General features: G+C 68.0%; 45 protein-coding genes and 1 pseudogene. 33 read left to right on the top strand and 13 right to left on the bottom strand.

Features of this window, described 5'->3' with window-relative positions:
* Together E5679_RS19510 and E5679_RS21660 are read right to left on the bottom strand one after the other, a co-directional pair.
* Nucleotides 1-189, bottom strand: a pseudogene (locus E5679_RS19510) (hypothetical protein); the annotation flags it as partial.
* 386 nt (nt 190-575) lie between these two features.
* On the bottom strand, nt 576-1,190 hold the full coding sequence (locus E5679_RS21660) for a DUF6318 family protein (protein WP_420821093.1): 615 nt from the start codon (nt 1,188-1,190) through the stop codon (nt 576-578).
* 101 nt (nt 1,191-1,291) lie between these two features.
* On the opposite strand from E5679_RS21660, the gene dxr reads away from it, so the two are divergent.
* Genes dxr through E5679_RS19480 form a run of 5 tightly spaced genes read left to right on the top strand, consistent with a single transcriptional unit; the run spans nt 1,292 to nt 6,167 of the window.
* Nucleotides 1,292-2,494, top strand: coding sequence for a 1-deoxy-D-xylulose-5-phosphate reductoisomerase (gene dxr / locus E5679_RS19500; protein ID WP_138419006.1), 1,203 nt, complete (start codon nt 1,292-1,294; stop codon nt 2,492-2,494).
* Nucleotides 2,494-3,801 (top strand): M50 family metallopeptidase, encoded by a 1,308-nt coding sequence (locus tag E5679_RS19495; protein ID WP_138419004.1) that lies wholly within the window; start codon nt 2,494-2,496, stop codon nt 3,799-3,801. The genes dxr and E5679_RS19495 overlap by 1 nt, the downstream gene beginning before the upstream one ends.
* A 44-nt stretch (nt 3,802-3,845) precedes the next feature.
* On the top strand, nt 3,846-4,136 hold the full coding sequence (locus tag E5679_RS19490) for a YciI family protein (protein WP_138419002.1): 291 nt from the start codon (nt 3,846-3,848) through the stop codon (nt 4,134-4,136).
* Between the two features lie 29 nt (nt 4,137-4,165).
* Nucleotides 4,166-5,332, top strand: a complete 1,167-nt coding sequence (gene ispG, locus E5679_RS19485; RefSeq protein ID WP_138419000.1) for a flavodoxin-dependent (E)-4-hydroxy-3-methylbut-2-enyl-diphosphate synthase — start codon at nt 4,166-4,168, stop codon at nt 5,330-5,332.
* The gene (locus E5679_RS19480; RefSeq protein WP_338055935.1) at nt 5,286-6,167 is read left to right on the top strand and encodes a GNAT family N-acetyltransferase; all 882 of its coding nucleotides are present in this window, start codon (nt 5,286-5,288) and stop codon (nt 6,165-6,167) included. The genes ispG and E5679_RS19480 overlap by 47 nt, the downstream gene beginning before the upstream one ends.
* Here the strand turns inward: E5679_RS19480 and E5679_RS19475 are convergent.
* From E5679_RS19475 to E5679_RS19465, 3 genes are read right to left on the bottom strand one after another with little or no spacing between them, the layout of a single operon-like run.
* Nucleotides 6,113-6,784, bottom strand: coding sequence for a TetR/AcrR family transcriptional regulator (locus E5679_RS19475; protein ID WP_249336246.1), 672 nt, complete (start codon nt 6,782-6,784; stop codon nt 6,113-6,115). The genes E5679_RS19480 and E5679_RS19475 overlap by 55 nt on opposite strands.
* Before the next feature lie 10 nt (nt 6,785-6,794).
* On the bottom strand, nt 6,795-7,538 hold the full coding sequence (locus E5679_RS19470; RefSeq protein WP_138419018.1) for an ABC transporter permease: 744 nt from the start codon (nt 7,536-7,538) through the stop codon (nt 6,795-6,797).
* Nucleotides 7,539-7,546: 8 nt separating this feature from the next.
* Nucleotides 7,547-8,269, bottom strand: a complete 723-nt coding sequence (locus E5679_RS19465; RefSeq protein WP_138418998.1) for an ABC transporter ATP-binding protein — start codon at nt 8,267-8,269, stop codon at nt 7,547-7,549.
* A gap of 145 nt (nt 8,270-8,414) precedes the next feature.
* Between E5679_RS19465 and E5679_RS19460 the strand changes: the two genes are divergently transcribed.
* From E5679_RS19460 to E5679_RS19450, 3 genes are read left to right on the top strand one after another with little or no spacing between them, the layout of a single operon-like run.
* On the top strand, nt 8,415-10,220 hold the full coding sequence (locus tag E5679_RS19460) for a proline--tRNA ligase (protein ID WP_138419016.1): 1,806 nt from the start codon (nt 8,415-8,417) through the stop codon (nt 10,218-10,220).
* A gap of 9 nt (nt 10,221-10,229) precedes the next feature.
* The gene (locus tag E5679_RS19455) at nt 10,230-11,030 is read left to right on the top strand and encodes a sulfite exporter TauE/SafE family protein (RefSeq protein ID WP_138418996.1); all 801 of its coding nucleotides are present in this window, start codon (nt 10,230-10,232) and stop codon (nt 11,028-11,030) included.
* 22 nt (nt 11,031-11,052) lie between these two features.
* Complete coding sequence (locus E5679_RS19450) at nt 11,053-12,450, top strand: pyridoxal phosphate-dependent decarboxylase family protein (RefSeq protein ID WP_138418994.1); 1,398 nt, start codon at nt 11,053-11,055, stop codon at nt 12,448-12,450.
* 44 nt (nt 12,451-12,494) lie between these two features.
* Here the strand turns inward: E5679_RS19450 and E5679_RS19445 are convergent, their stop codons facing one another.
* Genes E5679_RS19445 through E5679_RS19435 form a run of 3 tightly spaced genes read right to left on the bottom strand, consistent with a single transcriptional unit; the run spans nt 12,495 to nt 15,336 of the window.
* Nucleotides 12,495-13,517, bottom strand: a complete 1,023-nt coding sequence (locus E5679_RS19445; RefSeq protein WP_138418992.1) for an aminoglycoside phosphotransferase family protein — start codon at nt 13,515-13,517, stop codon at nt 12,495-12,497.
* Between the two features lie 15 nt (nt 13,518-13,532).
* A complete protein-coding gene (locus E5679_RS19440; RefSeq protein ID WP_138418990.1) occupies nt 13,533-14,258 on the bottom strand; it encodes a VIT1/CCC1 transporter family protein in 726 nt (241 codons plus the stop codon).
* 52 nt (nt 14,259-14,310) lie between these two features.
* Nucleotides 14,311-15,336 carry a DUF4439 domain-containing protein gene (locus E5679_RS19435; protein WP_171042477.1) on the bottom strand — a complete coding sequence of 342 codons (1,026 nt, stop codon included), beginning with the start codon at nt 15,334-15,336 and terminating at the stop codon, nt 14,311-14,313.
* Between the two features lie 98 nt (nt 15,337-15,434).
* Here E5679_RS19435 and E5679_RS19430 point away from each other — a divergent pair, with 98 nt between their 5' ends.
* The 16 genes from E5679_RS19430 to E5679_RS19355 all read left to right on the top strand — a co-directional run bounded on the left by E5679_RS19430 (nt 15,435) and on the right by E5679_RS19355 (nt 31,343).
* Nucleotides 15,435-16,052: a ribosome maturation factor RimP gene (locus E5679_RS19430; protein ID WP_138418986.1), complete on the top strand. Its 618-nt coding sequence runs from the start codon at nt 15,435-15,437 to the stop codon at nt 16,050-16,052.
* Nucleotides 16,052-17,041, top strand: a complete 990-nt coding sequence (gene nusA, locus E5679_RS19425) for a transcription termination factor NusA (protein WP_138418984.1) — start codon at nt 16,052-16,054, stop codon at nt 17,039-17,041. The genes E5679_RS19430 and nusA overlap by 1 nt, the downstream gene beginning before the upstream one ends.
* Before the next feature lie 107 nt (nt 17,042-17,148).
* Nucleotides 17,149-17,388 carry a YlxR family protein gene (locus E5679_RS19420; protein ID WP_420821092.1) on the top strand — a complete coding sequence of 80 codons (240 nt, stop codon included), beginning with the start codon at nt 17,149-17,151 and terminating at the stop codon, nt 17,386-17,388.
* 117 nt (nt 17,389-17,505) lie between these two features.
* A complete protein-coding gene (infB, locus tag E5679_RS19415; protein WP_138418980.1) occupies nt 17,506-20,400 on the top strand; it encodes a translation initiation factor IF-2 in 2,895 nt (964 codons plus the stop codon).
* Nucleotides 20,401-20,466: 66 nt separating this feature from the next.
* Nucleotides 20,467-20,943: a 30S ribosome-binding factor RbfA gene (rbfA, locus tag E5679_RS19410; protein WP_138418978.1), complete on the top strand. Its 477-nt coding sequence runs from the start codon at nt 20,467-20,469 to the stop codon at nt 20,941-20,943.
* A 58-nt stretch (nt 20,944-21,001) separates the two neighbouring features.
* The gene (locus E5679_RS19405; protein ID WP_420821091.1) at nt 21,002-21,484 is read left to right on the top strand and encodes a nucleoside deaminase; all 483 of its coding nucleotides are present in this window, start codon (nt 21,002-21,004) and stop codon (nt 21,482-21,484) included.
* Between the two features lie 26 nt (nt 21,485-21,510).
* Complete coding sequence (gene truB / locus E5679_RS19400) at nt 21,511-22,416, top strand: tRNA pseudouridine(55) synthase TruB (protein ID WP_138418974.1); 906 nt, start codon at nt 21,511-21,513, stop codon at nt 22,414-22,416.
* Nucleotides 22,413-22,778 (top strand): hypothetical protein, encoded by a 366-nt coding sequence (locus tag E5679_RS19395; protein WP_138418972.1) that lies wholly within the window; start codon nt 22,413-22,415, stop codon nt 22,776-22,778. The genes truB and E5679_RS19395 overlap by 4 nt, the downstream gene beginning before the upstream one ends.
* The gene (locus E5679_RS19390) at nt 22,765-23,199 is read left to right on the top strand and encodes a hypothetical protein (RefSeq protein ID WP_138418970.1); all 435 of its coding nucleotides are present in this window, start codon (nt 22,765-22,767) and stop codon (nt 23,197-23,199) included. The genes E5679_RS19395 and E5679_RS19390 overlap by 14 nt, the downstream gene beginning before the upstream one ends.
* Before the next feature lie 34 nt (nt 23,200-23,233).
* Nucleotides 23,234-24,226, top strand: coding sequence for a bifunctional riboflavin kinase/FAD synthetase (locus tag E5679_RS19385; protein WP_138418968.1), 993 nt, complete (start codon nt 23,234-23,236; stop codon nt 24,224-24,226).
* Nucleotides 24,227-24,236: 10 nt separating this feature from the next.
* Entirely contained in the window at nt 24,237-24,878 is a 642-nt protein-coding gene (locus E5679_RS19380; protein ID WP_138418966.1) for a hypothetical protein, read from the top strand.
* A gap of 9 nt (nt 24,879-24,887) precedes the next feature.
* Nucleotides 24,888-25,814 carry a tryptophan 2,3-dioxygenase gene (locus E5679_RS19375; RefSeq protein ID WP_420821090.1) on the top strand — a complete coding sequence of 309 codons (927 nt, stop codon included), beginning with the start codon at nt 24,888-24,890 and terminating at the stop codon, nt 25,812-25,814.
* Nucleotides 25,811-27,076, top strand: coding sequence for a kynureninase (kynU, locus tag E5679_RS19370; protein WP_138418964.1), 1,266 nt, complete (start codon nt 25,811-25,813; stop codon nt 27,074-27,076). Before E5679_RS19375 ends, kynU begins: the two co-directional genes overlap by 4 nt.
* Nucleotides 27,077-27,218: 142 nt before the next feature.
* The gene (gene rpsO, locus E5679_RS19365; RefSeq protein WP_138418962.1) at nt 27,219-27,488 is read left to right on the top strand and encodes a 30S ribosomal protein S15; all 270 of its coding nucleotides are present in this window, start codon (nt 27,219-27,221) and stop codon (nt 27,486-27,488) included.
* Between the two features lie 231 nt (nt 27,489-27,719).
* On the top strand, nt 27,720-29,975 hold the full coding sequence (locus tag E5679_RS19360) for a polyribonucleotide nucleotidyltransferase (RefSeq protein WP_138418960.1): 2,256 nt from the start codon (nt 27,720-27,722) through the stop codon (nt 29,973-29,975).
* A gap of 3 nt (nt 29,976-29,978) precedes the next feature.
* A complete protein-coding gene (locus tag E5679_RS19355; RefSeq protein ID WP_171042476.1) occupies nt 29,979-31,343 on the top strand; it encodes a M16 family metallopeptidase in 1,365 nt (454 codons plus the stop codon).
* A 14-nt stretch (nt 31,344-31,357) separates the two neighbouring features.
* Here E5679_RS19355 and E5679_RS19350 read toward each other — a convergent pair whose 3' ends face one another.
* From E5679_RS19350 to moaA, 5 genes are read right to left on the bottom strand one after another with little or no spacing between them, the layout of a single operon-like run.
* Complete coding sequence (locus E5679_RS19350) at nt 31,358-32,194, bottom strand: ABC transporter permease (protein WP_249336244.1); 837 nt, start codon at nt 32,192-32,194, stop codon at nt 31,358-31,360.
* On the bottom strand, nt 32,181-33,137 hold the full coding sequence (locus E5679_RS19345; protein WP_138418956.1) for an ABC transporter ATP-binding protein: 957 nt from the start codon (nt 33,135-33,137) through the stop codon (nt 32,181-32,183). The genes E5679_RS19350 and E5679_RS19345 overlap by 14 nt, the downstream gene beginning before the upstream one ends.
* Complete coding sequence (locus E5679_RS19340) at nt 33,134-34,189, bottom strand: LolA family protein (protein ID WP_138418954.1); 1,056 nt, start codon at nt 34,187-34,189, stop codon at nt 33,134-33,136. The genes E5679_RS19345 and E5679_RS19340 overlap by 4 nt, the downstream gene beginning before the upstream one ends.
* 41 nt (nt 34,190-34,230) lie before the next feature.
* On the bottom strand, nt 34,231-34,500 hold the full coding sequence (locus E5679_RS19335; RefSeq protein ID WP_338055932.1) for a MoaD/ThiS family protein: 270 nt from the start codon (nt 34,498-34,500) through the stop codon (nt 34,231-34,233).
* 8 nt (nt 34,501-34,508) lie between these two features.
* The gene (moaA, locus tag E5679_RS19330; RefSeq protein WP_138418952.1) at nt 34,509-35,600 is read right to left on the bottom strand and encodes a GTP 3',8-cyclase MoaA; all 1,092 of its coding nucleotides are present in this window, start codon (nt 35,598-35,600) and stop codon (nt 34,509-34,511) included.
* A gap of 39 nt (nt 35,601-35,639) precedes the next feature.
* On the opposite strand from moaA, the gene E5679_RS19325 reads away from it, so the two are divergent.
* The 9 genes from E5679_RS19325 (at nt 35,640) to E5679_RS19285 (ending at nt 42,375) form a co-directional block, all read left to right on the top strand.
* Entirely contained in the window at nt 35,640-37,166 is a 1,527-nt protein-coding gene (locus E5679_RS19325) for a molybdopterin-dependent oxidoreductase (protein WP_138418950.1), read from the top strand.
* 27 nt (nt 37,167-37,193) lie between these two features.
* Nucleotides 37,194-38,384, top strand: coding sequence for a molybdopterin molybdotransferase MoeA (locus E5679_RS19320; RefSeq protein WP_138418948.1), 1,191 nt, complete (start codon nt 37,194-37,196; stop codon nt 38,382-38,384).
* Complete coding sequence (gene moaC, locus E5679_RS19315) at nt 38,372-38,893, top strand: cyclic pyranopterin monophosphate synthase MoaC (RefSeq protein ID WP_138418946.1); 522 nt, start codon at nt 38,372-38,374, stop codon at nt 38,891-38,893. Before E5679_RS19320 ends, moaC begins: the two co-directional genes overlap by 13 nt.
* Nucleotides 38,890-39,366 (top strand): MogA/MoaB family molybdenum cofactor biosynthesis protein, encoded by a 477-nt coding sequence (locus E5679_RS19310; RefSeq protein ID WP_171042475.1) that lies wholly within the window; start codon nt 38,890-38,892, stop codon nt 39,364-39,366. The genes moaC and E5679_RS19310 overlap by 4 nt, the downstream gene beginning before the upstream one ends.
* Nucleotides 39,356-39,826 carry a molybdenum cofactor biosynthesis protein MoaE gene (locus E5679_RS19305; RefSeq protein ID WP_138418942.1) on the top strand — a complete coding sequence of 157 codons (471 nt, stop codon included), beginning with the start codon at nt 39,356-39,358 and terminating at the stop codon, nt 39,824-39,826. The genes E5679_RS19310 and E5679_RS19305 overlap by 11 nt, the downstream gene beginning before the upstream one ends.
* 23 nt (nt 39,827-39,849) lie before the next feature.
* The gene (dapB, locus tag E5679_RS19300) at nt 39,850-40,608 is read left to right on the top strand and encodes a 4-hydroxy-tetrahydrodipicolinate reductase (RefSeq protein ID WP_138418940.1); all 759 of its coding nucleotides are present in this window, start codon (nt 39,850-39,852) and stop codon (nt 40,606-40,608) included.
* A 4-nt stretch (nt 40,609-40,612) separates the two neighbouring features.
* Nucleotides 40,613-41,074 (top strand): hypothetical protein, encoded by a 462-nt coding sequence (locus tag E5679_RS19295; protein WP_138418938.1) that lies wholly within the window; start codon nt 40,613-40,615, stop codon nt 41,072-41,074.
* A 132-nt stretch (nt 41,075-41,206) separates the two neighbouring features.
* Nucleotides 41,207-41,794 carry a DUF6318 family protein gene (locus tag E5679_RS21360; protein WP_338055931.1) on the top strand — a complete coding sequence of 196 codons (588 nt, stop codon included), beginning with the start codon at nt 41,207-41,209 and terminating at the stop codon, nt 41,792-41,794.
* A gap of 14 nt (nt 41,795-41,808) precedes the next feature.
* A complete protein-coding gene (locus E5679_RS19285) occupies nt 41,809-42,375 on the top strand; it encodes a DUF6318 family protein (protein WP_138418934.1) in 567 nt (188 codons plus the stop codon).
* Nucleotides 42,376-42,692: the final 317 nt, after the last annotated feature.

Below are 42,692 nucleotides of genomic sequence, written 5' to 3'. Positions count from 1 at the left end.
GTAGTCGAAGCGGTGCTCCACGGGCGCGACCCGCACCTCCACCGCCCGGCCCAGGACCGTGGTGCGGAAGGACTGCGGCCCGGACTCGGCGTAGACGTTCGTCTCCGCCCCCCTCAGGGTGTGCCGGACCGGCTGCAGGCCCAGGCCCGCCGGGGCGATCGGCAGCTGCCGCAGCTGCGCCTCCGTCACCGCCACCACCGCCCCGCCCCCCGGCCGCCCCGGCACCACCCCCGGATACAGGCACGCGGTTTCATTGTGCTCGTCTGCATGTAGGACGCCATTCTCGGTCCGATACCAGCGGACGAGACGTCCTCCTGGCTCTTCCTTGCACCGAGCATCCAAGCTTTGGCATAGCCGAGCGGACAAGGTGTCAACGCCCGTTGCACAGGCTGGCTCATACGTATAGATGTCGCTTCCCGAGGACGTTTGGGGCGAGTCAGGGCGTCTGCCCTCGGTCTGTCCCTCTGAGTTTCCGCTGACTCGCACGACCGCGCCTTTGAAGTCGCCCATGGTGTCGGTATCCATCGCACCTAGCAGAAGCCCGATTGTGATGGCGGTGCCCGAAAGTGCGCCCATCATGCCATCTTCACTTCGGCGATTCGCCAACCAAGATCTTGATGAATCGCACGGACAGAAAAGGGATCTTCGCTTGACGATCTCGGCGTTGTCTTCCTGACGGAACCGTCCGTCGAGTACTCGACGGAATCAGCCTCGATGAGGAAGAAGTAGGCGGAGATCTGTCCTCTTGAATCTGCTCGCATATCCACCTGAATGTCTTCGGTTTTCCAAATTGGACCCACAGCCCAACTTCCAGAAGTCTTGAGAGATGCTGATCGCTCTATGTAGTCGTTGCATATCTTGCAGTCGGGCAACGAGCTCTCTTTTAGGGGAGCACTATCTCCGGTTTCGAGTGCATATGTGATCGTGTCGAACCAATACTGCGTGAAGGCTTCGAAGCCCTCCTTTGTGTTCTGCTTCGCGGACTCGGGCAGAACAGGGCGCGGGAGATTCCGTGCGGGGCCTTTGGAACTAGCTGGCGTGGGGCGTGGATCGGGAGTCGGTGGGGCGTCAGCAGTGGCCGAAGGGGCCGATGATGAGGCTGGGGACTCCACGGCGCAGGCGTTCAGCGGCAGCAGAAGGACCAGAATGAGAACGGTCAGGAACAACCGAAGGCAGCGGCGAAGCGCCATTGACATCCCCCAAGAGTCAGTGCGTGTCGTCGGAGCGTAGCAACGCCCCTCGACCACTGAGGTGGGCCGGCACTGAGCGTCCGTTGCGGTTTACTGGAGGCATGCAGAACCCCGCCGAGCAGCGCTCCGTCATCATTCTCGGCTCGACCGGCAGCATCGGCACCCAAGCGATCGACGTCGTCGACGGCGCTCCGGAGCGCTTCAGAGTAGTGGCTCTGAGCGCGGGCGGAGGGAATCTGGGACTGCTCGCGTTGCAGGCGGTGCATACCCGTGCCGAAGCTGTGGGGATCGCAGCTGGGAACGTTGACGAACTCCGCGGCCTGATTGCCAGCGCGGCGAGGTCGGAGGGCATTGAGCGCTACGAGCCGGAGCTGTTCGCTGGACCAGACGCTTCCACCCGGGTCGCCGCATGGAGCGGGCCAGCGGGACCCGCGGACGTCGTCTTGAACGGGATCACAGGAAGCATCGGCCTGGCGCCGACCCTCGCAGCTCTCGCCTCGGGCGCGACGCTGGCCCTCGCCAACAAGGAGAGTCTCATTGTCGGCGGCGCCCTGGTGGCGGGGGCCGCGCGGCCTGGTCAGATCGTCCCCGTGGACTCAGAGCACTCAGCCATTGCCCAGTGCCTCCGTGCGGGTCGGGCAGAGGAGGTCGAACGCCTGATCCTCACAGCGTCGGGCGGGCCGTTCCGGGGCCGCAGCCGCGAAGAGCTCCACCATGTCACTCCGGCGCAGGCGCTCAACCACCCGACGTGGGACATGGGGCGCGTGGTGACGACCAACTCGGCGACCCTTGTGAACAAGGGTCTCGAACTCATTGAAGCGCACCTGCTGTTCGGTGTCGCGCTCGAGGCGATTGACGTCGTCGTGCATCCACAGTCGGTGGTGCACTCGATGGTGCAATTCACCGATGGCTCGGTGATCGCGCAGGCTTCGCCGCCCGACATGCGGCTGCCAATTGCCCTTGGCCTCGGATGGCCCGACCGAGTGCCCCACGCGGCGAGGCCCTGCGACTGGACCCAATCAACCGCCTGGACCTTCGAGCCACTCGATGCTCAGGCCTTTCCCGCTGTGGACCTTGCGCGCGACGCAGCGAAGCAGGGAAGCACCTACCCGGCCGTGTTCAATGCGGCAAACGAGGAAGCCGTCGAGGCGTTCCACGCGGGGCAGATCGGCTTCCTTGACATCGTCGACACTGTGGCCGCAGTGGTGTCCGAGCATGCCGGTTCCTCGGAGCTGTCTGTGGAATCAGTGCTTGCCGCCGAAGAGTGGGCACGGAAGCGCGCCCACGAGCGTTTGGCTAGCTGATGAATCCCACTGTCCTCTTCATCCTCGGCGTCGTGTTCGTCGCCGTGGGAATCGCCCTGTCCATTGCGCTCCACGAGATCGGCCACCTTCTGCCGGCCAAGCTGTTCAATGTGCGCGTGACGCGCTACATGATCGGCTTCGGTCCCACGATCTGGTCGAAGCGCAAGGGCGAGACGGAGTACGGCATCAAGGCCCTCCCGCTTGGAGGGTACGTTCAAATGGTGGGGATGTACCCGCCGAATCGGCGGGACGGATCTCTGCGGCAGTCGAGCACAGGGATCTTCCAGGGACTCGCGGAGGCGGCCCGAGACCAAGCCCACGAGGAAGTGCGGCCCGAGGACCACGGGCGGCTGTTCTACCAGCTTCCGGTCTGGAAGAAGATCATCATCATGCTCGGCGGACCGGCGATGAACATCCTCCTGGGGATCATCTTCACCGCCGTCGTGCTCATGGGCTTCGGCATCCCACAGCCGACCAACCAGATAGCCTCCGTGTCTGCCTGCATGGTCTCCGCGAACCAGCAGCAGCAGCCGACCGACACCTCGACGTGCACGAAGACCCCAGCGGCGGCAGCCGGGCTGATGCCAGGCGATACGGTGGTGCGCTTCGACGGCAAGGCGGTTTCCGGGTGGGACCAGCTCAGCGCGTGGATCCGGGCGTCGGCCGGGAAGACCGTGGGGATCAGCGTCCTCAGGGATGGCAAGGACGTCGACCTCACCATCACGCCAGTATTGAATCGCGTCGCAGTGGCGGGCCCGACCGGGCAGACGACGACGGAAAGCGGCTTTGTCGGCATCGCCTCGCGGCAGGCAACCACTCCACAGCCGGCGACGGCGGTGCTCCCCGCCGTGGGCCAGAGCATCGCCCAGGTGACCGGCGTCGTCGTCAATCTCCCGGCGCGCGTTGTGGGGGTCGCCCAAGCCGCTTTCAGCACCGCCCCGCGTGACCCGAACGGGCCCATCAGCGTCGTGGGCGTAGGCCGTGTGGCGGGCGAGGTAGCGGCGCTCGAAGACGTGCCGCTCTCGGCGCGCATCTCCACGCTCGTGGGGATCCTGGCGGGCGTCAACCTCGCGCTGGCGGTGTTCAACCTCGTGCCGCTTCTCCCGCTCGACGGCGGCCACGTTGCCGGCGCGCTCTACGAGGGCGTACGACGGCGGATTGCGGCATGGCGGAAGCGGCCCGATCCGGGGCCGTTCGATATCGCCAAACTGCTGCCGCTCACGTACGCGGTGGCGAGCGTCCTCATGGTCATGAGCGTCCTGCTGATCTACGCCGACATCGTGAAGCCCGTGAAGCTGTTCGGCTGAGCCCGTTGTCTGAGCTCATCCCCGAGTGGGGATAGGCTGGTGACATGACCGTCTTCGCCGTTGAATACCGCTACGATGCCTCCACCGCCTCCCGTCGAGATGAAGTCCGCCCAGATCACCGTGGCTGGCTCGCCACCGTCGCTGAGAAGGGGCAGCTCCTGGTGAGCGGTCCGTACGAGGATGGCACCGGGGCGCTCCTGCTCTTCAAGGCCGACGACCCCGACTCTCTCCACACGCTCCTCGCCGAGGACCCCTTCGCGGTCGAAGGTCTCCTCGCCGAGACGAACACCGTCGCATGGACTCCCGTGAGCGGCTCGCTCGTCTCGCAGTTCTAGTCAGAAGCAACACCCCACAAGGAGCTCACGTGACTTCGGTCAGCCTCGGAATGCCAGCCGCCCCGCCGCCCGTTCTCGCCCCTCGTCGCAAGACCCGGCAGATCCACGTGGGCAGCGTGGGGGTCGGCTCCGAGTATCCGATCAGCGTCCAGTCGATGACTACGACGCCGACGACGGACATCAACGCGACGCTCCAGCAGATCGCCGAACTCACGGCAGCGGGCTGTGACATCGTCCGCGTGGCCTGCCCCTCCGCAGATGACGCGGAGGCGCTGCCCATCATCGCGAAGAAGTCTCAGATCCCCGTCATCGCGGACATCCACTTCCAGCCGAAGTACGTCTTCGCGGCGATCGAGGCGGGGTGTGCGGCAGTGCGCGTGAACCCGGGCAACATCCGGAAGTTCGATGACCAAGTCAAGGAGATCGCGCAGGCCGCGAAGGACCATGGGACGTCGATCCGCATCGGCGTGAATGCCGGATCGCTGGACGCCCGCCTCCTCAAGAAGTACGGGAAGGCGACGCCCGAGGCGCTCGTGGAGAGTGCGGTCTGGGAGGCGAGCCTCTTCGAGGAGCACGACTTCCACGATTTCAAGATCTCGGTCAAGCACAACGATCCAGTCGTGATGGTCCGTGCGTACGAACTCCTCGCGGAGCGGGGCGACTGGCCGCTCCACCTAGGGGTGACAGAGGCCGGGCCGGCGTTCCAGGGCACCATCAAGTCGGCCACCGCGTTCGGCGCGTTGCTCTCCCGGGGCATCGGCGACACGATCCGCGTCTCCCTCTCGGCGCCGCCCGTGGAGGAAGTCAAAGTCGGGATCCAGATCCTCCAGTCCCTCAACCTGCGACCGCGCAGGCTTGAGATCGTCTCGTGCCCTTCGTGCGGACGAGCTCAGGTGGACGTCTACAAGCTCGCCGACGAGGTGACGGCAGGCCTGGACGGTATGACATTCCCGCTCCGAGTCGCGGTGATGGGGTGTGTGGTGAACGGTCCGGGGGAGGCCCGCGAGGCCGATCTCGGGGTGGCGTCCGGCAACGGCAAGGGCCAGATCTTCGTCAAGGGCGAGGTCATCAAGACCGTGCCCGAGAGCGAGATCGTCGAGACTCTGATCGAAGAGGCGATGAAGATCGCCGAGGAGATGGGGGAGGCCGATGGCGAAGATGCTGCAGCGGGCGGCCCCGTGGTCACCGTCTCGTAAAGACGAACCGCTCATCCGCACGCTCGGGCACGAGGACACCCTCGAGCTCTGCGAACTCGCGGCCCTTGACCCGGTCGCGAACGTCTTCATCGCTGCCCATCTGCTGGCGGCCGGGTCGGCGGCCCCCACGCCGAGTGGGGCCGAGGTCCTCGGCGCTTTCGACGGCGACGGGCGGCTCACTGGGGCGTGCTGGCTTGGGGCGAACATCGTGCCCATCGGCATGGCGCCCGAGCACGCCGCCGCGTTCGCCCGAGTCATACGGGCGGCCGACCGGCGCTTCGCGTCGATCTTCGGCCCAGCGGAGCCCACGCTTGGCATCTACAACGCACTGGGAGGCCGGCGTGCCCGTGAAGTGCGGGACGTCCAGCCCCTCATGGCGATTGAGGGTGGCCCCTCTGTGAGGCCTGACCCCCTCGTCCGCATCACCGCCCTCGACGACTTCGATGCCGTCGCGCCGGCGTGCGTGGCGATGTTCGAGGAGGAGGTGGGCTATTCGCCGGTGGCGGGGGGCAGCGACAATTACTACCGGCGCGTCCGACAGCTCATCCAGCAAGGGCATTCGATGGCCCGCTTCGACGATGACGGGAGCGTGCTCTTCAAGGCAGAGCTCGGCGCGGTGTCCTCGGCCGCGAGCCAGGTGCAGGGCGTGTGGGTGAGCCCGGCGCACCGGGGGATGGGCCTGAGCCACGGCGGGATGGCCGCGGTCGTTGCCTTCGCCCAGCGGCTCGCGCCGATCGTGACCCTCTACGTGAACGACTACAACCACCGGGCGAAGGCGTGCTACGAGCGCGTCGGCTTCGAACGGGTCGGAACCTTCGCGACGGTCCTGTTCTGACCTGTCTTGTTCTGGCCTGTCTTGTTCTGACTTCCGGGGAGCGGGTCGGTGAGCAGCCGCTGAAGTGCGGGGGCGAGGAGATCCTCGGCGTCCTGCAGGGGGAGCGACGCGAGGGGCTCGATCCGCACCACGTAGCGCACCAGGATGAACCCCACCACCTGCGTCGCGGCGAGCGAGGCACGAAGCCTCCGCTCGTCGTCGTCCCCTGGGAGCCCGTCGACGATGTGGGCGAGGATCCGGCGTTGAACCAGGTTGCCGAGCAGGTGGGTCCGCACAGTCGAGCTGATGGTTCCTCGCAGGAACGCGGCGAGCGCCCGCTGTTGTGGGCCGTCCCACAGGCGGAGCACAGCGCGTGCCACGAAGCGCCCGCGCTCGGCTGAGGCGACTTCGTCGATCCCGTGGAGGACGTCGTCTGGCTCCGCGGGCAATTCGACGCAGGCAGCGAAGAGGTCCTCCTTGCCCTCGAAGTAGTGGTGCACGAGGGCGGAGTCGACGCCGGCCTCGCGGGCAATCTGGCGCAGGCTCACGCCGTCGTACCCGTCGTCCGCGAAGAGGCGTGTCGCGGCGGCGACGATTGCTGCGCGCCGGTCCGGGCCGCCCTTGGGCCGCGCCATCATCCGGCCGTCCTCACGAGGACTTGCGCCGCAGCGTGAACGACGAGAGCGCTAGGAGGCCGAGGAGGACGATCGCCATGATCGTCAGGTCGCGCCACATCTCGGAGGTGGCGTCGACGTTCGCCGTGATCTCTTGGAGGGCCTTGACCGAATAGGTAAGCGGCATCCAATCGGACAGGGTCTGGAAGACGCTGTTCATCTGGCTCCTGGGGACAAACAGCCCGCACAGCAGGATCTGCGGGATGACGACGATCGGCATGAACTGGACGGCTTGGAATTCCGTGCGCGCGAACGCGCTGCAGAACAGGCCGAGCGAAACCCCGAGGACCGCGTTCACCACCGCAACGAGGACCACGAGGCCGCCGTACCCCTTGATGTCCAGGCCGAAGACCCAGTAGGCGACGCCCGTCGCGATCGCCGACTGGAGTGCCGCCATGAACGCGAACGCGATGCCGTAGCCGAAGAGGAGGTCCGCCTTGTGGATCGGCGTGGTCATGAGCCGTTCGAGCGTGCCGGACGTCCGTTCGCGCAGCATCGTGATCGAGGTGATGAGGAACATGATCACGAACGGGAAGATCGCGAGCATGATCGGGCCGATCCGGTCGAACGTCCGGGGGATGCCGGGCGGCAGCGTCTCGTTTTCGAAGAGCCAGTACACGACGGCGAGCAGCACCGAGGGGACCACGAGGATCATCGCGATGCTGCGGTGGTCGTGCCGGAGCTGATTGAGGACCCGCGCGGTGGTCGCCGCGAGCATGCGGGGGTTCATACCGGCTGCACCTCCCGGATGATTCCGAGGAACGCCTGTTCGAGGTCTTGGCTCTTTCCGCGGTCGCGCAGTTCGTCTGGCGTGAGCTGGGCGAGCAGCCGGCCGTCGCGCAGGAGCAGGAGCGAATCGCATCGCCCCGCCTCTTCCATCACGTGGCTGGAGACGAGGAGCGTGGTGCCTTGGTCGGCGAGGGCCCGGAAGCGCTCCCACAGGTCTACCCGCAGGACGGGATCGAGTCCAACGGTGGGCTCGTCGAGGACCAGGACGCGCGGCTTCCCCACGAGGGCGCACGCGAGGGAGACACGGCTGAACTGGCCGCCCGAGAGATCGACGGCCTTGCGCTTCTCGAACTCCGTGAGGCCGACGGCGGCAATCGCCTCGCGTGCGTCGCCTCGGCTCTTGCGCTCGAGCGCGGCGAAGTAGCGGACGTTGTCGAGCACGGTGAGGTCGCCGTACACGGCCGCGTCCTGGGTCATGTAGCCGACGAGGGGCCGCAGCGCGGGGGTGCCCGCCGGGCGGCCAAGGACGTGCAAGGTTCCGGATGCGATGCGCTGGACGCCCATGACGGAGCGCATCAGGGTGCTCTTCCCGCTTCCGGAGGGTCCCAGAAGCCCGGTGACCCCGCCCTCGGGAACCCTGAAGCTGATCTCGTGGAGCACCTCGGTCCGCCGCAGGCGCACGGTCAGGCCTTTCGCTTCGATGGCTGGGGATTGTTCCACCGACCCTCCTCATCAAGTGATGAATTCATCAGGCGATGAATTAAGGGTAGATGTCCGCTCAGTGGGGGTCAATGCTGGGATACATTGGTAGCTGACCTTTTCCCGTCCCCGAGCCAACAGCTCACAGCCAGAACGGATGCCGCGCGTGGTCCTGCGACTCTCCACCCTGTTCCTGCGAACCCTCCGCGAGGACCCGGCTGACGCAGAGGTGGCCAGCCACAAGCTGCTTGTCCGTGCCGGCTACATCCGCCGGGCGGCCCCCGGCATCTACACCTGGCTTCCACTCGGCCTGGCCGTCCTGCGCAAGGTCGAGCAGATCATCCGCGAGGAGATGGCGGCGATCGGCGCGCAGGAGGTTCATTTCCCCGCCCTCCTGCCGAAGGAGCCCTACGAGGCAACGAACCGGTGGACGGAGTACGGCGAGGGCATCTTCCGGCTCAAGGACCGCAAGGAGGGCGACTACCTCCTGGCCCCGACGCATGAGGAGATGTTCACGCTCCTCGTGAAGGACCTGTACTCGTCCTACAAGGACCTGCCGCTGAGCCTGTACCAGATCCAGAACAAGTACCGCGATGAGGCGCGGCCCCGCGCGGGCCTCCTCCGCGGACGCGAGTTCATTATGAAGGACTCCTACTCGTTCGACGTGGACGACGAGGGCCTTGACGCGAGCTACGCGGCGCACCGCGAGGCGTACCTGCGGATCTTCGACCGCCTCGGACTCGAAGTGGTTCCCGTCAAGGCGACCGCGGGTGCCATGGGCGGTTCGAAGAGCGAGGAGTTCCTCCATCCGACCGAGATCGGCGAGGACACCTTCGTGCGTTCTCCCGGCGGCTACGCGGCGAACGTGGAGGCTGTGACCACAGTGGTCCCGCCCGCGATCGACTTCTCGGACGCCCCGCCCGCGACCGTGCTCGACACGCCGGATACTCCGACCATCGACACTCTGGTCGAAGCCTCCCAGACGATCTTCCCCAACCCGGAGCGCGCGTGGACTGCCGCGGACACGCTGAAGAACGTCGTGCTCACCGCCACCCTCCCCACGGGTGAGAAGCAGCTTGTGGTCATCGGCGTGCCCGGAGATCGCGCGGTGGACCTGAAGCGCGTCGAGGCGAACCTTGGTGCGTTCCTTCCCGTGGCGGGCGAGATCGGGCTTGAGCCGGCGAACGACGACGAACTCAAGTCCCAGCCGCTCCTCACCAAGGGCTACATCGGCCCCGGCCTCGACCCCGAGGACGCGCTGCTCGGGCTCGAAGGCAAGTCCGGCCTCCTCTTCCTCGTGGATCCCCGGGTGGTTCCCGGCACCCGCTGGATCACCGGGGCGAATGAGCCGGGCAAGCACGTCTACGGGCTCGTCGCGGGACGCGACTTCGGCTGGGACGGCGTCATCGAGTGCACCGAAGTGCGGGCGGGCGACGAGTCCCCTGACGGCTCGGGTCCGCTCGAGACGGCGCGCGGGATCGAGATGGGCCACATCTTCCAGCTCGGCCGGAAGTACGCCGAGGCACTCGACCTCAAGGTCCTCGACGCGAATGGCAAGCAGGTCACCGTGACCATGGGCTCCTACGGCATCGGCGTCACACGGGCCGTCGCGGCTCTCGCGGAGTCGAACCACGACGACCGCGGCCTCATCTGGCCGCGGTCCGTCGCTCCCGCGGACGTCCACGTCGTCGCCGTCGGCCGCGGGGAGGAGATCTTCGCGGAGGCGGAACGCCTCGCGGCCGAGCTCGAGGGCCGCGGCCTCAGCGTGATGCTGGACGACCGCCAGAAGGTCTCGCCCGGCGTCAAGTTCGGCGACGCGGAACTCATCGGGGTGCCGACGATCGTCGCCGTGGGCAAGGGCCTCGCGAACGGAACGCTCGAGGTGAAGGACCGCCGCTCAGGTACTGCCGAGGACGTTCCGGTGCCCGACGTCGCTGACTACGTGGTTCGCGCCGTCAGCTCCAGCGCCTAGCCCGCGTCGGTGCATACCGGATTCGAACTCCTCGACCCCCTCACACTCGCCCTCGTCGTAGCCGCCGGCTTCGGCGCGGGGTGGGTGGATGCCGTCGTCGGCGGGGGAGGGCTGATCCAGCTTCCGGCGCTGCTCGCTCTCCCGGCTATCACCCCGGTGCAGGCGCTCGCCACGAACAAGATGGGCTCGGTCTTCGGGACCACGACGAGCGCCGTGACCTACGCGCGGCGAGTCAGGCCTGACCTTGGGACAGCCATTCCGATGGCGCTCGTGGCCCTCGCCGGGGCGTTCGGCGGCGCTGCACTGGCTTCAGCCCTGCCGTCGCGCGTCTTCAAACCGATCATCCTCGCGGCGATCATCGCCGTTGCGCTTTTCACCGTGTTCAAGCCGACCCTCGGGCAGTACACGGAACTGCGGCTCAAAGGGCGCCGGCATTTCGCCGCTGCCTGCGGGCTCGGCGTGGTCATCGGCTTCTACGACGGGCTCATTGGACCCGGAACCGGATCCTTCCTGGTCATCGCGCTCGTGTCCGGCATGGGGTACGCGTTCCTCGAGGCCAGCGCCAAGGCGAAGATCGTCAACATGGCCACGAACATCGGCGCGCTGCTCCTGTTTGCCCCGAGCGGTGCGCTCCTCTGGGGCGTGGGCCTCGTCCTCGGAGTCGCGAACATGTGCGGCGGCTATGTCGGCGCGCGCATGGCGGTGGCGCGCGGCAACCGCTTCATCCGCTGGGTCTTCCTCGCCGTCGTCGCCGCGCTGGCCGTCAAGCTGGGCATCGATGTCTGGAACGAGAACTTCGCCACCCAGTGACATTCCGGCGTAGCATTCACGCATGCTGCGTCCCGAGGACTATGCCGCACCCTTGGACCGGGCCGCTGGGCACGCCCGCCGCTGGCTTGAGAGCCTCCCGTCGCGTCATGTGGGGCCGCTGACGACGGCGGACGAGCTCGCCGAGGCGTTCGGCGGCGAGCTGCCGGACGCCGGCCTCGCCCCGGCCGACACGGTGGACCTCCTCGCCTCGGCCGCGGAGCCCGGGCTCATGGCGATGGCCTCCGGCAGGTTCTACGGCTGGGTGATCGGCGGGACACTTCCCGCAGCAATGGCGGCGGATTGGCTCGTGACCGCGTGGGACCAGAACACGGGGCTCCGCTTCGCGACGCCGGCCGTCGTCGCCGCAGAGGAAGCCGCGGGGCGATGGATCCTCGATCTCCTCAGGCTCCCGCCCACCGCAGATGTCGGTTTCGCCACCGGTGCCAGCATGGCCAATTTCTCGGGGCTCGCCGCCGCGCGCTGGCGGGTGCTCGAACGACTCGGCTGGGATCTGAACGAGCGAGGGCTCGCAGGAGCGCCCCGCATCCGGGTCCTGCTCGGCGCCGAACGCCACGACACCATTGACATGGCCCTTCGCATGCTCGGGCTCGGGGCTCCGCAGGCCGTCCCAGTCGACGGGCAGGGGCGGATTCGCCCGGATGCGCTGGCCGCGGCGCTCGAACAGGGGGCCGGCCCCACCATCGTGTGCCTCCAGGCCGGCAACATCCATTCGGGCGCCTTCGATCCCTTCCCCGAGGCGATAGCTGCAGCCCGCGAGCATTCCGCCTGGGTCCATGTCGACGGGGCCTTCGGGCTGTGGGCCGCCGCCTCGGAGTCAACCCGTCACCTGATGGCCGGCGCGGAGGACGCCGATTCGTGGGGGACGGACGCCCACAAGAACCTCAACGTCCCCTATGACTGCGGGATCGTGGTGTGCCGGGACGTCGTCGCCCTCCGGCATGCACTCGGGCTGCACGCCGACTACCTCGTGCTAGATGCCCACGGCGACCACGGGCCGGGGGACCCCTTCGAGAAGGTCCCGGAGCTGTCCCGACGCGCGCGGGGTGTTCCGGTGTGGGCGGCTCTTCGCTCGCTGGGTCGGACCGGCGTCGACTCCCTCGTGGCGGGGCTTGCCGGCCATGCGGCGCAGCTCGCCCGCCGGATCGGCGAGCTTCCCGGGGCCGAGGTGCTCAACGACGTCGTCTTCAGCCAGGTGACCCTCGCGTTCGGCTCGGACGAGCGCACTCGCGCTGTCGCCGACTGCCTCGCGAAGGATGGTCGTGTCTGGATGAGCGGCTCGCGGTGGCACGACCGCGCGGTGCTGCGGATCTCCGTGGCCAACTGGTCCTCCGACGACCAGGATGTCGAGGTCTCGGTGTCGGCGGTCCGTGAGGCGCTCGAGGCGACGCGGGGCCTCTGACCTCTCACGAATGGCGCGTGCCTCTCACGAATGGCGCGTGCCTCTCACGAGTGCCGCGTGCCGTCGAGCCGCTTGAGCTCCCATGCCTCGGGAAGGCCCGGAAGGGGGCGCGAGCACAGGGCGCTCGCGACCCAGAGGGACCGTTCGAGGTCGCGACGGTGATCCGTCTTCGCCGCGTACCAGAGCGCATTCTCGACCTCGCGCAGGATCGCCCACTCGCGCGCCCCTTCCGCATCGAGTCCCGCAGCCCGAGCCAGGTCATGGCAGCGTTCCAGCAGCGCGCCCGGCGCATCCCTGTGCCGGAGCTCTGGCAGGCGATTCCAGAGCATCGGGGCGACGCCGAACTCGGCCTCGCCCACGGCCGCCTGAGGGTCGATCGCCCTGAAGGCGTCGCTGTCGAGTGAGGCCAGAACGTTCATGCCGTGGAGGTCGGTATGGACGAGGACGTCGCGTCCACCGCGGCGTCCGACGATGCCACGCGTCGAGCACACGTCGAGTGCGGCTTCGAGCAGCCAGCGGGGGAATGGCCGGTCGAGGTCAGCCCAGCGGGCGGGAAGCTCATCGCTCCACTTCTCCGCCCGGGCGTCCAAGCGGTCCAGGGCTGCCCATTCGGGGCGGTAGTCCTCCTCGATGGACAGCTGGCGGACAATCCTTCCCCACACCTCGATCGCCTCGGGGAAAGGCACGTCCTGCAGCCGACGTGTTGAATCGAGCCGCTCGAGAAGAAGCGCCCCGGATCCGTCCTCGAGGTCCTGGTCGAGGAGCCGCACGGCTCCCGACCCGCCCCACAGCCGGAGGGCGATGGGCTCGGAAGCGGCCTCCGCATGGGGATAGGCGAGCTTGAGGACCAACGGCTCCCCGACACGTTGCACGGGCACGACGAGCGCGCCGAACCCCGACCACGGTCCGAGGCCGTCCTCGACCACCAGTTCCCACTTGCGCAGGCAGCGGTCCAGGTTTTCCGGCAGCGAGGCGAGCCACGCTCGGCCCTCGGGCGTTCGCGAGTAGCGGCGCCGGAGGTCGTCAGGCACCAGATCGTCGGGGACCAGGGAGTGCGCCGGGGACATGAGGGCAGTCTCCGCTCAGACCGCGCCGGCTCTGCCGAGCAGGCTGCCGAGGGCGAACGTCGTGGCGAGGGCGAGAGCGCCGCCAATCACCACGCGCACCGAGGCCCTTGTTCGTGAACCGCCGCCGATCCACGCCCCCACGGCACCCGTGATCGCCAGAGCGACGAGGACCACGAGGAACGTCAGTGGCACGCGGATGGCTTGGGGGAACAAGAGGATGGCGAGCAACGGCAGAACCGCGCCGCACAGGAAGGAAATCGCCGAGGCAAAGGCCGCGTGCCACGGACTCACGATCTCGTCCGGGTCGATGTTCAGCTCGATGTCGAGGTGGGCGCGGAGCGCGTCCTTTTCAGTGAGCTCGTGAGCGACCTTCGTCGCGAGGTCCTTGGAGAGGCCCTTCTGTTCGTACAGGGCGACGAGCTCCTCGAATTCCTCCTCGGGCTCGTCCCGCAGCTCTTGACGTTCCTTGGCGATCAGGTGCTTCTGGCTGTCGCTCTGGCTGCTGACCGACACGTACTCACCGAGGGCCATTGAAATCGCTCCGCCGGCGAGCGCCGCGAGACCGGCTGCGAGGATCGGACCGTTGTCGGTGGTGACGCCCGCGACACCCACGGCCACAGCGGCCACCGACACGATACCGTCGTTGGCTCCCAGCACGCCGGCTCGGAGCCAGTTGAGCTTAGCCGCGAGATCAGTTCCTTGGGGTTCTGGGTGCAGGCTGGTGGCAGATTCGGTCGTCATAGGTCAACTCTGGCACTCACACCCGCGCCCATCCAGCGAAGCAAGCCTTGCCTCACGGGGCGGGTGCCGCGGCGGCGGGTATCCCGGGGAAGGGCGCGGCGGTCTCCGGAGCCAACCGCGCGGCGGCGAGGAGCCCGCTGGCCCCACTGGACCGGTTGGCCGGAGGAAGCGTCCCCACGAGTTGGGCCCACGCCTGCTCGCTCGAAGCTGCGGCAGCGCTCAGGGTGGGGTCGGGATTGGCCGCGAAGTCGGAAGGGACAGCGAAGGCCGGATCCTCTGGGGGAAGGACGGTGCAGAGCGAGGCCGCGAGCGTGGAGAGCTCGACGAGCTGCTTCCGGTGGCCATCGAGCGCCGCCGTCCGTCCGGCAGCCGCCCCGCTTCCGGCCGGGGTGCGGGCAAGTGCGGCCTCCAGGACGTAGACCGAGGCGTGTTCAGCGCGCGCGACGGTCGCCAGAGCGGCGCTGGACGGGTTTGCGCTGGCAGAATTCGCGCTGGGACTCGCAGTCGATGGGCCACACGAGCGGCTGGGTGCCGGAGAGGAACTGGGTGCCGGAGAGGAACTGGGAGCAGGGGACGAAGTGGGAGCAGGGGCTGCCTTCTGGCCGGTCGCCTTCACGACGCCGTCGAGTTGCAGTGACTGGCCTGCGGCAACCGAGGCGAGGACGGCCGACGTCGGACCGTCGACCTCGACGAGGGCTGCGAGGCGGCCAGCGACGCTCGCCGAGAGTCCGTCCGCAAGGTCACGTGCCGCCGTCGTACTCGCGTCTGATGCACTGGAGGACGCGGGCGAGCCAGCGCTGTGGCTCGCGGAGGCCACCCCCGGCGCCGCAGCCAGGACCATGGCCTGCCTGTCGAGCACCTGGGCGGCGGCCGTCTGTCCAGCGGCCCGCGCGAGGTCCGCGAGGCGCGCGGCGTCGTCGTGAGCGGAGCGGAGGGCGAGGGTTGCCCGGCTCGGCTGGGAAGGAGCGGGCGGCTGGAGCGCCACGAGCGTCGCGGTTCCGAGTCCGACGACGACGGTCCCAGCACCGAGCGCGGCGGCCGGCCAGAGCCGACGAAGCCAGACGGTGGTTGAAGTCACGCGCTCGATCATCGCATGACGGCTCCCACCACCCACCACCCGCTCGTACGAGCCGATAGTCTTAGAGAACACAACGAACAACAAGGAGGCGGCCCCGTATGTCTGAGGCCCGTCAGGCGCCCAGCTCGCCGTTCGAGGCGGAGGAAGCTCGCCTGGTCGCGCTGCTCGAGCCGACAGTCGAGGCGCATCACCTCTTCCTCGAGGGAGTCTCCATCAAAGTCGCCGGCGCGCACCGCACGCTCCACGTCGTCGTCGACCTCCCGGAGGAGGAGACCGGGGGAGTGAGCCTCGATGTCATCGCGGACATCTCCCGTGAGCTCTCCGCGGTCCTCGACCAGAATCGGGATGGCGGGGTGTTCGCTTCCAATCAGGCCTACGATCTCGAGGTCTCTTCGCCGGGCGTGTCCAGACCCCTTACCGAGCCCCGCCACTGGCGCCGCGCCCGGGGGCATGTGGTCAAGGTCAATGTGATCCAGGGCGAGAACGTCACCGGCCGCCTGGTCGAGGTGGCGGACGACGGCGTTACTGTCGTTCCCGATCTGCCCGCGCCCAAGGGGGTCAAGCCCAAGCAGGGGGAGCCAGTGCGCCTCGGGTTCGACCAGATCCGCAGCGGGAAGGTCGAGGTCGAGTTCACCCGCGTCGAGGCGGTCCCGGATGCCGCCTTCGAGAATTTCGAATCTGATACTGATACCGACGCTGACGCCGAGGAGGCCTAGTGGATATCGACATGAGCGCGCTGCGCCTGCTGGAGCGCGAGCGGGACATCCCTGTCGACAAGCTCATCCCGACGATTGAGCAGGCCCTCCTCCTCGCCTACCACAAGTCACCTGGCGCGATCGAGAAGGCCCGTGCGGAGGTCGACCGCAGGAGCGGGCACGTCACCATCTGGGCTACCGAGGTCGACGAGGAGGGCAACCCGATCGGCGAGTTCGACGACACGCCGGAAGGGTTCGGGCGCATCGCCGCGACCACCGCCCGGCAGGTCATCCTCCAGCGGCTCCGCGACGTCGAGGACGACAACGTGCTCGGCGAGTTCAAGGGCCGCGAAGGCGAGCTCATTGCCGGCCAGATCCAGCAGGGCAGCAATCCGCACATGGTGCAGGTCAACCTCGGGGCCGTCGAGGCCCTCCTGCCGCCTCCAGAACAGGTCCCAGGCGAACAGTACCTCCACGGGAACCGCATCCGCGCCTATGTGGTCGATGTCCACCGGGGCATGAAGGGTCCGTCCATCACCCTTTCCCGTTCCCACCCTGGGCTCGTGAAGAAGCTCTTCGAGCTCGAGGTGCCGGAAATCGCGGACCGCAGCGTCGAGATTGTTGCGATTGCCCGCGAGGCCGGCCACCGGACCAAGATCGCCGTGCGGGCGAACGTCCCCGGGGTCAATGCGAAGGGCGCGTGCATTGGCGAGATGGGCTCGCGTGTCCGTGCGGTCATGACCGAGCTCAACGAGGAGAAGATCGACATCGTCGACTTCAGCGAGGACCCGGCAACGTTCATCGCGAACGCCCTCTCGCCGGCGAAGGTCAAGTCGGTGAGCATTGTCGACGAGGCGGGCCGCTCCGCCCGGGTGATGGTGCCTGATTATCAGCTCTCGCTCGCGATCGGCAAGGAAGGGCAGAACGCCCGGCTCGCCGCGAAGCTCACGGGCTGGCGGATCGACATCACGTCGGACGCGGCCAGCCGGCAAGCGGACCCTGCCAACTAGGCTGTAGGATAGATAGGTCCGGGGTGCAGAAACCACTGGGGCGGAAACCACTGCGTACGTGCATCGGTTGTCGCCAGATTGCGCCTCGGTCTGAATTGCTCCGGCTGGTGCGGGACGTCGAGGACTCTCAACGCGTCGTCGTCGATCCGCGCCGCCGACTGCCCGGGCGAGGTGCTTGGCTGCATCCCGACCGCGCATGCCTGACGCAAGCCGTCAAACGCCGCGCGTTCCAGCGCGCCTTCAGAGGCGCGGTGGACCACGGGGCCGTCGACGACTTCTTCGGCACCATCGTGCAGGCCACCGCCGGCACGGTCACCGTCAAAGCTGAAAGCGGGTCAGAAATCTGATGGAAACCCGATGAGTCCCCGTCCCATGAGCGCGTAGCGATGAACATCTTGTTGCGCGACGACAGGAAGCAGTAGACGGTCCACGCCTGGCTCGGCGCGGACCGAGACAGGAGAAATGTGGCCAAGGTCCGCGTACACGAGCTCGCGAAGGAGCTCGGTATCACCTCCAAGGACGCCCTCGCCAAGCTTCAAGAGCTGGGTGAGTTCGTGCGTTCTGCGTCCTCGACTATCGAGGCGCCCGTCGTGAAGAAGCTTCGCGACGCTTACCCGGGCGGCGCGTCCAAGCCGGCCAAGGCGACTGCCACCGCGGCCGCCCGTCCTGCGGCGCCCCGCGCGCCCCAGAGCTCGCCGGTCCAGACATCCCCGGCCCAGAGCGCATCCGCATCCTCGGCTGCGCCCCGTACCCCAGCCCCCCGGGCTCCCCAGACTTCTGCGCCGGCCGCTCAGCCGTCGGCGTCGGCAGCCTCGGTGAAGCCGGGACCTGCCCGCCCGGCCGCTCCGGCCCAGCCGGCCGCCCCGGCACAGGCCTCGCGTCCCGCCGGTGGCTCCGGCCCCCGTCCGGGCGCCACCCCTGGCCCGCGGCCCGGCGGTCCTCGCCCCGGAAACAACCCGTTCTCGTCCTCTCAGGGCATGCAGCGTCCTGGCTCGCGTGAAGAGCGTGCGCCGCGGCCGGGGAACAACCCCTTCGCGACCTCGCAGGGCATGCCCCGTCCGGGATCGCGCGACGGCGATCGCCCGGGCGGGCCGCGTCCCGCACCGCGTCCGGGTGGTACCGCCGGCATCCCGCGCCCCCAGGCTCCGCGTTCCGGCGCTCCGCGTCCGGGCGCACCGCGTCCCGGCGGCGCTCCCCGTCCCGGTGGCGCCCCGCGTCCGGGCGGTTCGGGCGGTCCCCGTCCCGGAGGGGGCGGCGCGCGGCCGAACCCTGGCATGATGCCGCCTCGCTCTGATCGTCCGCAGCCCGGGGCCCGTCCTGCGGGAACCGGCGGACGCGGCCCGGGTCGCCCCGGCGGCGGTGGCGCTCCGGGTGGAGCCCCCGCGGGCGGCGGTTTCGGCAAGGGCGGCCGCGGACGCGGCGGCACCCAGGGTGCCTTCGGCAAGGGCGGTGCTGGCCGCGGCAAGCAGCGCAAGTCGAAGCGCGCCAAGCGCCAAGAGCTGGAGCAGATGAGCGCACCGTCGCTCGGCGGCGTTTCAGTGCCCCGTGGTGACGGCGAGACGATCGTCCGGCTGCGTCGTGGTGCGTCCATCACCGACTTCGCCGAGAAGATCGATGCGAACCCCGCCTCGCTGGTGACGGTGCTCTTCCACCTGGGCGAGATGGCCACGGCCACGCAGTCCCTGGACGAGGAGACGTTCTCGGTCCTCGGCGAGGAGCTCGGCTACAAGATCCAGGTTGTGTCGCCCGAGGACGAGGAGCGCGAGCTGCTCGAGTCCTTCGACATCGACCTTGAGGCGGAACTCGAGGCCGAGACGGACGAGGATCTGGAGATCCGCCCCGCAGTGGTCACTGTCATGGGCCACGTCGACCACGGTAAGACGCGCCTCCTCGACGCCATCCGCCACACCAACGTAGTGGAAGGCGAGCACGGTGGCATCACCCAGCACATCGGTGCCTACCAGATCGAGTTCGAGCACGACGGTGACGCTCGCAAGCTGACCTTCATCGATACGCCGGGTCACGAGGCATTCACCGCCATGCGTGCCCGCGGTGCGCAGGTCACCGACATCGCCGTGCTTGTGGTCGCTGCGGACGACGGCGTGATGCCGCAGACCGTCGAGGCGCTCAACCACGCCCAGGCGGCCGGCGTCCCGATCGTCGTGGCGGTCAACAAGATCGACAAGGAGGGTGCGAACCCGGACAAGGTGCGCGGCCAGCTCACCGAGTACGGTCTCATTCCCGAGGAGTACGGCGGCGACACGATGTTCGTGGACGTCTCCGCACGCCAGAACCTGCACATCGACGACCTCCTCTCGGCCGTCCTGCTCACGGCTGACGCGGCGCTCGACCTCCGCGCCAACCCGAACAAGGACGCCCGCGGTGTTGCCATCGAGGCGAACCTCGACCGCGGTCGCGGTGCCGTCGCCACAGTGCTCGTCCAGTCCGGAACGCTGCACGTCGGCGACAACATGGTGGCGGGTACGGCCCACGGCCGCGTTCGCGCCATGTTCGACGAGGATGGCGAGCCGGTCGAGGCTGCGACGCCGTCGCGTCCGGTCCAGGTCCTGGGCCTCTCCTCGGTGCCGCGGGCAGGCGACACGTTCCTCGTGACCGAGGACGAGCGCACAGCCCGTCAGATCGCGGAGAAGCGCGAGGCGGCCGAGCGGAACGCCCAGCTCGCGAAGCGCCGCAAGCGGATCAGCCTCGAGGACTTCGACAAGGCTGTGGCCGAAGGCAAGATCGATACCCTCAACCTCATCCTCAAGGGTGACGTGTCCGGTGCCGTCGAGGCGCTCGAGGACTCGCTGCTCAAGATCGATGTGGGCGAGGAAGTCCAGCTCCGTGTCATCCACCGCGGCGTCGGCGCGATCACTCAGAACGATGTCAACCTCGCGACGGTCGACAACGCGATCATCATCGGCTTCAACGTCCGTCCTGCGGAACGTGTCGCTGAGCTCGCGGACCGTGAGGGCGTGGACATGCGCTTCTACTCGGTGATCTACGCGGCCATCGAGGACATTGAGCTCGCCCTCAAGGGGATGCTCAAGCCGGAGTACGAAGAGGTCCAGCTCGGCACGGCCGAGGTGCGAGAGATCTTCCGGTCCTCCAAGTTCGGCAACATCGCCGGCTCGATCGTCCGCAGCGGCCTGATCCGTCGCAACGCGAAGGCACGCGTGCTCCGCGATGGCGTCGTGGTCGGAGACAACCTCTCGATCGAATCGCTCAAGCGGTTCAAGGACGATGCAACCGAGGTCCGCGAGGGCTTCGAGTGCGGTATCGGACTGGGTTCGTTCAACGACATCCAGCTCGAGGACATCATCGAGACGTTCGAGATGCGCGAGAAGCCGCGCGTCTGACGCGTCCGTCACGAAGGGGCCCCGCCAGTGCGGGGCCCCTTCCCAGTCCACAGAAGGAGATTCCCCATGGCTGATCCGGCACGCGCTGCGCGCCTCGCCCAGCGGATCAAGGTTGTTGTCGCCGAGGCCTTGCGCAAGGCCGTGAAGGATGAGCGGGCCGAGGCCATCACGGTCACGGATGCCCGCGTGACGAACGACCTCCAGCACGCAACCGTGTACTACACGGTTCTCGGCGACACGGCGGCGCAGGAGGGCGCCCGTGACGTGCTCGAAGCGAAGAAGGGTGTGCTTCGGCGCGAGCTCGGCCGCAATCTCACCATCCGCCTCACCCCGACGCTCGAGTTCGTGGCCGACGAGGTGCCGGTCAACGCCTCGCACGTGGAGGATCTGCTCCGACAGGCCCGCGCCCGCGACGAGGAGTTGGCCCGCCTGGCCGCGGCTGCCCGGCCCGCAGGGGACCCGGATCCGTACCGGAAGCCGCATGAGGACGTCGAGCACGAGTCCGAGTTCGACGGCGTCGCTATCGACGCCGAGGAGGAGTGAGCAGAGCCGGGGGCCCGACCGAAAGGTGAAGCTCTAGCGGCGCCTTGCGCTCGTTACCATGGGCGGCATGGAAGCTGACAACGTCTCGCGCTACGTGGAGCGCGCCGTCGAGCTGGCCGTGGCGAATGTTGCTGACGGCGGCGGTCCATTCGGGGCGGTAGTGCGCATGCCGGACGGGTCGGTCTTCGAGGGGACGAACCGGGTGACAAGGGACAATGACCCCACCGCCCATGCCGAGGTCGTCGCCATCCGTCGCGCCGCTGCCGGTTCGCGCACGTTCGACCTACGCGGCGCCGTCCTCTACTCGAGCTGCGAGCCCTGCCCGCTCTGCCTCGCAGCGTCGCTTTGGGCGCACGTCGCGCGGGTGTACTTCGCCGCGGACCGCCACGACGCTGCGGCCGTGGGTTTCGACGACGCGAGGTTCTACGAGTATTTCGACGGCGTGGACCACACGCTCATGCCGGTCAACCATAGCCCTGTCGCGAAGAGATCCGCCCCGTTCGAGGCCTGGACCGCGTTCGGGGGCCGCGTCAAGTACTGATCGCTGACCTCCATATACTGAGAGGCGTGCTTTCTGGACTCGTGATCGTCGACAAACCGCAGGGATGGACGAGCCACGACGTCGTCGGCCGGGTCCGCCGTCTGGCCGGGACGCGGAAGGTGGGCCACGCAGGCACACTGGACCCCATGGCGACGGGCGTCCTCGTGGTGGGCGTCAACCGCGCCACGCGGCTCCTCTCCTACATCGTCGGAACCTCGAAGACGTACACGGCGACAATCCGCCTCGGCCAAGGCACCGTTACCGACGACGCCGAGGGCGAGGTGGTGTCTGAGACCATCGCGGCGGCTGTCACCGAAGAGCAGATCAGGGAAGGCGCCGCCCGTCTTACCGGAGAGATTCTCCAGGTGCCGAGCAGCGTGAGTGCGATCAAGATCGCCGGCCAGCGGTCCTATGCGCGGGTCCGCGCGGGCGAGAGCGTGGAGCTGGAAGCCCGCCCCATCACCGTGCACTCCTTCGAGATCCATGACATCCGCCGTGAGCGGGGAGGGCGGCTGCTCGATGTGGACGCGACGATCAGGTGCTCGTCGGGGACGTACATCAGGGCCCTCGCCCGAGACCTCGGAGTGGACTTGGGCGTCGGGGGGCACCTGACCGCGCTCCGGCGGACCCAGGTGGGACCGTACAGGATCGAGGCCGCGCACACCCTCGAGGAGCTCGCCGAGGATCTGGAGATCCTTCCGCTCGCCGAAGCGGCGCGGGCGCTCCTCCCCGCGCGTGAGCTCAGTCCGGAAGAAGCGATCGAGCTTTCCTTCGGACGTCGCATCGCTCCCAGCGGGCGCGACGACGTCACCGCAGCCTTCGGGCCGGATGGAAGCCTCGTGGCCCTGCTCAAGGACGCCGGGCCGGCCGCGCGGCCCGAACTGGTCTTCGCGGCCCAGGGCGGCGACGCCAAGGGAGAGCAGCCCACGTGACCGACCCATTCTTCTGGATCGGCACGGCACTGTTCGCCGTCTCGGCCGTCATCTGCGTCCTCGCCGCGGCGACCAAGCGCTATCCCGGGGACGCGGCGATCCTCTCGGTCGCCGCCGTCGAACTCTTCCTGGTGATCTTCGGCGTGGCCGCCGGCGTGCGCCAGGCGGGGGGAGAGGCCGTCCGCGGGGAGCCGTGGGAGTTCTGGGGTTACCTCATCACGGCGCTTGTGCTGCCCATCGCCGCCTTCTGGTGGGCCATCCTCGACAAGTCGCGCTGGAGCAACGTGGTGCTCGCGGCCGTCCCCATCACTGTTTTCGTCATGCTGTTCCGCATGGAGCAGATCTGGAATGGAGCCTTCTGACGTGGAAGAACATTCGCCGAGGACCCGCAGCAAGGGTGTCGGCCGGCTGATCGTTGCCGTGTACGGAATCTTTGCTCTGTCCGCCACGGCACGGGCCGGCTATCAGATCGCAACAAAGTTCGCCGAGGCGCCGCTCGCGTATGTCCTCAGTGCGGTCGCCGCCGTCGTCTACATCGTGGCCACGGTCGCCATGGCGCGGAAGGGCGTGACGAGCTGGTACGTCACGTGCACGGCCGTCCTCGTCGAGCTCGTCGGCGTTCTTGCCGTCGGCACGCTGAGCGTCGTTGCGCCCCAGGACTTCGCGCAGGACACGGTCTGGAGCGTGTATGGCAGAGGGTACGGCTTCATCCCCCTCGTCCTGCCGTTCGTCGGGCTCGCTTGGCTCTACACCAATCGCCCCCGACGCCAGCCGGTAGTGTAAAGGGCGCGAGACAATCGGCGACGAGGCAGGGACGATGGTGCAGATTTGGCGCGGGCTTGACGAGGTGCCGAGCGACTTCGGTCCGACGGCGGTGACGATCGGCAACTTCGACGGCGTGCACCGAGGGCACCAGCAGGTGCTCGCCCAGCTTGAACGGACGGCCCGAGCGGCGGGGAGCAAGACGGTCGCCGTCACGTTCGATCCCCACCCTGCACAAGTCCACCGCCCCGATACGGCTCCAGACCTCATCATGGGGATCGACGACCGCATCGCCGCGTTGGCAGGGTACGGGCTCGACGCCATCCTCGTGCTCCACTACACCCTTGAGTTCGCCCACCAGACTCCCGAGGAATTCGTCCAGAACGTCTTCGTGGACGGGCTTCGCGCCAGCGCCGTCGTGGTGGGCCATGACGTGCGCTTCGGCCGCGGAAACTCGGGGGACCTCAGCACGATGCAGGAGCTGGGTCGCCGCCATGGCTTCCAGGTCGTCATCGTCGACGAGTTCAAGGAGAAAGATCCGAGCCTGCTGGCCGACGACGAGCAGCGGCGCTGCTCGTCGACGTGGGTCCGCGAGGCGCTGGACCGCGGCGACGTGCATATCGCCGCCGAGATCCTCGGACGCCCGCATGCCCTGCATGGCGAGGTGGTGCACGGCGCAGCCCGGGGCCGCGCCCTCGGGTTCCCCACGGCGAATCTCGCCCACGAAGCGATCGGACACGTCCCCGCGGACGGCATCTACGCGGGATGGCTCATCGACGAGTCCGGCACGAGGTGGCCGGCAGCGATCTCCGTCGGGTCGAACCCGACGTTCATCGGTGTCACCCGCCAAGTTGAGGCCCATGTCCTCGACCGCCCGGATGAGGCGCCCGAGGACTTTGACCTTTACGGGCAGAAGATCGTGGTCGAGTTCGTCGAGCGGCTGCGGGGCATGGTTGCGTATCGCGGCCCGGAAGCGCTGATCGAGCAGATGAAGGTCGACGTCGATCAGGCGCGCCGCATTCTGGCCGGAGCAGATCCCCGGGCATAGAATTCCGTGCATGAGCCTCGCCAACGGCGGTCCGCCGGGCAGCGGGGGAGTGCCTCGGGGAAGCGCACCCTGGCTTCGGTGGGCGGCGGTCTCGATGGTCGCCGGCGGCTGCGCAATGTTCGTGCTCGATGTCGGAGGGCTCTTCGCGTCCGCCGCTCGCGTCTATTTCGGCCTGGTCAATCCCGCCGTGGGCGTCGTGCAGATCCTGATTCTCTTCGGCTGCGTGGGCCTCTGGTCTGACCACGCGCTCGGCGGCAGCCTCCTTGCCCGCACCGGCCTTGCCCTCGCCATCCTCGGGCTGGCGCTTCTCGCTGTGGCGAACCTCCTTTCTCCGTTCGGGGAGCTGTGGGTCTTCGACGCCGGCGCCACGGTGCTCGTTCCGCTCGGCTTCCTGCTTGCCGGAGTTGCGGCAATCCGCCACCACGTCTGGCATGGCTGGGAGCGCTGCCTGCCTCTCGTCGTCGGCCTCCTCCCGGTCCTCGTCGTGTTTCCCACCCTCGCGCTGGGGAACACGTCGTGGACGACGTCCCCGTGGACGCAAGCCGGAGTCGGCCTGTGGGGCCTCGCGTTCGCACTGCTCGGATGGGCCGAGTTCCGGGAGCCGCCGCTTGAGCCCGTGCGGGTCACCGAGCGCCGGCGCAGGCGGCGTTAGGCTGGGCGGGTGACAGATCTCACATCTACTGCAAGCACACGATCGGCAAAGACGCCGCCGCAGAAGGAAGCCACCCGCCAGAACACGCGCCCTCTCGAAGAGGGCATTGTTCGCGATCTGAGCGGCCGCATGACCTACAGCGGATACCTCGAACTCGATCGGCTCCTGAGCGCCCAGCACCCCGTGAGCGTTCCGGAACACCACGACGAGCTCCTGTTCATCATCCAGCACCAGACCACGGAACTGTGGCTCAAGCTTGTCCTCCACGAGCTCAAGAGCGCCTGCGGCTGGCTCCGAGACGACAACCTCGGGGCGGCACTCAAGGCCATAGCCCGGGTGAAGCACATCCAGAAGACGCTCACCGAGCAATGGAGCGTCCTTGCCACCCTCACGCCCCACGAATACGCCCAGTTCCGAGGTTTCCTCGGCCACGCCTCAGGCTTCCAGTCCGGGCAATACCGGTCGGTCGAATTCATCCTCGGCAACAAGAACGAGGACATGCTCGCGGTCTTCGATTCGGAGCCGGAGATGCGGGCCCAGCTGGCGGCTCTGCTCGACGCGCCGAGCCTCTACGACGAATTCCTGAGGTATCTGGCGAGGCAGGGGTACGCGGTGCCGGCCCAAGTCCTCGATCGCGACGTCCGGGTTGCCCATGCCTTCTGCCCGGATCTGGTGCCGCTATTCAAGAACATCTACGACAACGCGGAGCAGCACTGGTCCGCCTATGAGACCTGCGAGGAGCTGGTGGACCTCGAGGACAACTTCCAGCTGTGGCGGTTCAGGCACTTGCGCACTGTTCAACGCACCATCGGGATGAAGACCGGGACCGGAGGGTCCTCCGGCGCCGGCTTCCTGCGTCAGGCGCTGGAGCTCACCTTCTTCCCGGAGCTCTTCGCGGTCAGGACCGAGATCGGGCGGACGGAGGCCGGGCGATGAGCCACAGCCATGACAGCGGGGGGCTCGCCGAGCGTGCGCGCGAGCTCGACGGCGGAGATCCGCTGGCGCAGTACAGGAGCCTCTTCGTCGGGACAGAGGACGGGAACGAGGTCCTCTCGTATCTCGACGGCAACTCCCTTGGGCGCCCGCTCCGGCGTACGGCCGAGGACGTTCGGCGGTTCGCTGAGGAAGAGTGGGGCGGCCGACTCATCCGAGGGTGGGACGAGAAATGGCTGGCCGAGCCGTTCGTTCTCGGGGATCGGCTCGCAGAGGCATGCCTCGGCGCAGCGGCAGGCCAGACTGCCATCGCCGATTCCACCACCGTGAACCTGTACAAGCTCATTCGAGCCGCCGTCGGCATGGCCGGGGCGGAACGCACCGAGATCGTGGTCGACACGGACAACTTCCCCACGGACCGCTACATCGTGGAGGGCATCGCGGCCGAACGCTCGCTCTCAGTGCGGTGGATCGACGCGGATCCGGCAACCGGGGTGACCACGGCGCAAGCCGCCGACGCGATCACGGAGCGCACCGCCGTCGTCGTCCTCTCCCACGTGGCGTACCGCTCGGGCTACATTGCGGATGCGCCGGCGATCACCGCTCTGGCCCACGAGGCCGGTGCGCTGATCGTCTGGGATCTCTGCCACTCCGTGGGTGCGGTGCCTGTCGAACTGGACGCCTGGGGCGCTGACTTCGCCGCAGGATGCACGTACAAGTACCTCAACGGCGGCCCGGGTGCTCCGGCGTTCGCCTATGTGGCGTCGCGGCATCAGGAGGCCTTCCGGCAGCCCATCGAAGGGTGGATGGGACGGCGCGAGGCGTTCGAGATGGCCCACGGATACGAACCGGCCGAGGGCATTCGCCGGTTCATGAGCGGCACGCCGCCCATCTTCGGCATGCTCCCGCTCCGCGGCATGCTCGAACTCATCGAGGAGGCCGGGATTGGCGCCATCAGGGCCAAGTCGGTCGCCCTGACGGAGTTCGCCGTTGAAGCCCATCGCGAACTGCTCGAGCCGCTCGGGGTGAGTCTTGCATCGCCGGCGGACGCTGCGGTCCGGGGTGGGCATGTGATCCTCGAACACCCAGCCTTCCGCGGTCTCACTCAGGTACTGTGGGATGGCGGCGTGATTCCGGACTTCCGTGCACCTCAAGGCCTCCGTCTGGGCCTTTCGCCGCTCAGCACGAGCTTCGCGGAGACCCTGCGGGGGATCGAGGCCATCCGCAGCGCACTGGTTTCGACACAGACATTGGCCGCACGATAGACTGCTCGTTGGCCCTCGCTGCAGTCCGTGGCGGCCTGGGCCGCGCCGCACCTCCGTTGAGAGATCTTCTGCGAGGTCGGTGTTCCCCGAGGACGCAGCGTCCTGCGGGCCGCACGGCACGAATCGAGAGGTACTGAGCTCAATGGCTTTGGATCCCGCCGTCAAGCAGGCGATCATCAAGGAATATGCCACCAAGGAAGGCGACACCGGGTCTCCGGAGGTCCAGATCGCCGTTCTGACGAAGCGCATCAAGGACTTGACTGAGCACATGAAGCAGCACAAGCACGACTTCCACACGCAGCGCGGCCTTCTCGCGCTCGTCGGTCGTCGCAAGCGCATGCTCGCCTACCTGCACGACACCGACATCGAGCGCTACCGTTCGCTCATCGAGCGTCTCGGCCTGCGCCGGTAGTCTCTGAAGCGGCCCGCCTCTTCTCGAGGGAAGGAATCTTCTCGAGTGAAGCGGCGGGCCGCATCAGCATGACGTAAGCGTTTACATACCGACTACCAGAATCCACCGGAGACGAAGGCAGCCTGCGGTCCTCGGTAGTGGCTCTTGCGGACGTCTCCGAGACGTGCCAAGGGCCTCGATCGAAGACCGGGTTCCTCGCCTCCACACAAGAGGAAACGGAGGTGGCTCTCCATGGAGGGTCCCGAGATCCAGTTCTCAGAGGCCGTGATTGACAACGGCCGCTTCGGCCAGCGCGTGGTGCGCTTCGAGACCGGCCGCCTTGCCAAGCAGGCCGCCGGCGCGGCGATGGCCTACATCGACGACGAAACCGCCCTGCTCTCCGCCACGACGGCGGGCAAGGCCCCCCGCGAGGGCTTCGACTTCTTCCCGCTGACGGTCGACGTCGAAGAGCGCATGTACGCCGCGGGCCGCATCCCGGGCTCGTTCTTCCGCCGCGAAGGGCGCCCGTCCACCGAGGCGATCCTCGCCTGCCGCCTCATGGACCGCCCGCTGCGCCCGGCGTTCGTCAAGGGTCTCCGCAACGAGGTCCAGGTGGTCGTGACCGTACTCGCGATCCACCCCGACGAGCTCTACGACGTCGTCGCGATCAACGCAGCCTCGATGTCCACCCAGCTTGCCGGCCTCCCGTTCTCGGGCCCGATCGGCGGCGTGCGCGTCGCGCTCGTGCACGACGCCCAGGGCCCGCAGTGGGTTGCCTTCCCGAAGCACTCTCAGCTCGAGAACGCGACCTTCGACATGGTCGTCGCCGGGCGGATCGCTGGCGACGACGTCGCGATCATGATGGTCGAGGCTGAGGCCACGGACCGCTCCTGGAACCTCATCAAAGAGGAGGGCGCCACCGCGCCGACCGAGGAAGTCGTGGCCGAGGGCCTCGAGGCTGCGAAGCCGTTCATCCGGGCGCTCTGCGAGGCGCAGCAGGACCTCGCGACCCGGGCGGCGAAGCCGACAACCGAGTTCCCGATCTTCCTCGACTACGAGCAGGACGTCTACGAGGCCGTCGAGTCCGCCGCTGCGGAGCGCCTCGCCCAGGTGTTCAGCATTGCCGACAAGCAGGAGCGCGAAGCCGCTTCGGATGCGCTCAAGGATGAGGTCCTGGGCCAGCTCGCCGGCCAGTTCGAGGGCCGCGAGAAGGAGCTCTCCGCCGCGTTCCGCTCGGTCACCAAGAAGGTGGTGCGCCAGCGCATCCTCCGTGACCAGGTCCGCATCGACGGCCGCGGCCTGACGGACATCCGCCAGCTCACGGCTGAGGTTGAGGTCCTCCCGCGCGTGCACGGTTCCGCGATCTTCGAGCGCGGCGAGACGCAGATCCTCGGCGTCACCACGCTCAACATGCTCAAGATGGAGCAGCAGATCGACTCGCTGTCGCCTGAGACGCACAAGCGGTACATGCACAACTACAACTTCCCGCCGTACTCGACCGGTGAGACGGGCCGGGTCGGCTCGCCGAAGCGTCGCGAGATCGGCCACGGCGCCCTCGCCGAGCGCGCCCTCGTGCCGGTGCTCCCGTCCCGCGAGGAGTTCCCGTACGCGATCCGTCAGGTCTCTGAGGCCCTCGGCTCGAACGGTTCGACGTCCATGGGCTCGGTGTGCGCCTCCACGCTGTCGCTGCTCAACGCCGGCGTGCCGCTCAAGGCTCCGGTTGCCGGCATCGCGATGGGCCTCGTGTCCGACGAGGTCGACGGCCAGACCCGGTACGCGGCCCTGACCGACATCCTCGGTGCCGAAGACGCGTTCGGCGACATGGACTTCAAGGTGGCCGGAACGAGCGAGTTCGTCACCGCGATCCAGCTCGACACGAAGCTCGACGGCATCCCGGCCTCGGTCCTTGCCGCAGCCCTCAAGCAGGCCCGCGAGGCCCGCCTCCACATCCTCTCGGTGATCAATGCCGCGATCGAGGGCCCGGATGAGCTCTCGGAGTTCGCGCCGCGCATCATCGCGATCAAGATCCCCGTGGACAAGATCGGCGAGGTCATCGGTCCCAAGGGCAAGATGATCAACCAGATCCAGGAGGACACCGGCGCCGACATCTCGATCGAGGACGACGGCACGGTGCTCATCGGCGCGACGGACGGCTCGTCCGCCGAGGCTGCTCGCTCCGCGATCAACGCGATCGCGAACCCGCAGCTCCCCGAGGTTGGCGAGCGCTACCTCGGCACAGTCGTGAAGACCACGACGTTCGGTGCCTTCGTGTCGCTCACTCCGGGCAAGGACGGTCTGCTGCACATCTCGGAGCTGCGCAAGCTCGCGGGCGGCAAGCGCGTGGACAACGTCGAGGACGTCGTCTCGGTGGGCCAGAAGGTCCAGGTCGAGATCACGAAGATCGATGACCGCGGCAAGCTCTCGCTCGCACCGGTGATCGCCGAGGGCGAGGACGTTGTCGAGGAGGCGGTCACGATCCAGGCGAGCGCCGAGGCAGCCGACGCCTAGGCCATGGCCAGTATCGCCTTGCCGCTGACCAGCGGCCAGCTCGTGGACGGCGCCCCGATGTCGACCACGATCTTCGGGCAGGATGGTGGCGCCGTGGTGCGGCGCTCCATCCTGCCCGGCGGCGTGCGCGTCCTGACCGAGGCCATGCCCGGCCAGCGCTCCGCCTCGATCGGGTTCTGGATCGGTGTGGGGTCCCGGGATGAAGCAGTGGGCCAGCATGGCTCGACCCACTTCCTCGAGCACCTCCTCTTCAAGGGCACGCAACGCCGGACGGCCCTCGAGATCGCCTCCGCTTTCGATGAAGTGGGCGGCGAGTCCAACGCGGCTACCGCGAAGGAGAGCACGTGCTATTACGCGCGCGTGCTCGACACCGATCTCCCCATGGCGATCGACGTCATCGCCGACATGGTGACGTCAGCCGTCCTGGATCCCGCCGAGCTCGAGCAGGAGCGCGACGTGATCCTCGAGGAGATCGCGATGGACGGCGACGATCCCACGGACGTCGCCCACGAGCATTTCGTTGCCGCGGTGCTCGGCGAGCACCCCCTCGGCCGTCCCATTGGCGGCACGCCCGATGCCATCCGGGCGGTTGCCCGCGACTCGGTGTGGGAGCACTACCGGCGGTATTACCGCCCCTCCGAACTCGTGGTCACCGCTGCCGGTGGGTTGAATCACGACGTCGTCTGCCGCCTCGTGCTCGAGGCGCTGCGGAACGCGGGATGGCAGCTTGAAGACGGTGCTGCGCCCGTTGAGCGCCGTTCCACCGTGGCCGCCGAGATCTTCGGCCGCCCTGGCCTGACGGTCGTGAAGCGGCAGGTCGAGCAGGCCAACGTGATTGTGGGATGCCCCTCGATCACCGCCACCGACGATCGCCGGTACGTGATGAGCGTGCTCAACGCGATCCTCGGCGGGGGGATGTCCTCGCGCCTGTTCCAGGAGATCCGCGAGAAGCGGGGCCTCGTCTACTCGACGTATTCGTTCGCCTCCGCCTACGCGGACGCCGGCTACTTCGGCATGTACGGAGGGTGCTCACCAGCGAAGGTGCCGCAAGTGCTGGCTCTCATGGATGCCGAGCTCTCCAAGCTCGCCACGCACGGCGTGACGGAGGACGAGCTGCGCAAGGCCGTCGGCCAACTTTCGGGTGGCATCGTGCTCGCGCTCGAGGACACTGGGTCGCGCATGTCGCGCCTCGGCAGGGCGGAGCTCGTCTCGGGCGAGTTCCAGGACGTGGACGAGACGCTGTCGCAGATCCGCGGCGTCACCGCAGAGCAGGTTCGCGGCCTCGCGGCCCAGCTTGCCGCCGCGCCGCGCTCGGTCACCGTCGTGGGCCCGTTCGAGGAGACGGAGACGTTCGGCCTGAACGGGTAGGACAGCCTGAACAGCTAGGACAGGATGTCCTTCGTCGTGAAGCGGCCGTAGGCGAGAGCGCCGAAGAGCGCGAGATAGCCCAGCTGCAGCAGCGCGTTCTCGCCGAACGACGTCCATGAGATGGGCTCGCGCAGCAGGTCGGCGAGCCCCAGCCAATGGTCGCTGAAAAGCCACGGATGCAGCCAGTCGAGCTGGTCGAGGGCGTCGAGGACTTGCGACACGACTGCCAGGACTACCGTGGCTGCCATGGCGCCTACTGGCACACTCGTCATCGTCGAGGCGAAGAGGCCGATGGCGGACAGGCCGAGCAGCGACACCGCGACGTACAAGGACATCAGCAGGAGGCGTCCGAACGCCTCACCGGGCCCAATCGTGTCGCCGGACAGGAGCGTCGCCTGCCCGAGCGGGAACAGGGCGGCACCGGCGACGGTGCCGCCGACGACCACCGCCAATGCTGCCGCGAGGCAGAAAACGACGGCGGCGAGGTACTTCACCACGAGCAGCCGCACCCGTCCGGCCGGTGCAACGAGCAGATAGCGGAGCGTCCCCAGATTCGCCTCACCCGCGATCGTGTCGCCGGAGACGACTCCGACGGTCAGCGGCAGGAACAGGGGAGTGCTGACCACCAGGCCCACGACTCCAGCGAAGAAGCCGTTGTGCGTGATCTGGTCGAGAAAGGCCGGGCCACGGCCACTGGGGGGCCGGTTCGGCGAAAAGCGGACGGCGAGGGCGATGAGGACGGGAACAGCAGCGAGGGCCACAAGCATGGCCCACGTCCGCCAGCGCCGGAACAGGACCGAGAGTTCGGACAGGAAGAGCCTGCTGCTTGCCAAGCCGCTAATCGGCGACATCGAACCCCTCTCCCGTGAGTTCCACGAACCGTTCCTCGAGGCTGGCGGCATCAGCCGCAAATCCCCGCACCCGGACTCCCGCAGAGACGAGCGCGGCGACGATGTCCTCGGCAGGAGGTGCACCGTTGGCCTCCGCCACGAGCATCCCAGACTTGGAGGATTCTGCCTGCAGACCGAGCTGACGCAGCACCTCCATGGCCCGCTCCGAGTCAGGCGTCCGCAGCTCGATCCGGTGCCGCGCCGAACCGCGCAGCTCTTCCAGGGTTCCCTGAGCCACGAGCCGGCCGGCCCGGAGCACCGCAGCGTGCGTGCAGATCTGCTCGACCTCGGCGAGCAGATGGCTTGAGACGAACACGGTTGTTCCGTCCCTCGCGAGGTCTCGGATGAGCCCGCGGACTTCGCGGGTTCCCTGCGGATCGAGGCCGTTGGTCGGCTCATCGAGCACCAAGAGCTCCCGCGGGGCGAGCAGGGCGGCTGCGAGGCCGAGCCGTTGCTTCATGCCGAGCGAGTAGGCGTGGACCTTCTTGTGGGCGGCGTGCGAGAGTCCCACACGGTCCAATGCGGCGGCGACCCGTTGATGCCGCGTGCTGCGGGGCGCCCGGAGGTCCGCCGTGTCGAGTCGGAGGAGATTCGCCTCGCCTGTCAGGAAGGGATAGAACGCGGGTCCCTCGACCAGTGCCCCTACTCGCGGCAGCACGGACGCAATGTGCTCGGGCATCTCCTCGCCGAACACTTCGGCGTGGCCCTCACTGGGCGAGACGAGCCCGAGGAGCATGCGGATCGTCGTCGTCTTTCCCGAGCCATTCGGTCCGAGGAAGCCGAAGACCGCGCCCCGCGGCACCACGAGGTCGAGGCTGTCCACCGCCGCGTGCCGCCCGAAGCGCTTTGTGAGCCCGCTAGTGCGGACCGCCGTCTGAAGGTCGCCGTCAGTGGCGGAACTCACTTGGCGGCTGCCTCGAGGGCGGACAGCGGCACGGCGCCTGCGAGGATGCGCCCATCGTTGGTGACGAGCACGTTCACCAGCGAGGAAGAGAGGGCCCTGCCGCCCGCTACCGGCGTTGCGAGCTGCTTCAGGAGCGGCGAGTCGAGGAGGCCTGCGGGCACTGAGCCTGCGGGCACGGTGACGATGGCGTCCCATCCCTTTCCGCCGAGCGGCTGCTTGGCCGGGGCGGCCGGGCGAGAGGCCTTCTGGTTGGGCGCCTGCTCTTGCTTCACGGTTGCCCCGGGAGGCGGCGTGAAGGCGAAGACCGAGGCAGCGGGTGCGGCGAGGTCGAGCTGGGTGAACGCTGAGTGGAAGGCCGGGCTGGTCTGGTCCTTGGCGTAGACATCGACGCCGAGCGGGAATCCGGTCTTCGCCTCGACGAAGATCTGCACGGAGGCCACGAGAGTTCCGGCGCTCTTCGGTGTCAGCACGAGCGTGTAGGCACTCTTCCCCGCGACCGAGGCCGAGGGTCCGAGCGCGACGGAGGTTGTCGAGTCAGCGGCGGCGAGGAATCGCTGGGCCAGCTGGTCGGGAGTGATCGGAGGCGCGCTCGGTGTGGCGTTCCCAGGCGGTGCGGTGGCCGGGAGCGTTGCATGGGTCACGGCGTGCGCCTTGGAATCGAACGTCCACACGTCGTTTCCATTGCGGATCGCGTCGCGTTCGGCGAGCTCGTCCATGATCTGAACCCGGAGCTTCGTGGGCCCGTCGGCATAGACGCGGGCGGTGTGCGGTGTGGTCAGGAGCTCGAGGATCGATGCCTCAGAACCGAGGCTCGCGCTGCTCGTCGCGGGAGCAAGTGCCTGCGACGGGATTGAGGGCAGTCCGAGGTCTGCATTCTCCTTGACCACGCCCGAGAATTGCCGAGCCGTGTGCCCGGCAGCGAGCGCGAGAACCTGCTGCGGGGTGGCCGGGGGTGGAGGCGTCTCCGCGACAGCACCTCCCGCGAGCACCGCGACGGCTACCGCGGCTGGCACCGCAGCCGCGGGGAGCCAGCGGGTCCAGATGCGCTTCATGGCCGACCTCCGGAAGACTTTGTCTCCACGCTACGCCGAAATCAGCCGCCAGCGAAGGGCGGGAGGACGTCCACGAGGTCGCCGTCGGCGAGAGGCCGGTCGCGATCCTTTGCCGCAATCTCATTGACCAGGAAGGAGCATCGGCGGAGGACGTCAGCGAGAGGCGGGGAACCCGCCTCGGCCTGCCTTTCGCCGTCCTTCAGCAGCTCCAGAACGGATGAGAGGGTTGCGCCTTCGGGCACATCGAGCTTCTCTGTTTCGACGCCCGCAGCGGCGCAGGCGGCAGCGTAATAGCGCACGGTGATCACCATCGAGTGCGTCAGCCCCCGATCGCGCTCATGGAGCGGTCGGGCTGGACGAAGTCGGCGGCCCCGAGGCCCACGTGCCCCATGCCGTGGGCACGCGGCTTCAGCCACATGGCGTCCTGCCAGCGGGCCGCGATGTCGTCGTCGTCCGCCCCGCCGCGCATCAGGTCGCGCAGATCGGTCTCCTCATGTGAGAACAGGCAGCTCATGACCTTGCCCTCGGCCGTGATCCGAGTGCGCTTGCAGTCGGCGCAGAACGGCTCGGTCACAGAGGCGATGATGCCGACGATGCCCAGCACCTCGTCACACCCGGGAAGGCGGACCTCGAAGCGCTCAGCTGGGGCTCCGTCCCGGGCACGGGGGTCTGGCGAGAGGCGAAATCTCTCCGAGAGCCGTTCACGCATCTCGGCGGCCGTGACCGTGCCCTCGCGCGTCCAGCCGTGGTCGGCGTCGAGGGGCATCTGTTCGATGAAGCGGAGCTCGTAGCCGCGCTCGAGGCACCAGGCCAGCAGGTCGGCGCCGTCGCCGTCATTGATGCCGCGCATGAGCACAGAGTTGATCTTGATCGGCCCCAGTCCCGCAGCATCGGCGGCCTCGATGCCCGCGAGGACGCGGTCGAAGAACGGGCGTCGGGTGAGCTGAGCAAATGTCTCGGGGTGGAGTGTGTCGAGGGAGATGTTGACCCGACTGAGTCCAGCCGCCTTGAGCGGGGCCGCCTTGACGTCGAGGCCGACGGCGTTGGTCGTCAGAGCGATGGGCAGCTCGGGATGCGCCCGGCGTAGGGCCGCCACGATCTCGACGACGTCGGCCCGGACGAGCGGCTCGCCGCCGGTCAGCCGGAGTTCCCGGACACCGAGCCTGTCCACCCCGATCCGCACGAGCCGGAGGATCTCGTCGGCCGTGAGCACTGCCTGCTTGGCCAGCCAGGGGAGACCGTCCGCGGGCATGCAGTACGAGCAGCGAAGATTGCACTTGTCGGTGAGGGACAGGCGCAGGTCGGTCGCGACGCGCCCGTAGCGGTCGCGGAGACCTTCGAAGGCAGGACGGTCCACCGTGGCTGCGCGCGCGCTCGAGGGCAGCAGCGGCATTCCGAGCTGGACGGTCATAGGTCTACGTTACGCCACGCTCCCTTCTATTCTGGAGGTATGTCGGGTCACCTCCGCTGGTGGGCGGCGTCTGCCGGTGCGCTCTCAGCCATCGCCGGCGTGCTCGCCGGCGAATTGCTCGCGGGACTCGCGAGCCCATCCCTGAGTCCCGTGTCGGCGGTGGGAGGCGCCGTCGTCGACCTCGCTCCGCCGCCGGCCAAGGAATGGGCCATCCAGACGTTCGGCACGAACGACAAGACCTTCCTCATCGTCGTCATCTCGATCGTCCTCCTCGGGCTCGGCGCCGTGGCCGGGCTCCTCGAGCTGCGGCGCGCGGGTGCGGGTGCAGCCGTGGCGGTTCTCATCGGCGTCGTCGGCATCGCGGCCATCGCCACCCGCTCGCTCTCGAATACGCTTGCGATTGTCTGCGCTGTCATTGCGGCGGCTGTGTCGGTCGCGCTGATCCGCTGGCTCGTGCGGCTGATCCGCGACGAAGAGCGTCCGGATGAGCGGGCGATGTCCCGCCGGCGCTTCCTCCGCGCGATGGCGGGCAGCGCCGCCGTCGTGGCCCTCGGGGCCGCCGTTACCGCAGTGGTCCGCGGCACGAGTCTCGCCGTGAGTGCCGCGCGGGAGGCACTCCGGCTTCCGGCGCCGTCGTCGGCCGCGACGCCGATCCCGGCGAGTGCCACACTGAACACGCCCGGGGTCACCTCGCTCATCACCCCGAACACCGACTTCTACCGCATCGATACGGCCCTCGTCGTCCCGTCGGTAGATCCCACGAGCTGGAAGCTCGAGGTCACCGGCATGGTCGAGCAGCCCGTGACCCTCACCTGGCAAGAGCTCCTCGCGAAGCCGCTCATCGAGCGGTACGTGACCATCGCCTGCGTCTCGAACCAGGTGGGCGGGAACCTCATCGGCAACGCCCGCTGGCTCGGATGGCCCCTCCGCGAACTCATAGAGCAAGCGAAGCCGAAGGCGGGGGCGGACATGGTCCTCTCGCGCAGCGTGGACGGCTTCACGGCCAGCACGCCCCTCGAGGTCCTCAGCGATCCGGGCACGGACGCGATCCTGGCCATCGGCATGAACGGCGAGCCGCTCCCACCCGAACACGGGTTCCCGGTCCGCATGATCGTCCCCGGTCTCTACGGCTTCGTATCGGCGACCAAATGGGTGACCGAACTCAAGGTGACAACGTTCGCCGCCGACTCCGCCTACTGGAGCACGCGCGGGTGGTCCCAGCGCGGTCCGATCAAGACCGCCTCACGAATCGACGCACCACGCGACGGCGCAAAGGTCGCCGCCGGCGACGTCATGGTGGGAGGGGTAGCGTGGGCGCAGCACCGTGGGGTTTCCCGCGTCGAGGTCATGGTGGACAACGGCTCATGGCTGCCGGCCACGTTGGGAACAGGGATTTCCCGCGACACGTGGTACCAATGGTCCGCGAAAGTCCAGCTCGCTCCGGGGCATCACCAGATCTCGGTTCGGGCCACGGACGGCACCGGGGCCGTGCAGACTTCCGAAGTTGCGCCCCCGGCGCCCGACGGCGCCACCGGCTACCACAGCATCAGAGTGGACGCAGCGTGAGACCCAGCAGAAGAGGAGCCTGACCGCATGGGAACGAGCGTGGAGGCACACCGCACGGCCATCAGGAGTCTCCTTGCGCCCCTCGCCGAGCGGCCCCCACAGGCCCGCAGCCTCTCAGAGTCGCTGGGGCTCGCCCTCGCCAACGATCTCGTGGCCCCGGCGAGCCTTCCACCCTTCGACAACTCCCAGATGGACGGTTTCGCCGTCCGCTCCCAGGAATCGGGGCGGGAGCTCGCCGTCGCGGCTTCCATTCCCGCCGGAGCCGTTCCCGCTCCTCTCGCGTCAGGCCACGCCGCCCCGATCATGACGGGAGCCATGCTCCCGGCGGGCGCTGACGCCGTCGTCCCCATCGAGCGCGCAGATCCCCCCTCGTTCCCGGACACCGTCGACCACGCCCGCGTCGCCCTCCCCGCCGTCGAGCCGGGGACATTCGTGAGGCGGGCCGGCAGCGATGTCCGGGCGGGCGCCGTCGTCCTCCGCGCCGGTACGCGTCTCGGAGCCGCCCAGCTCGGGCTGGCGGCGGGGCTGGGAATCGCCCAGCTGCCCGTCCGAGCACCGCTGCGCGTCGCGGTAGTCAGCACGGGAGCCGAGCTGGCGCCTCTCGGCGAGCCGCTGCGCCCAGGGCAGATCCATGACGCGAACGGGACGCTGCTGACCGCAGCGCTGCGGGAGGCTGGCCTTGAGGCGCAGGCGACGGCGGTGCGCAGCGACGAGCCCGGGGACCTGCTCGCCGCGCTTGCGGATGCGGCGGGGGCCCACCTCATCATCACGACGGGCGGTGTGTCTAAAGGTGCGTTCGAGGCGACCAAGCTTGCGCTCGCAGAGCACGACGTCGACTTTGTGCACCTTGCGATGCAGCCGGGCGGTCCGCAGGGAATAGGCAGCATCGACGGCGTCCCGTTCCTTGGATTCCCGGGCAACCCGGTGAGCTCATGGGTGTCGTGGGAGGTCCTTCTGCGTCCCGTACTCAGCGAGCTGCTCGGTGCCCCCGCCCCGCGGCCGCGGCTCAACCTTCCGCTCGCCGAACCGCTCGACTCGCCGGAGGGCAAGCTCCAGGTGCGGCGCGCTCGGCTGCGCCCCGACGGTTCGGCCGAGCTGGTCGGCGGGCCGGGTTCCCACCTGCTCGGCGCGCTCGCCGAGTCGAACGCGCTCGTCCTGGTGCCGGAGCACGTCACCAGGCTCTCCGCGGGCGACGACGTGGAAGTATGGCTGCTGTGAACAGCACCGAATCCGGCCAGGGGCTCACGCACGTCCGAGCCGACGGCTCGGCCCACATGGTTGACGTCAGCGCCAAGCCCGAGACCACGCGCGAGGCCACCGCACAGGCCGTCGTGCGAACGACCACCGAGGTCATCGCGCTCCTCTCCGAGGGCGGCCTTCCCAAGGGGGACGCGCTCGCCGTGGCCCGCGTCGCGGGCATCATGGCCGCGAAGAAGACGCCCGACCTCATCCCGCTCTGCCATCCGCTGCCCATCTCGAAGGTGACCGTCGACTTCGAAATGGCCGAGAGTTCGCTGCGCATCGTCGCCACGGTGAAGACCCGAGGCGTGACCGGAGTGGAGATGGAGGCCCTCACGGCGGCCTCGGTCGCGGCACTGGGCGTGTACGACATGATCAAGGCCGTCGACAAGCACGCAGTCATCTCAGAGCTCAAGGTGCTCGCGAAGAGCGGTGGGAAGAGCGGCGACTGGGTGCTGCAGGACGCTGGCTCGGGGGAGGGGCAGTGACCCGGCGCGCAGGGATCGTGATCGCGTCAACCCGCGCCGCCACGGGCGTCTATCAGGATCGCTCCGCACCCGTCATCGAGGACTGGCTCGTAGAGCATGGCTTTGAGGTCATCCCTGCCGCCGTCGTGCCGGACGGCAGGCCTGTGGGCGCCGCCCTCCGCGCTCTGCTCGCGCTCTCGCCCGCGGTCGTCGTCACGAGCGGCGGAACGGGTCTCAGCCCGGATGACGCGACGCCGGAGGAGACGCTTCCACTCCTGGATCGCGAGATCCCGGGGGTCATGGAGGCCATCCGCCGCGCTGGGGCGCACAAGACTCCTCTCGCTGCGTTGAGCCGCGGCCATGCGGGAGTCTCGGGGACAACATTCGTGGTGAATCTGCCGGGCTCGCCGTCCGGTGTTATGGACGGCCTCGCCGTCCTCGACCCGCTCATCGGGCACCTGTGCGACCAGCTGGAGGGCGTTCATGGCCACTGAACAGAGTTCTCAGGTTGAGATTGTTCATGCAGTCATCAGCACAGAGGCACTCGACGAGCTCGCCGCCCGCCACGCGGTCGACGCGCCGGACGCGGGCGCCGTCGTTGCTTTCGCCGGGGTGGTGCGCGACCACGACGAGGGCCGTGGTGTCCTCCGCCTCCACTACACCGCGCATCCGACGGCGGAACAAACCCTGCGAGGGGTGGTCGACGCCGTTGTCGCGGATCACATCGACCGCTTCGGCCCGTCCGAGCGGGCGATGCGAGTGTGGATCGCGCACCGCATCGGGGACCTCGGCGTCGGCGACGTCGCTTTCGTCTGCGCCGTGTCGTCGGCGCATCGTGGAGAGGCGTTCCGGCTCTGCTCGGATCTGGTGGACCGCGTCAAGGCGGAGGTCCCGATCTGGAAAGAGCAGTTCTTCGACGACGGCGGCAAGGAATGGGTCGCCGCGCTCGGCTGACGCGCTCCATTAGGCTTGAACCCATGGCAGAAAGACTTCCGGTGGCAGTGCTGGGCGCGAACGGGCGCATGGGTTCCGAGGCGGTGAGGGCAGTCGAGGCGGCCCCTGACATGGAGCTCGTCGCGGCACTCGGCCGGAACGATTCGCTCGAGTCACTGGTCGACGCCGGAGCCCGCTACGTCGTCGATCTCACCGTCCCCGACTCCACCGAGGAGAACGTCCGCTTCGCCGTCGAGCGCGGGCTCCACGCCGTGGTGGGGACCACGGGCTGGACCCCGGAGCGGCTCGACAAGCTGCGCGAGCTGCTGACGGGAAGCCCCGCGACAGGTGTGCTGATCGCGCCGAACTTCGCCCTTGGCTCTGTTCTCGCGAGCGCGTTCGCCGCCAAGGCCGCCCGCTACTTCGAATCGGTGGAGATCGTGGAGCTCCATCACCCGGACAAGGTGGACGCGCCGTCCGGTACAGCTGTTCGCACTGCCCAGCTCGTGGCTGCCTCCCGCGCCGAAGCAGGGGTGGGGCCGTCCCCTGATGCGACACAGAAGCAGCTCGACGGCGCGCGCGGCGCTGACGTCGACGGCGTCCGCGTGCACGCCGTGCGACTCCGCGGGCTCGTAGCGCATCAGGAGGTCCTGCTCGGCGGCCCGGGCGAGCAGCTGACTATTCGGCACGACTCCTTCGATCGGGCGTCGTTCATGCCCGGCGTTCTCCTGGGACTCCGTTCTGTCGCCGCCCACCCCGGGCTCACTGTGGGGCTTGACGGCTACCTGGACCTGGGGGTCTGACGCTGTGGAATGGCTCAAGGCCCATCGAACAAAGCTGTGGGTCGCAGGCATAGTCCTGCTCCTGGTTTTCTATCTCGTGCTCACATTCAACCGCGGGATCCTGCTGCTCGCTGATCCGCAGCCGATCGCGAAATTGATCGGCGCCGCCTACTTCGTGCTGCCCATCATCGGGGCCTGGGCTCTCGCCCGCGAGCTCCTGTTCGGCGCGGGTCTCGAGCGTCTCGGCCGCGAGCTCGACGCCGAGGGCGGCCTCCCCGAGGACAACCTCCCGCGCACCGCCGGCGGGCGGATCCTGCGGAACGCGGCAGACGCGGAATTCCCCAGGTATCAGGCCGAGACCGAGGCCGCTCCCACCGATTGGCGGGCTTGGTACCGGCTCGGCCTGGCGTACGACGTTTCCGGCGATCGGAAGCGTGCGCGGGCCGCGATGCGCCGGGCGATTGCCCTGCGCCGCAGCGGGGCCTGAGCGTCCTTTCCGATCCCTGAGGTCCGCCACGGAGATTGCCCGCGAACGCCACTGAGGTGCGGGATCAGCCACGTAGCCTGATCCCGCACCTGCCATCTGGCGGCGGCACATCAACGACCTCGGGGGAAGTCCATGTCCTTATTCCGTGTTCTCATGGCCTGTTGCCTCATCGGGTGCCTCACAGCGTGCGCAGCTCCAGCCGCGCCCCATGCAATTCCCGGCGAATCCGCTCAGCCGAGTTCCGATCCGCGTCCTACCCCAGCAAGCTCCAACGGTCCGGCTCGCAATCTGCCTCGCCCGCAGCTGCCTGAGACCGCGAAGCAGAATACGGAGCAGGGGTTCGAAGCCTTTACGCAGTTCTGGTTCGACGCAATCACGTACGTGATGGAAACCGGCGATCCTCGCCCGGTCAACGAAATTTCCTCCCCGTCTTGCAAGATGTGCCAGCGCCAGGTCGAGAAGGCAAATCGGCTCTACGAAGGTGGGGGATGGGGGATTGGGCCACAGCGGATGGTGAAGGGTTTCAAAAGCACCATGGTGGCGGGCGCGGACAAATCCGTAGCTGCTGTTTTCCTCTTCGAGGAATTGGCTTCCGTCACGTATTCCAAGGCGGGCGACGTTGGCATCCGGTACACGGGCGGAATGATCGGCGGAGTCCAAGCGATCCACGCTCGTTTCGATGAGGGCAAGTGGGTTGCGTTGGAAGTGGGCCCGGCATGAGGCGGGTGGGGCGTGTGGCCGCCGTCGTCGGGTCAATGCTGGTGCTCGTCGCCTGCGATCCAGCCGCTTCACCCGAGCCCAGCTCGTCCGCCCCTCCCACGCAGGACCTGCGTCCCACACAGGCCAGTTCGCTGGGCCCCGCGCGCAACCTGCCCAAGCCCGTGTTGCCGGAGTCGGCGAGGCAGAATACGAAAGAGGGCTTTGAGGCGTTCACGCAGTACTGGTTCGACACGATCACGTACGGCTTGGAGACAGGCGACAGCGAACCGCTCCGAGAGGTTTCACTGCCTGACTGCAAGATGTGCAACGGCTACATCGCGGATGCAGGCCAAGTAGCACGAGGTGAGAGGCGGCATGTGGGGCCGCGTTGGACAGTTTCATCATTCGAGCCCAACATGATCTTGGACCCGAACAGGAACGCGATCGCATACTTCTTTCTTCACGAGTCTCCCTCTCAAGTTTTCGATTCTACAGGTGAATTAGTAGACGAATACAGCCCAGGCGTTGATGAAAGTCCGAAAGTCATACACGCCACCTACAAAGAGGGCCGTTGGCTCGCATCTCAGGCTGGTCAGGCTTGAGATGCTTCAAATAATCGCAGTGACCACTGGCATGTCGCTTCTCCTCAGCCTTTTCGGTCCATCGATGGAATCGAGTTCGGACCCCAAGGTGAGGTCCAGTTTCAATCGATCAAGTGTGCGCCTCAACGGAAATGATGGAGGTCTCATAAGCGTGGAGTTCCCGCCTTTGCCGGCTGGTGTGGTTGATCCGTATTCGTATTCGTATGGGCATGCGTGCCTGTCGGATGCGGTGGGCTTCGGGGATTCGCAGTCGTGCGGGGCGGCGAGGGCGGCGTGCCGGGAGCGGCCCGAGGGGATGCTGGTGAACTGGTACCGGC

Source organism: Sinomonas gamaensis (assembly GCF_005876955.1).
Taxonomy (GTDB): domain Bacteria; phylum Actinomycetota; class Actinomycetes; order Actinomycetales; family Micrococcaceae; genus Sinomonas; species Sinomonas gamaensis.
The sequence above is the reverse complement of the archived record's forward strand: the minus strand, read 5'-3'. Positions and strand labels throughout refer to the sequence as shown.

What these genes read in the sequence shown, in the direction of transcription:
- E5679_RS21660 (WP_420821093.1), bottom strand. Translation starts at nt 1,190, where the DNA reads ATGGCGCTTCGCCGCTGCCTTCGGTTGTTCCTGACCGTTCTCATTCTG.
- dxr (WP_138419006.1), top strand. Translation starts at nt 1,292, where the DNA reads ATGCAGAACCCCGCCGAGCAGCGCTCCGTCATCATTCTCGGCTCGACC.
- E5679_RS19495 (WP_138419004.1), top strand. Translation starts at nt 2,494, where the DNA reads ATGAATCCCACTGTCCTCTTCATCCTCGGCGTCGTGTTCGTCGCCGTG.
- E5679_RS19490 (WP_138419002.1), top strand. Translation starts at nt 3,846, where the DNA reads ATGACCGTCTTCGCCGTTGAATACCGCTACGATGCCTCCACCGCCTCC.
- E5679_RS19480 (WP_338055935.1), top strand. Translation starts at nt 5,286, where the DNA reads ATGGCGAAGATGCTGCAGCGGGCGGCCCCGTGGTCACCGTCTCGTAAA.
- E5679_RS19475 (WP_249336246.1), bottom strand. Translation starts at nt 6,784, where the DNA reads ATGATGGCGCGGCCCAAGGGCGGCCCGGACCGGCGCGCAGCAATCGTC.
- E5679_RS19470 (WP_138419018.1), bottom strand. Translation starts at nt 7,538, where the DNA reads ATGCTCGCGGCGACCACCGCGCGGGTCCTCAATCAGCTCCGGCACGAC.
- E5679_RS19450 (WP_138418994.1), top strand. Translation starts at nt 11,053, where the DNA reads ATGCTGCGTCCCGAGGACTATGCCGCACCCTTGGACCGGGCCGCTGGG.
- E5679_RS19445 (WP_138418992.1), bottom strand. Translation starts at nt 13,517, where the DNA reads ATGTCCCCGGCGCACTCCCTGGTCCCCGACGATCTGGTGCCTGACGAC.
- E5679_RS19440 (WP_138418990.1), bottom strand. Translation starts at nt 14,258, where the DNA reads ATGACGACCGAATCTGCCACCAGCCTGCACCCAGAACCCCAAGGAACT.
- E5679_RS19430 (WP_138418986.1), top strand. Translation starts at nt 15,435, where the DNA reads ATGTCTGAGGCCCGTCAGGCGCCCAGCTCGCCGTTCGAGGCGGAGGAA.
- rbfA (WP_138418978.1), top strand. Translation starts at nt 20,467, where the DNA reads ATGGCTGATCCGGCACGCGCTGCGCGCCTCGCCCAGCGGATCAAGGTT.
- E5679_RS19405 (WP_420821091.1), top strand. Translation starts at nt 21,002, where the DNA reads ATGGGCGGCATGGAAGCTGACAACGTCTCGCGCTACGTGGAGCGCGCC.
- E5679_RS19390 (WP_138418970.1), top strand. Translation starts at nt 22,765, where the DNA reads ATGGAGCCTTCTGACGTGGAAGAACATTCGCCGAGGACCCGCAGCAAG.
- E5679_RS19385 (WP_138418968.1), top strand. Translation starts at nt 23,234, where the DNA reads ATGGTGCAGATTTGGCGCGGGCTTGACGAGGTGCCGAGCGACTTCGGT.
- E5679_RS19380 (WP_138418966.1), top strand. Translation starts at nt 24,237, where the DNA reads ATGAGCCTCGCCAACGGCGGTCCGCCGGGCAGCGGGGGAGTGCCTCGG.
- kynU (WP_138418964.1), top strand. Translation starts at nt 25,811, where the DNA reads ATGAGCCACAGCCATGACAGCGGGGGGCTCGCCGAGCGTGCGCGCGAG.
- rpsO (WP_138418962.1), top strand. Translation starts at nt 27,219, where the DNA reads ATGGCTTTGGATCCCGCCGTCAAGCAGGCGATCATCAAGGAATATGCC.
- E5679_RS19360 (WP_138418960.1), top strand. Translation starts at nt 27,720, where the DNA reads ATGGAGGGTCCCGAGATCCAGTTCTCAGAGGCCGTGATTGACAACGGC.
- E5679_RS19355 (WP_171042476.1), top strand. Translation starts at nt 29,979, where the DNA reads ATGGCCAGTATCGCCTTGCCGCTGACCAGCGGCCAGCTCGTGGACGGC.
- E5679_RS19350 (WP_249336244.1), bottom strand. Translation starts at nt 32,194, where the DNA reads ATGTCGCCGATTAGCGGCTTGGCAAGCAGCAGGCTCTTCCTGTCCGAA.
- E5679_RS19340 (WP_138418954.1), bottom strand. Translation starts at nt 34,189, where the DNA reads ATGAAGCGCATCTGGACCCGCTGGCTCCCCGCGGCTGCGGTGCCAGCC.
- E5679_RS19335 (WP_338055932.1), bottom strand. Translation starts at nt 34,500, where the DNA reads ATGGTGATCACCGTGCGCTATTACGCTGCCGCCTGCGCCGCTGCGGGC.
- moaA (WP_138418952.1), bottom strand. Translation starts at nt 35,600, where the DNA reads ATGACCGTCCAGCTCGGAATGCCGCTGCTGCCCTCGAGCGCGCGCGCA.
- E5679_RS19325 (WP_138418950.1), top strand. Translation starts at nt 35,640, where the DNA reads ATGTCGGGTCACCTCCGCTGGTGGGCGGCGTCTGCCGGTGCGCTCTCA.
- E5679_RS19320 (WP_138418948.1), top strand. Translation starts at nt 37,194, where the DNA reads ATGGGAACGAGCGTGGAGGCACACCGCACGGCCATCAGGAGTCTCCTT.
- moaC (WP_138418946.1), top strand. Translation starts at nt 38,372, where the DNA reads ATGGCTGCTGTGAACAGCACCGAATCCGGCCAGGGGCTCACGCACGTC.
- E5679_RS19305 (WP_138418942.1), top strand. Translation starts at nt 39,356, where the DNA reads ATGGCCACTGAACAGAGTTCTCAGGTTGAGATTGTTCATGCAGTCATC.
- dapB (WP_138418940.1), top strand. Translation starts at nt 39,850, where the DNA reads ATGGCAGAAAGACTTCCGGTGGCAGTGCTGGGCGCGAACGGGCGCATG.
- E5679_RS21360 (WP_338055931.1), top strand. Translation starts at nt 41,207, where the DNA reads ATGTCCTTATTCCGTGTTCTCATGGCCTGTTGCCTCATCGGGTGCCTC.